General features: G+C 72.8%; 43 protein-coding genes. 12 read left to right on the top strand and 31 right to left on the bottom strand.

Translation table 11 applies throughout. The features are described from left to right. On the top strand, positions 1-836 hold an 836-nt coding region (dapA, locus tag DP939_RS42220), incomplete at its 5' end, for a 4-hydroxy-tetrahydrodipicolinate synthase (RefSeq protein WP_113986473.1). After that, positions 833-2302 carry a 5-carboxymethyl-2-hydroxymuconate semialdehyde dehydrogenase gene (gene hpaE / locus DP939_RS42225; protein WP_113986474.1) on the top strand — a complete coding sequence of 490 codons (1470 nt, stop codon included), beginning with the start codon at positions 833-835 and terminating at the stop codon, positions 2300-2302. The genes dapA and hpaE, both read left to right, overlap by 4 nt. An 83-nt stretch (positions 2303-2385) precedes the next feature. Here the strand turns inward: hpaE and DP939_RS42230 are convergent, their stop codons facing one another. From DP939_RS42230 to DP939_RS42245, 4 genes are all read right to left on the bottom strand, one after another. Next, complete coding sequence (locus DP939_RS42230) at positions 2386-3132, bottom strand: lytic polysaccharide monooxygenase (protein WP_113986511.1); 747 nt, start codon at positions 3130-3132, stop codon at positions 2386-2388. 240 nt (positions 3133-3372) lie between these two features. Next, on the bottom strand, positions 3373-4161 hold the full coding sequence (modA, locus tag DP939_RS42235) for a molybdate ABC transporter substrate-binding protein (protein WP_113986475.1): 789 nt from the start codon (positions 4159-4161) through the stop codon (positions 3373-3375). Between the two features lie 10 nt (positions 4162-4171). Then, complete coding sequence (locus tag DP939_RS42240; RefSeq protein WP_113986512.1) at positions 4172-4582, bottom strand: TOBE domain-containing protein; 411 nt, start codon at positions 4580-4582, stop codon at positions 4172-4174. 180 nt (positions 4583-4762) lie between these two features. Next, positions 4763-5113 (bottom strand): hypothetical protein, encoded by a 351-nt coding sequence (locus DP939_RS42245; protein WP_113986476.1) that lies wholly within the window; start codon positions 5111-5113, stop codon positions 4763-4765. A gap of 774 nt (positions 5114-5887) precedes the next feature. Here DP939_RS42245 and DP939_RS42250 point away from each other — a divergent pair. Together DP939_RS42250 and DP939_RS42255 are read left to right on the top strand one after the other, a co-directional pair. Next, positions 5888-6808, top strand: coding sequence for a LysR family transcriptional regulator (locus DP939_RS42250; protein WP_113986477.1), 921 nt, complete (start codon positions 5888-5890; stop codon positions 6806-6808). Positions 6809-7672: 864 nt separating this feature from the next. Continuing rightward, positions 7673-9340 carry a serine/threonine-protein kinase gene (locus DP939_RS42255; protein WP_147268358.1) on the top strand — a complete coding sequence of 556 codons (1668 nt, stop codon included), beginning with the start codon at positions 7673-7675 and terminating at the stop codon, positions 9338-9340. Positions 9341-9344: 4 nt separating this feature from the next. Here the strand turns inward: DP939_RS42255 and DP939_RS42260 are convergent, their stop codons facing one another. From DP939_RS42260 to DP939_RS42295, 8 genes are all read right to left on the bottom strand, one after another. After that, positions 9345-12119: a DUF5682 family protein gene (locus tag DP939_RS42260; protein WP_113986479.1), complete on the bottom strand. Its 2775-nt coding sequence runs from the start codon at positions 12117-12119 to the stop codon at positions 9345-9347. A gap of 13 nt (positions 12120-12132) precedes the next feature. After that, a complete protein-coding gene (locus DP939_RS42265; RefSeq protein WP_113986480.1) occupies positions 12133-13248 on the bottom strand; it encodes an ATP-binding protein in 1116 nt (371 codons plus the stop codon). A 13-nt stretch (positions 13249-13261) separates the two neighbouring features. After that, positions 13262-14614, bottom strand: coding sequence for a VWA domain-containing protein (locus DP939_RS42270; RefSeq protein ID WP_113986481.1), 1353 nt, complete (start codon positions 14612-14614; stop codon positions 13262-13264). Next, positions 14611-16011 carry a hypothetical protein gene (locus DP939_RS42275; protein ID WP_113986482.1) on the bottom strand — a complete coding sequence of 467 codons (1401 nt, stop codon included), beginning with the start codon at positions 16009-16011 and terminating at the stop codon, positions 14611-14613. The genes DP939_RS42270 and DP939_RS42275 overlap by 4 nt, the downstream gene beginning before the upstream one ends. After that, the gene (locus DP939_RS42280) at positions 16011-16514 is read right to left on the bottom strand and encodes a hypothetical protein (protein ID WP_199565778.1); all 504 of its coding nucleotides are present in this window, start codon (positions 16512-16514) and stop codon (positions 16011-16013) included. Before DP939_RS42280 ends, DP939_RS42275 begins: the two co-directional genes overlap by 1 nt. A gap of 203 nt (positions 16515-16717) precedes the next feature. Further along, positions 16718-17842: a S1 family peptidase gene (locus tag DP939_RS42285; RefSeq protein WP_113986483.1), complete on the bottom strand. Its 1125-nt coding sequence runs from the start codon at positions 17840-17842 to the stop codon at positions 16718-16720. A 109-nt stretch (positions 17843-17951) separates the two neighbouring features. Continuing rightward, entirely contained in the window at positions 17952-19985 is a 2034-nt protein-coding gene (locus DP939_RS42290) for an FtsX-like permease family protein (RefSeq protein WP_113986484.1), read from the bottom strand. Beyond that, positions 19982-20677 (bottom strand): ABC transporter ATP-binding protein, encoded by a 696-nt coding sequence (locus DP939_RS42295; protein WP_113986485.1) that lies wholly within the window; start codon positions 20675-20677, stop codon positions 19982-19984. Before DP939_RS42295 ends, DP939_RS42290 begins: the two co-directional genes overlap by 4 nt. 217 nt (positions 20678-20894) lie before the next feature. On the opposite strand from DP939_RS42295, the gene DP939_RS42300 reads away from it, so the two are divergent. After that, complete coding sequence (locus DP939_RS42300) at positions 20895-21590, top strand: SDR family oxidoreductase (RefSeq protein WP_199565779.1); 696 nt, start codon at positions 20895-20897, stop codon at positions 21588-21590. A 7-nt stretch (positions 21591-21597) separates the two neighbouring features. Here DP939_RS42300 and DP939_RS42305 read toward each other — a convergent pair whose 3' ends face one another. Continuing rightward, entirely contained in the window at positions 21598-22374 is a 777-nt protein-coding gene (locus tag DP939_RS42305) for a L,D-transpeptidase family protein (protein ID WP_113986486.1), read from the bottom strand. Positions 22375-22733: 359 nt separating this feature from the next. Between DP939_RS42305 and DP939_RS46570 the strand changes: the two genes are divergently transcribed. Further along, complete coding sequence (locus DP939_RS46570) at positions 22734-23507, top strand: hypothetical protein (RefSeq protein ID WP_158578974.1); 774 nt, start codon at positions 22734-22736, stop codon at positions 23505-23507. A 72-nt stretch (positions 23508-23579) separates the two neighbouring features. Here DP939_RS46570 and DP939_RS42315 read toward each other — a convergent pair whose 3' ends face one another. From DP939_RS42315 to DP939_RS42325, 3 genes are read right to left on the bottom strand one after another with little or no spacing between them, the layout of a single operon-like run. Continuing rightward, positions 23580-25157 carry an N-acyl-D-amino-acid deacylase family protein gene (locus DP939_RS42315; RefSeq protein ID WP_113986488.1) on the bottom strand — a complete coding sequence of 526 codons (1578 nt, stop codon included), beginning with the start codon at positions 25155-25157 and terminating at the stop codon, positions 23580-23582. Positions 25158-25161: 4 nt separating this feature from the next. Beyond that, a complete protein-coding gene (locus DP939_RS42320; RefSeq protein WP_113986489.1) occupies positions 25162-25983 on the bottom strand; it encodes a hypothetical protein in 822 nt (273 codons plus the stop codon). A gap of 7 nt (positions 25984-25990) precedes the next feature. Further along, positions 25991-27337: a Na+/H+ antiporter NhaC family protein gene (locus DP939_RS42325; protein WP_158578975.1), complete on the bottom strand. Its 1347-nt coding sequence runs from the start codon at positions 27335-27337 to the stop codon at positions 25991-25993. A 280-nt stretch (positions 27338-27617) separates the two neighbouring features. On the opposite strand from DP939_RS42325, the gene DP939_RS42330 reads away from it, so the two are divergent. Then, positions 27618-28337, top strand: a complete 720-nt coding sequence (locus DP939_RS42330; RefSeq protein WP_113986491.1) for a B3/B4 domain-containing protein — start codon at positions 27618-27620, stop codon at positions 28335-28337. On the opposite strand, the gene DP939_RS42335 is transcribed toward DP939_RS42330, so the two are convergent. Beyond that, complete coding sequence (locus DP939_RS42335) at positions 28327-28704, bottom strand: hypothetical protein (protein WP_113986492.1); 378 nt, start codon at positions 28702-28704, stop codon at positions 28327-28329. The genes DP939_RS42330 and DP939_RS42335 overlap by 11 nt on opposite strands. Before the next feature lie 180 nt (positions 28705-28884). On the opposite strand from DP939_RS42335, the gene manA reads away from it, so the two are divergent. Together manA and DP939_RS42345 are read left to right on the top strand one after the other, a co-directional pair. Next, positions 28885-30105, top strand: a complete 1221-nt coding sequence (manA, locus tag DP939_RS42340) for a mannose-6-phosphate isomerase, class I (RefSeq protein ID WP_113986493.1) — start codon at positions 28885-28887, stop codon at positions 30103-30105. An 84-nt stretch (positions 30106-30189) separates the two neighbouring features. Continuing rightward, positions 30190-31011: a sirohydrochlorin chelatase gene (locus DP939_RS42345; RefSeq protein WP_225878880.1), complete on the top strand. Its 822-nt coding sequence runs from the start codon at positions 30190-30192 to the stop codon at positions 31009-31011. A 24-nt stretch (positions 31012-31035) separates the two neighbouring features. Here the strand turns inward: DP939_RS42345 and DP939_RS42350 are convergent, their stop codons facing one another. The 3 genes from DP939_RS42350 to DP939_RS42360 all read right to left on the bottom strand — a co-directional run bounded on the left by DP939_RS42350 (position 31036) and on the right by DP939_RS42360 (position 34782). Next, entirely contained in the window at positions 31036-32091 is a 1056-nt protein-coding gene (locus DP939_RS42350) for a hypothetical protein (RefSeq protein WP_113986495.1), read from the bottom strand. Between the two features lie 68 nt (positions 32092-32159). After that, positions 32160-33626, bottom strand: a complete 1467-nt coding sequence (locus tag DP939_RS42355) for a glutamate--cysteine ligase family protein (RefSeq protein ID WP_113986496.1) — start codon at positions 33624-33626, stop codon at positions 32160-32162. Positions 33627-33693: 67 nt separating this feature from the next. Beyond that, positions 33694-34782: a class I SAM-dependent methyltransferase gene (locus tag DP939_RS42360; RefSeq protein WP_158578976.1), complete on the bottom strand. Its 1089-nt coding sequence runs from the start codon at positions 34780-34782 to the stop codon at positions 33694-33696. A gap of 201 nt (positions 34783-34983) precedes the next feature. Here DP939_RS42360 and DP939_RS42365 point away from each other — a divergent pair, with 201 nt between their 5' ends. Together DP939_RS42365 and DP939_RS42370 are read left to right on the top strand one after the other, a co-directional pair. After that, on the top strand, positions 34984-36537 hold the full coding sequence (locus DP939_RS42365) for an alpha/beta hydrolase (protein WP_113986498.1): 1554 nt from the start codon (positions 34984-34986) through the stop codon (positions 36535-36537). A gap of 138 nt (positions 36538-36675) precedes the next feature. Further along, positions 36676-37281: a response regulator transcription factor gene (locus DP939_RS42370; RefSeq protein WP_113986499.1), complete on the top strand. Its 606-nt coding sequence runs from the start codon at positions 36676-36678 to the stop codon at positions 37279-37281. Here the strand turns inward: DP939_RS42370 and DP939_RS42375 are convergent. The 6 genes from DP939_RS42375 to DP939_RS42400 form a co-directional block, all read right to left on the bottom strand. Beyond that, the gene (locus tag DP939_RS42375; RefSeq protein WP_113986500.1) at positions 37204-39279 is read right to left on the bottom strand and encodes a prolyl oligopeptidase family serine peptidase; all 2076 of its coding nucleotides are present in this window, start codon (positions 39277-39279) and stop codon (positions 37204-37206) included. The two genes, DP939_RS42370 and DP939_RS42375, sit on opposite strands and share 78 nt — an antisense overlap. Beyond that, a complete protein-coding gene (locus tag DP939_RS42380; RefSeq protein WP_113986501.1) occupies positions 39279-40967 on the bottom strand; it encodes an ATP-binding cassette domain-containing protein in 1689 nt (562 codons plus the stop codon). Before DP939_RS42380 ends, DP939_RS42375 begins: the two co-directional genes overlap by 1 nt. Next, entirely contained in the window at positions 40964-42721 is a 1758-nt protein-coding gene (locus tag DP939_RS42385; protein ID WP_225878882.1) for an ABC transporter ATP-binding protein, read from the bottom strand. The genes DP939_RS42380 and DP939_RS42385 overlap by 4 nt, the downstream gene beginning before the upstream one ends. Before the next feature lie 81 nt (positions 42722-42802). Continuing rightward, a complete protein-coding gene (locus DP939_RS42390; RefSeq protein ID WP_113986502.1) occupies positions 42803-42934 on the bottom strand; it encodes a SapB/AmfS family lanthipeptide in 132 nt (43 codons plus the stop codon). A gap of 5 nt (positions 42935-42939) precedes the next feature. After that, positions 42940-45633, bottom strand: a complete 2694-nt coding sequence (lanKC, locus tag DP939_RS42395; protein ID WP_113986503.1) for a class III lanthionine synthetase LanKC — start codon at positions 45631-45633, stop codon at positions 42940-42942. Between the two features lie 174 nt (positions 45634-45807). Continuing rightward, complete coding sequence (locus tag DP939_RS42400) at positions 45808-46890, bottom strand: sensor histidine kinase (protein ID WP_158578977.1); 1083 nt, start codon at positions 46888-46890, stop codon at positions 45808-45810. Between the two features lie 452 nt (positions 46891-47342). Between DP939_RS42400 and DP939_RS42405 the strand changes: the two genes are divergently transcribed. Then, positions 47343-48311 carry an aldo/keto reductase gene (locus DP939_RS42405; RefSeq protein ID WP_113986505.1) on the top strand — a complete coding sequence of 323 codons (969 nt, stop codon included), beginning with the start codon at positions 47343-47345 and terminating at the stop codon, positions 48309-48311. 23 nt (positions 48312-48334) lie between these two features. Here the strand turns inward: DP939_RS42405 and DP939_RS42410 are convergent, their stop codons facing one another. The 5 genes from DP939_RS42410 to DP939_RS42430 form a co-directional block, all read right to left on the bottom strand. Next, positions 48335-49399, bottom strand: a complete 1065-nt coding sequence (locus DP939_RS42410) for a cobalamin-independent methionine synthase II family protein (protein ID WP_113986506.1) — start codon at positions 49397-49399, stop codon at positions 48335-48337. Between the two features lie 57 nt (positions 49400-49456). Further along, positions 49457-52561, bottom strand: coding sequence for a BTAD domain-containing putative transcriptional regulator (locus DP939_RS42415; RefSeq protein ID WP_113986507.1), 3105 nt, complete (start codon positions 52559-52561; stop codon positions 49457-49459). 53 nt (positions 52562-52614) lie between these two features. Continuing rightward, the gene (locus DP939_RS42420; protein WP_113986508.1) at positions 52615-53754 is read right to left on the bottom strand and encodes a serine hydrolase domain-containing protein; all 1140 of its coding nucleotides are present in this window, start codon (positions 53752-53754) and stop codon (positions 52615-52617) included. A gap of 138 nt (positions 53755-53892) precedes the next feature. Next, entirely contained in the window at positions 53893-54126 is a 234-nt protein-coding gene (locus DP939_RS42425) for a hypothetical protein (protein WP_147268359.1), read from the bottom strand. Further along, entirely contained in the window at positions 54119-54610 is a 492-nt protein-coding gene (locus DP939_RS42430; RefSeq protein WP_158578978.1) for an ATP-binding protein, read from the bottom strand. Before DP939_RS42430 ends, DP939_RS42425 begins: the two co-directional genes overlap by 8 nt. Positions 54611-55014 lie beyond the last annotated feature (404 nt).

Genomic DNA, 55014 nt, shown 5'->3' on the forward strand with positions numbered 1-55014 from the left:
CCCTCGACCACGACTCACTACGCGAACTGGTCCGCTGGCAACTCCGCCAAGGCTCCCACGGCATCTCCACCGGCGGCTCCACCGGCGAACCCTCCGCCCAGACCACCGACGAACGCCTCACCGCCATCACCACCGTCGCCCAAGAGACCAACGACACCGTCCCCTTCCTCCCCGCCACCGGCGCCGCCCACCTCCAAGACACCCTCCACCTCACCGACCACGCCGACCGCCACGGCGCCGACGCCGCCCTCATCATCACCCCCTACTACGCCCGCCCCACCCAAGAAGCCCTCTACCGCTGGTACGCCACCATCGCCGGCGAATTCCCCCACCTGCCCATCGTCATCTACAACGTCCCCTCCCGCACCGCCGTCGACATCCACCCCCAAACCGTCGCCCGCCTGCGCCACGCCCACGACAACATCATCGGCATCAAAGAGACCACCAAGGACTTCGAACACTTCTCCCGCGTCCTGCACCTATGCGGCCGCGACTTCCTCATGTGGTCCGGCATCGAACTCCTGTGCCTGCCCCTGCTGGCCATCGGCGGCGCCGGCTTCGTCTCCGCCGCCGCCAACCTCGCCCCCGCCACCGTGGCCCGCATGTACACCGCCCACACCACCGGCGACCACACCACCGCCCTGGACCTGCACTACGCCCTGCACCCCCTGGTCGACCTGCTCTTCGTCGAGACCAACCCCGCACCCGCCAAATGGGTCCTGCACCAGCGCGGCCTGATCGCCTCCGCACACGTACGGCCGCCACTGATCACACCGACCGAGCCGGGCATCGCCCGGATCAACGAACTGCTGCAGCTAAGTGAGGGACTCCAGTGAAGAGGCTGGAACACTACATCGGCGGCCGGCACACGCCGAGCCACTCGGGCGAGACGTTCACCGCGCTCGACCCCACGACGAACGAGCCGCACCTGGAGGTGGCCGCGGGCGGCGCGGCCGACATCGACGCCGCCGTGAGCGCCGCGCACAAGGCGTTCACCGACGGGCCGTGGCCGCGGATGACCGGCGACCAGCGGGCCGCGGTGCTGCGCAGGATCGCCGCCGCGATCGAGATCAGGGACGATGAGATCGCCGCCCTGGAGTGCCGGGACACCGGCCTGCCGATCACCCAGGCCAAGGGCCAGGCCAAGCGGGCGGCGCACAACTTCCGTTTCTTCGCCGATGTGATCACCACGATGGGCGAGGACGTCTACCGGGTGGGCGACGCCCAGCTCAACTACGTCGTGCGCAAGCCGGTGGGCGTGGCCGGGCTGATCACCCCCTGGAACACCCCGTTCATGCTGGAGACCTGGAAACTCGCCCCCGCGCTGGCGGCCGGTTGCCCAGTGGTGCTCAAGCCCGCCGAATGGTCGCCGCTGTCGGCGAGCCTGCTCCCGCAGATCATGGAGGAGGCCGGGCTGCCGGAGGGCGTCTTCAACCTGGTGCACGGCATCGGCGAGGACGCGGGCGCGGCGCTGGTCGCGCATCCGGACGTTCCGGTCATCTCCTTCACCGGGGAGAGCGGCACCGGCCAGACCATCATGCGCAACGCCTCGGCGCACCTGAAGACCCTGTCCATGGAGCTGGGCGGCAAGTCGCCGCTGGTGGTGTTCGAGGACGCCGACCTGGAGCGGGCGCTGGACGCGGCGGTCTTCGGGGTCTTCTCACTGAACGGCGAGCGCTGCACGGCCAGCTCCCGGGTGCTGGTGCAGGACACGGTGTACGAGGAGTTCGTGAACCGGCTGGCCGAGCGTGCCGCCCGGGTGCGGGTGGGCAGCCCGGACGACCCGGCGACCGAGCTCGGCGCGCTGATCCACCCCGAGCACTACGAGCGGGTGATGGAGTACGTGCGGATCGGGTCAGCTGAGGGGGCGCGACTGGTGGCGGGCGGCTCCCGGCCCGAGCACCTGCCGTCCGGGAACTTCCTGTCGGCGACGGTGTTCGCCGACGTCACGCCGGGGATGCGGATCTTCCAGGAGGAGATCTTCGGCCCGGTCGTCAGTGTCACGCCGTTCAGCTCGGAGACCGAGGCGATCGAACTGGCCAACGCCACCCGCTACGGCCTGGCCGCGTACCTGTGGACCAACGACCTGCGCAGGGCGCACCGGCTGGCCCGGTCGATCGAGGCGGGCATGCTGTGGGTCAACTCCCAGAACGTGCGCGACCTGCGCACGCCGTTCGGCGGGGTGAAGGCCAGCGGCGTGGGCCGGGAGGGCGGCCGGCACAGCATCGACGTCTACACCGAGTCGCACATCGTGCACGTGGCCACCGAGGACCTGCCGGTGCCCCGGTTCGGCGCGGCCTGATCGGCACGCCGGCTCTTCCGCTCGCGGCCGGAAACGCCGCTCCCCCTCCCCGGCGGTCGCCGGAGAGGGGGAGGGAGGGTGGATCAGACGCGCTGCCAAAGCGACGGCACGTTCGGGGGCTCCCAGCCGCTCAGGGCGGTGTGGGCCTGCAGGCACCGGTAGGTGGCGCCGTTGTAGATCGCCTGGTCACCGGCGTTGTAGGAGGTGCCGCTCACCCAGTTGGTCGCGGGACCCTGGGTCGGCGTCACGGTGGGGGTGGGGGTCGGCGTCGGCTCCGACGTGGGGGTCACGGTCGGCGTCGGAGTCGGCTCCGGACCGCCGGGGCCCACCTGGAGGTCGACACAGCTGTAGAACGCCATGCCGGTGTCGGCGACGTTCCAGATGGCCAGCAGCTTGATCCGGCCGGAGTGGTTGCCGAGGTTCACCGTGTGGTTCACGGTCCTGGCGGGCAGCCTGCCCCGGTCGTTGAACACCGCGACCCGGTCACTACCGATGAAGTACTCCCAGGTGCTGGTGGAGTGCGGCACGGGGACGCTCCACCGGAAGTTGACCGTGCTGCCGACGTTCGCAGCCGGCCACGCCCTGGAGTCGTCGCTGAGCGGAGCCCAGCGGGCGTCACCGGCGTGGCAGTTACGCTGGCCCTGACGGCCTTCGACGCTCTGCGGCTCCCAAATGATCTGGCCGCAGTTCCGGACCTTGCCGGAGGCGCAGTTCGCCTGGCGGCTCGGCGGGTCGGAAATGTAGCCGTGCGCCGACGCGGGCGGGGCCACGACCACCACCGTCGCGATGGTGGCTACCGCCGTGGCGAGGACTGTGAGCAATCTTCGCATCTCATACATCCTTCTTGCTGAGGGGTACATCAAATATAAAGTAAAGTTTCCTAACAGTAAACCGCTTTGCCAGGATCCGTCCCCTCGGCCGTCGCAGGCCCGCCAGGGCGGTGTGCCGACGTCCGCTCTCACCGCCCCCTGCGAACCAGAGACACCGTGTCGATTCGCCCATCTCGCTGATTGATCCACGCCCGAGACCGTCCGGCCGACGCTCGACCTGTGGCGGGCGCAGCCCTGGGGTCAGGGTTTCTGGAAGCCCGCCTTGGTAAGAACGTCACCGCCCTGGCCGGACAGCACCAGATCGACGAAGCGCCCGGCCAGATCGGGGGCGGGCGACCCGGCCAGGACGGTGATCGGGTAGTCGTTGGCCGCCTCGGCCGCCTCGGGGAAGGGGATGCCCCGTACCTTGCCGGAGGCGATCACGTCGGTGCGGTAGACCAGGGCGGCGTCCACCTCGCCCAGTTCGACCTTGGTCAGGGTGGCCTTGACGTCCTGCTCCAGAGTGACCGGGGTGACCTTGAGCCCGGCCGCGGACAGCGCCTTGGCCGCCGCCGCGCCGCACGGGACCTGCTCCGCGCACAGCGCGACCTTCACCCCGGACCGGGCCAGGTCCGCCAGGGCGGCGATGCCCGCCGGGTTGTCCGCGGGCACCGCGATCTCCAGGGTGTTGCGCGCGAACACGGCGGGCGACCCGGCCAGCGAGGCGTCCTGCACGGTCTTCATGGTCGCGGGACTTGCGGCGGCGAACACGTCGGCGGGCGCGCCCGCGGCGATCTGCTGCGCGAGTGTCGCGCTGGAGCCGAAGTTGAACCGCACCTGCGTGCCGGGGTGCCCGGCCTCGAAGCGTCTGCCCAGCTCGGTGAAGGTGCCCGTGAGCGAGGCGGCGGCGAACACGGTGAGCGACGCCGCACGCGGCGCGGAACCGGCCCCGGCCGCCGGAGCCCGTCCCCCGGTGCCGCAGGCCGCCAGCGCGAGCACCGCGATGAGCAGTACGGCCGGCAAGGACCGCCGGGGAGGACGCCTGAGCATCTGGAACTCCTTAGTGGCCCGCCGGGCGGGCGTTGTCGGGGATCTCCACGACGACGTTGGTGGACTTGATCACGGCGACCGCCATCATCCCCACCTCCAGCTTCAGCTCGTCCACCGCCTGGCGGCTCATCAGCGACACCACCCGGAACGGCCCGGCGGCGATCTCCACCTGGGCCATCACCGCGTCCTTGAGCACCTCGGTCACGATCCCGCGGAACCGGTTGCGCGCCGAGGAGAACCCGGAACCGCCCTCGGTGGCGACCTGGGCGCGCGCGAAGGCGGCGAGATCGGCGCCCGCCACGATGCGGTGCCCCAGCTCGTCCCGCCGCGCGGGCAGCCGCCCGGCGTCGATCCAGCGCCGGACCGTGTCCGCGCTGACTCCGAGCAGCGCAGCCGCCTCACTGATCCGGAACGTCGTCACGAAGCTCACCCTACCTTCGTATGTGCGGGCCGCAAGGCCACCTTTACCTTGCACCCTCCAATCGATCAGCGCAATCTCCGCCGCACCTGAGAGTCTGGGCCGAACATCGGCCTCCGGGGACGCGCTGATCGCCCGCTCAGGGTAGGGCACCCGGCGGGCGGATCTCGGCACGGAACGGTGTCAGAAGACCTGGATGAACGCCGAGACGACGGCCTCCCGGGCGGAGCTCTCGCCGTCGTCACAGAAGCCGTTGACCTGATGCTCGGCCCGGTCCGCGTCCTGCGGAATGCGAGCCGTGACAGTGCCCTTGCCATCGGCGAACTCGGCCCGCCGTGACCCGAACGTGGTGGGCCCGTCCACCGTCCCGCCCTTCGCCCCGGCCGGGCAGTAGAGCGTCACCGTGATGGACTGCCCGGCGGCGACACGGGCGGGGACGACATGAATGCCGACGGCATTCGCGGGCTCCGGCGCGACCAGCAGCGCACACGCGAGGGACAAAGCCGCGAGCGGGGCACCGAGACCACCGTCCATCGCACGCCCCTTCCAACGACCGCACTCCATTTCTGCTCCGACAAAATACGCAGAACACCCCAAACCTGCATTTATTTCGGCAATACCGGTCCCCCTCCGCCCCCGATCCGCGGCACCTGCCAGAGCACCCTGATCACGTCGCACACGCCCAGCGCCACCCCACGGACGCCCCACCGAGGCCGCCACCATGCGGAGGCATCGCCCCGGAGGGGCGGTGGGGGTGGCAGGGAAGTGGCCAATGGGTGGGCGGGGGGCCGGTTCAGCCGGCGCTCGGTACGGCGAAGGGGCATAGAACACGCGAAACGCCGAGCACAGGCAGGCAGTGAGCACGGTGACGCGGCGAGAGACGGCTTGCCGTACGTCGGGCGAAGCCCGACAAGAGAAACACGGCTGAGCGAAGCGAAGACCATTGGAACCGTAACCCCGCCGCAGGCGGGGGTGGCGCCCCGGAGGGGCGGTGGGGGTGGCGGGGAAGCGGCCAATGGGTGGGCGGGGGCCGGTTGAGGCGGTGCTCGGTAGGGCGAGTGGGCGACACATGCGAAAGGCCGGGGACAGGGCCGTCGCTGACCATCGTCGACGCCGGGCGGTACATCTCGGTGGGCGCAGGTCTGCGGTGATGCTTGGCGTCGGCGGTGGCGCGCCCGCCTGAGTGTCCACTGGGCCATGGCCAGGATGAAACGTCGAACCCCTACGTGGCACCCCCACCCAGGTTGAATGGCCCAGAAACGGCACAAGAGCGGAAATATCACCCGGTATAGGAATTATATTTGTCTGATGAACAATGTGGAGATCCGGGAGCTCCGCTACTTCGTCACCGTCGCCGAGGAGCTGAGCTTCAGCCGTGCCGCTCAACGACTCGGGATCGCCCAGCCGCCGCTTTCCCGGAGTATCCGGCGGTTAGAGGCCAAGCTCGGTACGCCGCTCTTCGAGCGCACCACCCGGCTGGTGACCCTTACCGCCGCCGCCGAAGAGCTGCTGGACTCCTCGCGTTCGGTGATCACGGCTTTCGACGCCGCGCTGCGACGGGCGCGGCGGACCGGGGGTGCGCGGCAGCCGTTGCTGGTGGCCGCTCGGTCCCGTGACGCCGGGCTGCTGGCCAAGATCCGGGCGCGGTACGAGTCGATGCCCGGCCGCCGGCCGCTCAGTGCGATGGTCACCGGCTGGCAGGACCCCGCCGTACTGGTACGGCGCGGCGAGGCCGACGCGGCCCTGCTGAGCAGCCCCTTCGACACCGCCGGTCTGGACGCCGAGCCGCTGCTCACCGAGCCGCGGGTGGCCGTGCTGCCCGCCGGGCACCGGCTCGCCGGACGCCGCAGACTGCGCAGGGCCGACCTGGCGGGCGAGCCCTTCCCGTACCGGCCGGGTGCGGAACCGGCGATGACCGCCTACTGGAGCGGCCGGGACCAGAACCCCCTCCCCCGCCGCCCGCTCCGGCACGGCCCCGCCGTCTGCGGCCTCGCCCAGATCCTGGAGGTGGTGGCGCTCGGCCGGGCCGTCGCCTTCGTGCCCGCCTCGGCAGCGGGCAGCCATCCCCGCGCCGACCTCGTCTATCTGCCGGTCTCCGACCTCAGTCCACGCGTGGTCGCGGTCGCCTGGCCACGGGCGGCGACCGCCCCCTACATCGCCGACTTCGTCAGAGCCGCCGAAGACCTCGCCGAAGAGGGCGGCTTCACCGCCTCACCCGGTACCCCCTGACGCTAGAAGCAGCCGGTCAGCCACTCCGCGGGACGCGATCCGCGAAGCACACCCAGCGTCCCATCGAGTGGTGTGAACAGGAACGTTCACAACGGACATCACGTAGGTCAGCCCCCTGGTCCAGCGGAAGGCCCACCACTTCCCGGGAGTTACGTCCCGCCGAGGGAGATAAAGAGGGAACCTTCAAAACCGGACATCGTCCAGGTCAGCCGCTCCGGCCGCAGGACAGCTCCGCCTTACGGGGACGATCCTCCGCAGCACACCCGGGATCCCCCATCGAGTGGCGTGAACAGGAGTGCCCAAACGGGGACATCACGCAGGTCAGCCGCTCCGGCCGCAGGACGGCTCCACCACTCCACGGAAGGATGATCCTCCGAAGCACCCGGCACCCCCCCGGGCGGCGTGAACAAGAACGTTCAGAACAGGCATCACGCAGGTTGACCAGCCATGGCTGTGGGGGCGGTGGGTCGCCGAGAGGCGTAAATGGGAACGTCCGAATCGGACACCGCGCAGGTCAGCAACTCCGGCTGCGGGAAGGTTCGATCACTCCGTAGGGGATGATCGTCCCTGGGATTCTCCGGGGAACACCGCGCGTTCCCCATCGCGCATCCGCGTATTTCCGCTGATTTCATGCCGGGCCAACCCGGGCGGCCATCCAGCTGAGGTTCGCCGCGAAACCGCACCCCGTGAGCCTCTGGCGGGCTTCCCGACGCCGGCAGTCATCCAGGGACGGCAGGAAAAGCGGCGAACATCCCACGCTATTGCCATCACAATGCGACGATTTATCTCGACATAAGCTCATCGAGCGATTAACTTCCCAACGTAACCAGATCTTTCGCGCCGAGTCGTGCGTAGGAGTCCCCTGTGGCAAACCTCCCTGGACCTTGGCAGGTGCCCGGTCACACCCATCTGCGGGAGCTGGGCTCTGGCGGCTCCGGGCGGGTGATGCTGGCGCGGCGGGATGCGGATGGCGTTGAGGTGGCGATCAAGTACCTGTCACCGCAGTTGCTCGCCGACGCCGACTTCGCCGCCCGGTTCCGGGAGGAGGCCCGGCTGATCTCCATGCTCGGTGGCCCGCACATCGCGCGGCTGCTCGACTATGTGGAGGGCGACGGCGGCGCGGCCATCGTGATGGAGCCGGTGGACGGGGTGACGCTGCGCCGCATGATCAGGGAGCGTGGGGCGACCGGGCCGCAGGCGGCGTTGGTGGTGCTCAAGGGCGCGCTGCTCGGGCTGGCCGCCGCGCATGAGGCGGGGGTCGTCCATCGCGACTTCAAGCCGGAGAACGTGCTCGTCACGGTCGCGGGCGACAGCAAGCTGGTCGACTTCGGCATCGCCGTACCGGCCGGGGCGCCGGAGGCGGTGGCGGGCTCGCCGCCGTACATGGCGCCGGAGCTGTGGGAGCAGGCGCCCGCGAGTGCGGCGACCGACGTGTACGCGGCGACCATCGTGTTCTTCGAGTGTCTGACCGGGCGGCGGCCGTTCGACGCGAGTGACACCGCCGTCCTCGCGCACCTGCACCAGAGCGAACCGCCGCCCGTGGACGAGGCGGCCGAGGCGGTGCGCGGGCTGCTGCGGCACGGACTGGCCAAGGACCCCGCCGACCGGCCGCCGTCGGCGGCGGCGTTCCTGGTCGAGCTGGAGGAGACGGCCCGCGACGCCTACGGCCCGGAGTGGGAACGCGAGGGCCGCTTCGGGCTGGGCGGCCTGGCCGCGCTGCTGATCGGGTTCGGCGTGCACGCGCCGCCGCAGCTCGCCGCGGGTTCCTCGCTGGCCCGTACGCTGCTCGGCACCACCGGCAAGGCGGTCATCGCGGGAACGCTGGCCACGGTCACCGTGACCGGGATCATCGCCGGAATGGCCGTGCTGAACGGCGCGCAGCGCGAGGCGACGCCGCCGCTCGCCGCGCCGCGCACACCCGCCGCCACCTCGGTCGCGTCGCCGCCGTCCGCTCTTCCCGAGCCGTCCGCGCGCGAGTCGTCGCCCGCCGAGCCGCCGCCTCTGGAGCGGTGGCCCTCGGCCGAGGCGTCGCTCCCGATCGCGGTGCTGCCCCCGCCCGCCCGGCCGACCGCCGCGGAACCGAGCCGTCCAGAACCCACCCGTCCGGAACCGAGCCGTCCGGAACCGTCCGCACCGGAGACGCGAAAGCCGCGCGAGCCGCAGGAGCCCACGCCCCCGCCGCAACAGCCGGAGCCGCAAGAGCCGCCACAACCGCAGGAGCCGCAGCCCGAGGAGCCCCGCCCGACGGTGACCCGGCCGCCCGCCGAGCCGGAGCGGCCCCCGGAGCGCCCGCCGGCCGAGGAGCGGGAGCCGCGCAGGCACCCGAACCTGCGGATCGAGATCTCCGCCTCGATCCGCCTGCCGCTGCTCAACGGCAAGAAGAGCCCGCTGCTCGACTCCGACCTGTTCCTCGACCTCACCACCAACCTGCTGGGGGCGTGCGTGATCCCCGGCTCGGTGCTGCTGGGCCGCGGGTGGGCCCGGCGCCGGGCCAGGAACGTGCGCCGCACCGGCCGTACCGGCACGGACTGACCCGCTACCCGGCGAGCAGCGCGGCGACGGCCTCCGCGGTCTCCGGATGGCGGGCCACCAACCCCTGCTCCGGCCCCGGCCCGTCGCCGCTCGCCCAGCCGCCCTCGCAGCCGAGCAGCGCGGCCACCGCGTCGCACGCCGCCGGGTGCCGGGCCAGCAGCCCGCCGACCGGCCCGGACGCCGCCACCGGAGGGGCGGCCGGGGCCGTGCGCGACCAGGGCGGGGTCCAGGTGTCCAGCGCGGCGACGTTCCCGGGGAAGGTCCGGCCCGCCTCGCGTACCAGCACGGGGACCATCTCCGGCGCCTCCCGTCGCAGTGTCGCGATGAGCATCGGCAGCCACGGCAGCAGCACCCGGTCGGGCAGTTTGGCGAACGCGTCGGACAGCAGCTCCACCACGTACGGCGTCAGGCCGGGAGCCGGGTCCAGCGCCTGCACGAAGCCGCTCATGTAGAGCGGGAAAGCGGGCACGACCAGCGGGTTGTCCAGCAGCTCCGCGCACCGGGCGCGCAGCTCGGCGCGGGGCAGCAGGCCGAGCTGCGCCTGGGCGGCCCAGGCCAGCGCCACCTTGGCCGGGGCCTCGGGGTGGGACTGGCGCACCGCCAGTTCGAGCTGGTTGCGGTCACAGCCGAGGGCCAGCGCCAGGCTCTCCATGCTGAACAGGAAGCCGAGCATCGCGGCCACCTGCCGGACGCCGGTCTCCTCGTCCACGAACGCGGTGGGCAGCAGCGTGCAGTAGTGCGCGTACCCGGCGGTGACGAACGCCTCGCACCAGGCGGGCAGGTCGGCCCCGGTGGCCCGGTAGTGCGCGAGCAGCCTGCGGATGCGGCGCAGCACCTCCGGCGCGTCGTCCACCGTGCGCTCGGCGGCCAGCAGGTGCACGGCCCGCTCGCCCAGCTCGTCGGTGAACCGCCGTGCGCCCAGGTAGAGGATCGAGTCCTCGACGGCCGCGAGCGCGACCGCCGCCGTGGCCGAGGGGTCGTGCACGCTACGGCGGAGCCGCTGTTCGACCACCTGCTCGACGGTGACGCCCTCGTAGCCGAGTTCGATGATCGACCGCTGCTGCCGGACGAGCGCGAGGTCCCAGCTCTCCTGGATGGGCCGCTCCCCCAGCCGCCGTTCGCCCATGATGGGCCGCACGGTGTCGTCCTTGAGCAGGTAGCGCAGCATCCACAGCAGGTGGGAGCACGGCAGCAGGTGCGGGTCGGCGGTGAAGTCGAGCAGCGCCCGCTGGATGGTCCGCTTGCTCAGGTCCAGGCCGAGCGGTTCCAGCCGGTCGAACACGTCGCGGGCCAGCGGGGGCATGGCGGCGTAGCCGACCTGGCCGATCCGGTCCCCGCCGAGCAGGATCTCGCACAGCCGCCGCACGTCCCTGCGGCCGGGGACGACGTCCTTCTCGATGCAGGTGATCGCGGCGTCCTGGAAGTCGTACGGCGTGGGCCTGGCCCGGCCGCGCAGCCCGGCGAGCAGGACGGACGTCTCGAACACGGCGATGGCGTCGGCGGTGCTGGACTGGTAGCCGTTGCGGCGGGCCAGCCGGACGATGTCCACGCACCAGCCGAGGAGTTCGCTTTCATCCAGCGCGTCGAGCGCGGGGGCGCTGGACAGGAAGCCGGACAGCCGGTCGGTGACCGGGCTGGGGGCGGCGGCCACGGGCAGCGGGCGGGCGGCCCGGCTCGGGTCCGCCGCCTTGCCGGCCAGTTTGTACGGCTTGACGCCGCCGCGCCGCAGCGCCTTCTCCCAGGTGGCCGCGGCTATCGACACCGAGCCGCCGGCCAGCCCGAACTGCGCCTCGATGGCCGAGTGGCTGGAGGGGATCAGGCCGTAGAGCCAGCGGGTGGCGGTGCGCGGGGTGATGTCGAAGCCGGGGCCTGTGGCTTCGAGCCCGAACTGCTCGACGTGGCTCGCGGCGTGGAAGGCGCCGCAGACGTAGAGGCAGTCGCCGGGGTCGGCGCCGGTGGCGGCCAGGTGCTCGCGCATCCTGGTCCACATGTGGCGCTCGCGGTCCTCGTCCACGGCCCGCCGTTCGCCGTCGGCGGGGGTCAGCCGCCGGAACAGGCTGCCGATCAGCACCATGACCTGGCGGTAGGTGTCGTAGTCCGCGCCCGAGAGGGGCTGCTCGACGTACTGGTCCCACCACTCCGACCAGTGCCGCACCTTGCCGTGGCGCAGCAGGTGCTCCTCCAGCTCGGCGAACCGGGGCCGCAGGTCGCCGATCTCGACGCCCACCGCGTCGCCGTGCAGCTCGGCCTCCTCGGGGGGCGTCTCCCGCTGCTCCGGGCCGGAGTCCTCTTCCGGGCGGGGCAGCCACTGGAAGACATGGTCGGCCGAGCGGTCCACGGCGACCAGTTCCACGCCGGGGGTGTCCAGGGCGTAGGCGATGGCCTGGTACTCCGCCGAGGACTCGGTGATCGGCGCGATGACGCTCAGCGGCCCCCAGCCGGACGGGAAGCCGTCGAGGTCGGTGGCGAACGCCTGGAGCGCGACCGGCAGCCGGCAGTTGCGCAGCTCGCCGAGCAGCGGGGTCAGGTCCTCGCACATCTCCAGGTAGATGACCTTGGGCTGCTTCTCGCGCAGCCGCCGGGCCATGGCCAGGGCCGAGGCGGGCGAGTGGTGGCAGACCGGGAAGATCTCCAGCTTCTCCCGCAGCGCGCGGTCCACGTCGTCCACCATCCCGGCGAGGATGCCGGAAAGGCCGCCGGGGGCGTCGGCGAAGGCGCCGGCCGCGCCGGCCAGTTGCTCGCGAAGCGGCGCGAACGGGCCGCCCGCCGTGGCTTTCATCACGGTGCGGCCCTCACGACAGGGTGGTGATGGCCTGGCGGCCGCCTTCGAGGAAGCCCGGCCAGTCGCCGCCGTCCTGCTTGCTGCGCGGTTCGACGACGCCGTGCCAGTACTTGTTCAGGATGGCCAGGTCCTCCGGGCTGCGCCGGGCCAGCGAGCCCACCAGGGAACCGCCCAGGGTCTCCGCGCGCAGCGTGCGGTCGCCGAAGAAGTGGCTGTGCAGGATGGCGTCCTCAAGGACGCCGATCTGCTCGGCCGTGGACAGCGCGGACTCCAGCCGCTCGTCGTCGCTGCTCGCCGCGGCCGCCGCGGCGCGCAGGTCGGCGAAGCTCTGCAGCAGGATGTCCAGCAGCGTGGGCGGCAGCTCCAGGTCGATCCGGTGCCTGCGCAGCAGTTCGGTGGTGCGGAAGCGGACGATCTCCGCCTCGCTCTTCTTGCTGGTGACGACCGGGACGCGGACGAAGTTGAAGCGCCGCTTCAACGCCGAGGACAGGTCGTTGACGCCGCGGTCCCTGCTGTTGGCGGTGGCGATGATGGAGAAGCCGGGCTGGGCGAACACGATGTTGTCGTCGTCGAGTTCGGGGATCGAGACGTACTTCTCGGACAGGATCGAGATCAGCGCGTCCTGGACGTCGCTGGTGGAGCGGGTCAGCTCCTCGAAGCGGCCGATGACGCCGCGCTCCATGGCGGTCATGATCGGCGAGGGGATCATCGACTGCCGGGACTGCCCCTTGGCGATCACCATCGAGACGTTCCAGCTGTATTTGATGTGGTCCTCGGTGGTCCCGGCCGTGCCCTGGACGACCAGGGTGGAGTTGCGGCAGATGGCCGCGGCGAGCAGTTCGGCCAGCCAGCTCTTGCCGGTGCCGGGGTCGCCGATGAGCAGCAGGCCGCGGTCGGAGGCCAGGGTGACGATGCTGCGCTCGACGAAGGAGCGGTCGCCGAACCACTTCTGCGGGATCTCCCGGTCCAGGCCGTCGGCGCGCTCGGACCCCAGGATGAACAGCCGGACCATCCGCGGGCTGAGCCGCCAGGAGAACGGCTTGGGGCCGTCGTCCACGGATTCCAGCCAGTCGAGTTCGTCGGCGTACTTGACCTCTGCGGGGGCGCGCAGCATGTCGTCGGTCATTTGGCGGGGTCTCCTAGGTGATGAAGCTCTTCAGCTCGGAAACGAGTTTGGTGATGTGGCCGGAGATGACCGGCGTGCCCATGTCCTTGAACCGCTGGCGGAACCACGGGTTGACGCTCTGCTGCCCGGAGCTGTTCACCGAGCCCACGGGGATGAACCGCACCCCGGACCGGTGGACCGCCGAGATGCCCTCGAACAGCGGCGCGGAACGGTCGAACTCATAGAAGTCGGAGATCCACACCATCACGGTGTTGCGCGGGTCGGCGATCTTCGGGCGGGCCATGGCCATCGCCACGGGCCCGTCGTTGCCGCCGCCGAGCTTGGTGCGCAGCAGTACCTCGAACGGGTCGTGGACCCACGGGGTCAGGTCGATCGCGCGGGTGTCGAACGCGATCAGGTGGACGTCCACCTTGGGCAGCCCGGCGAAGATGGAGGCCAGGATGGTGCAGTTGACCATGGAGTCGACCATGGAGCCGGACTGGTCCACGACGACGATCATGCGGGCGGGCGTGGTCCGCCGGGCGGTGTGCCGGTAGAACAGGCGGTCCACGTAGAGCCGCTGGTCCTCGGGGTTCCAGTTGGGGAGGTTCTTCCAGATCGTCCGGTCGATGTCCAGGTTGCGGAACACCCGCTTGGGCGGCACCGAGCGGTCGATGACGCCCGCGCTGGTCTTCTCCACCTGAGTGCGCAGCACCGCGGCGACCTCGTCCACGAACCTGCGGATCAGCGCCTTGGCGTTGGCCAGCGCGACGCCCGACAGGTTGTGCTTGTCGCGCAGCAACTGCTCGATGAGCGACATGCTGGGGGTGAGCCGCCTGGCCAGCGCCGGGTCGGCGAGCACCTCCCGCAGGTGCATCCGCTTGACCAGGTCGGCCTCCAGTCCGGCGAGCACGCCGCCGACCTCGTTGCCGCCCGGCCGCGCGCGTAGTTCGCCCGGTTCGTGGCCGAGTGCCCGTTCCAGCCATCCGGCGTCGTGCTGCCAGGCGGCGAGCTGGGTGGCGGTGGTGGCCCCCGCACCGGTGGAGAACACGTTGAGCAGCAGCTTGGACACCAGCGCGGCGCGGCGTACTTCGGCCTCGCCGGGGGCGTCCGAGCCGCCGGCGGCCTCGCCGCTCTCGCCCGTCTCGCCGGTCAGCAGGCCGTCGAACTCCGCGGCCAGCTCGGGGAAACGCTGCACCAGGGTGTCCACGGACTCGCCGGGGTCGAGCAGACCCGGGGGCAGGCCCAGGTCGTCCACGACACCCATGCTCGCGGTCTCCAGCGCGGGCTGCTCCTCGCCGTCGAACAGCCGGGCGAGCAGCCGCCAGTAGAGGACCTGCCGCCGGTTGGCATGGGCGGGCGCCGGTTCGTATCTGGGCTCGCTCATCGCCGCAGCAGCCGTCCGGCCCGCTCGCGCAGCACGGCCACCGCGTCGCCGGACCTGGCCTCGGCCTTGACGACCTTGGGGTCGGTGGGGCCGGTCGCCCACTCGCCGCCGTGCGCCACGACCGGCTTGCGCTTGACCGTGGCCTGTACGGCGAGCGGCTGGAGCAGCCAGCGCCCGGCGTCCCAGCGGACCAGCCCGACGCAGGCGGTGGAGGCCGCCACCAGTTCGGGGGTGAGCGGCCCGCAGGAGGGCAGCCGGTCCAGGTCGAACTCCAGGCGGGCGTCACCGAGCCGCAGCGCGGGCCGCTCGCCGCGCTCGACCGTGTAGTCCTCGGCGAGCACCGGTTCGGCGATGCGCACCGGGTGCCGGTCGAGGGCCGGTACGGCGGGCGCGAGCGCCCCGGCCAGCCGTACCCGGGCCACCGCGAACGGGTCGAACGGCTCGCCCGCCACGGCCCGGTCGTCGTGCCAGATCAGGTCGCCGGAGGCGAGCAGCGGCAGGTCGGTGACCTCCAGGACGTGCCGCCCGGCCAGCGCGCCGAGCAGCACCGGGTGCCCGTCGAACAGCCGCCACAGCGCCGGGCCGACGATCGTGTCCACCTTGGCCGCGGCGACGCTCGTGCGGACCAGGCGAGGCGGCTCGCCGCCCGCGGGCTCCAGCACGCCGTGGGCCTGGACCTGCACGGCGGTGGCGTGCTCGTGGACGTCCACTCCGAGGACGAACAGCCGTCCCGACACGACCTGGGCGTCCTCTCCGATGCCGGGCGCGGCCCCGGGCCGGGCCAGCAGCAGGGCGCGGGTCCAAAGGTCGGCCCATCGCCTGGCGGGCAGCCGGGGCATCGCCGCGACCGGGCAGCAGGCCCGCAGTTCGGCGGCCAGGCCGTCCAGCAGCACCGCCTGCCTGCGCAGCCGCGGCTCGTCCAGCAGGGCCTCGATGGCCTGGCCGCCGGAGGCGACGAGGTCATGGTCGACGCCGCGCCAGCCGGCGATGGCCAGTTCGCGCAGCCAGGACCGGGCTCCGGCGAACGGGTCGGCGGCGGGCACAGCGGGGGCGGCCGGTTCGAGGGGCGCGCGGGTACGGCCGAGCGCGGTGTCCAGGGAGCCGAGGAGCGCGTCGTGCGCCGCGCCGAGCAGCGCGGCGCGGGCCCCGGCCAGTACGGCGAGGTCGTCGTCGGTGACCGAGCCCGCGGCGGCCTTGGCGGCGGCGTCGGCCGCGCGGTCGCCGAGCGGCGTGGCCGCGACCGCGGCCGCCAGCGTGGACAGCGCCGCCGCCCGCTCCTCGCCGAGCCGGGCCAGGCCGTGGGCCAGCGCGTCGTCGAAGCCGTCCACCACGGCGAACGCCTCGGGCAGGCCGCCCGGCGCCTGGTCCAGCAGTTCCGAAAGGGGGGTGGCGAGCATCAGCGGGCCGCCCCGGTGGCCGGGAACCAGTGGAGTTCGGGGATCGGTTCGGTGGTGACCGGCAGTTCCAGGTAGGTGAGGTGGCGCAGGAACCGGCTGAACACCAGCGCCGCCGGGGCGGGCTCGCGCCCTCCCGTCAGCGCGCGGATCAGCTCGGCTCCGGTGTTCGCCGCGGGATCGACGTCGGCGCGCAGGTAGCGGGCGACGCGTTCGATGCCGTACTGCAGCACGGCCTCATCGGCCAGGGCGCGCAGGTGCTTGCAGGGCGAACCGCCCAGGCCGCCGCACGGGCGGTTGTTGTTGGTGCTGCAGTTGAAGCCGTGGCCGACGGCGGCGATCGAGGAGACGTACACCCGCTCGATGTCCGATCCGCTGGACACGACGCCCGAAAGGCGTCCCTCCGCCAGTTCGACGAAGGGGACCTTCGCCAGCTTGCGCGGCCGGGCGGGCGGCACCACCCGCGCCACGCTGCTCGTCTCCCACGCGGTGGTGTCCGCGTCCACTGTGCCCGACCTCCAGCCCCGAACGGCCCGCGGACGCCCACCGGGCGCCGGCAACGCGTTTCGGCCGTTCCGCGAACCGGTAACTTACCCCATCGCCCGTTTCGCGGCGGACGCGTCGGCGAAGTCGGCGGATCTTGGTCCGGCACGGGACGTGCCCGGCGCTTTCGCGCCGGGCACGCCGGGAAGGTGACGGACGAACGGGATCAGCCGGTCGTCAGGGTCAGCCCATACGCGCTGAGGATGGGGTTGACCGGCTGGTGGAAGGTCGTGCCGCCGCTGCTGCAGTTGCCCGAGCCGCCGGAGGTGACGCCCTGGGCCTGGTTGCCGGAGATGAACGAGCCGCCGGAGTCACCGGGCTGGGCGCACGCGGAGGTGCGGGTGACGCCGCGGACCGTGCCCTGCGAGTAGGTCACGCTGGTGTTGTGCTGCTGGATGGTGCCGCAGCGCCATCCGGTGGTGGAGCCGGAGCGGCAGATCGACGCGCCGACGGACGCCTGCGTGGAGCCGCGGACGGTGACGTTCTGGCCACCGGAGCCGCGCACGTACGGCGTGGAGGTGTTGCCGGGGGCGGAGACGTAGGCGTAGTCGCTGCCCGGGAAGACCGAGCCCACGAAGGTGCCGGTGGGCTGGGTGGTCCGTGCGCCGGTCCGCCCGCAGTGCCCGGCGGTCACGAAGCCGGGGGTACCGCCGCGGGTGGCCGAGAAGCCGATCGAGCAGCGGCTGGAGCCGATGTAGTACGCGGCGCCACCGACGATGTTGATGTAGGTCTGCGGGCGCTCGGCGGACACGACCACGCGGACCTGGCTCTTGTCCACGCCCGCCGCCGAGATGAGGGCCTCGGCGTCGGCCTGCTGCTGGGCGGACACCACGACCGAGTTGGTCGCCACGTCCACGTACCACAGCGAGGCGCGGGCCTGGGCGGGTGCGGGCGCCTGGTCGAGCCGGGCCTTCAGCGCGTCGAGCTGCGCCAGCGAACGGGCCGCGAGCACCGGCTGGGCGCCCTGGGCCTCGATCGCGGGGGCGGCCGCGGCGTCGGTGGTGGCGACCAGGAGCCTGGAGGCGTCGTGGTTCAGCCAGGCTCCGGCGTAGGAGCCGCCGAGGGTGGCGGTGAGCTTGGACTCCACCTTGGCGGCGCGTTCCTCGTTGGCCAGCCGGACCCGGACCTGCTGCTCGGTCAGGCCCAGGTCGCGCTCCAGCGCGTCGATCATCGCGGGCGGCGCGGGGTCGGCCGGGGCCGCGATGACGTCGGCGGCGGCCGGGGCCGCGGTGGCGGCCAGGCACAGGGCGGCGATGGCCGCGCCGATGATTACCGAGCGTTGACTTGACATATGCACTCCTTGCTGGGGGTGCTGTCAAGTTAACGGCGGAAAACGAAAGGGGGATGTACTGAATTACTCCTATCGCGGTGTTATGAGTAGCCCCACCTCCCCCGATGCCTCAATCCGGGCGCGGCGCGGGATTCGCGGTCACGGATCTCAGCAGCGGCCGGGTGAGCGCACCGGCCCCGACGACTCCGGCGAATCCGAGTACCAGGCAGCCCACCAGTACCACCACGCCCGTGACGCTCACCGCACCGGCCATGATCGGCAGCCCGCACACCACTCCGGCCAGCACCGAGCCGCCGCCCATCACGGTGAGTGGGATCAGCGTCTCCGCGCGCCGGGCCCGGTCCAGCACCGAGAGCGGCGTGCCCGCCAGGCGCAGCAGCGCGTAGGTCTGCCTGCGGTCCAGGATCGAGGAGGCGGCGGTGATCCCCGCGCTGGCCACGGCGACCAGGAACGACACGGTCAGCACCACGATGGTGCCGGTGCGGACGTCGTTCAGGAGCATGCCGCCCTCACGCCCGTCGTCGGCGGGCGAGGTGGCCGAGTGGCCGGGCGAGAGGCCCGCGAGCGCGGTGCGGGCCCGGTCCACGGTGGCCGGGTCGTCCCGCTCCAGCTTGGCGGTGAGCAGCCGGGCCGCCGCCTTTTCCGTGTCCTTTTCTGAGCCCTTTTGGGTGCTTTTTCCGCGGCCTTTTTCTGAGCCCCCGGGCGCGCTCTTTCCGGGCTCGTCGACCACCACGGTGGCGCGTACTCCGGCCGCGGTCAGCCGGGCGTCGGCCGCCTTGGCGACCGCCGCGACCTCCCGCGCGGGCACTTCGAGCCGCAGCTCCCCGGCGGGCCGCTCCCCCATCATGCCGCCGGACGGCGACAGCAGGCCCAAAAATCCGGCGACGAACCCGGTGAGCGCGACACCGCTGACCGTCCGCCACGCCGCGCGCGGGTCGTCCACCAGCCGGCGGCCCGCCAGCAGCCGGGCGGGCCCCCTGGCCGTCGCGGTGGTGATCCGGCCGATCAGCCCGACCACCCACGGGCCCGCCAGGTTGATCGACAGGAACCCGAGGCCGAGCATGATGATGAACGCGCCCCAGCCGATGCCGCCGATCATCGGCGCGGCGGCCAGTACCGCGAGCGTCACCACGAGCCTGATCGCCCGCATGCCCGGCGGCGTCTGCCGCCGCGCCACGCCCAGCGGGCTCACCACGACCTGCCGCAGCCCGGCCACCGCGGACAGCCCGACCAGCAGCGGCACGGCCAGCAGCACCCCCGCCACCGGCAGCGCGCCCGGCCACAGGTCGCCCGCGTACCAGCCGCCCCCGCCGATCGGGATGTGCGCGAGCAGCGGCACGGCCAGGGCGTACACGACCAGCCCGGCCAGCGCCCCCGCGCCGGCCACGACCACGGCCTCGGCGACCGTCATCGACACCACCTGGCCCGGCGTCGCGCCGACCAGCCGCAGCGCGGCCAGCCGCTGGTCCCGCCGGGCCACGGTGAGCCGGGCCGCCGCCCCGCCGAACACCAGCAGCGGGACCACCACCAGCACGGTCGCGATCAGCGCGAGGATCCGGTAGCCGGAGGCCATCTCGCCGTGCTCGCCGCCGAACCCGGCGACCCGGGTCGGCGGGATCGCGTTGAGCGGGCGCTCCGAGCCGGGGGCCGGGAGCGCCATCGCCGGGTCGTCGGCCGCGCGGCCCACCACCGCGACCAGTTCGTCCCCGTGCACCAGCCCCGCGTCCCCGATGATCCGCACCGGCCCGGCGGGGAACCGCCCGGCCAGCTCGGCGGGCGGCAGTTCGCGGGCGAGCGCGGCCAGCGCGGGCGACATCCACACCTCTCCGGGCGCGGGGACGTGGGCCAGCCCCGCCGGCGGCGCGATCCCCGGCCGCAGCGCGGCGATCTCCACCAGGGAGATGATCCGCTCCCCTGCGTAATCCGGACGCGCCGACTGGACGGCCACGGCCGCCCCCTGCGCGGCGACCGGATTGCGCCACGCCCCCCGATCGGCACGGGCCTCGAAGGCGATGTTCATGCCCACCGCGAACAGCAGGAGGGCCGTGGACACCGCGACCGCCGCCAGCGTCAGCCCCGCGCCGACGAGCCCCCGCGCTCCGCCGCCGCGTAGCAGCCGCCAGCTCAGCCGAAGGGTGTTCACCTCGGCACCCCCGCCGCGGGCGCGCCGGAGACGATCAGCCCGTCGCGCACCTCGACGACGCCGTCACACCAGCGCGCCACCTCACGGTCGTGCGTCACCAGCACCAGCGAGGCCCCGTTGCCGCGGGTCGCCTCCACCAGCAGGTCCATGGTGGCCTGGCCGGTGGCCTGGTCCAGGGCCCCGGTGGGCTCGTCGGCGAACACCACGGCGGGGCCGGTCACCAGCGCGCGGGCGATGGCCACCCGCTGCGCCTGTCCCCCGGACAGCTCGCCGGGACGGCGCTGCTCCATGCCGGCCAGCCCGAGCGGCCCGAACCAGGCCATCGCCTGGTTCACCGCGACGCCGCGCGGCACGCCGCCCAGCATCAGCGGCAGTGCGACGTTCTCGACCGCGGGCAGTTCGGGCAGCAACTGCCCGAACTGGAAGACGAACCCGAACTTGGTGCGGCGCAGCGCGCTGCGCTCCCGCTCGCGCATGGTGTCCACCCGCTGCCCGAGCAGGATCACCTCTCCCTCGTCCGGCTTCATGATCCCGGCCAGGCAGTGCAACAGGGTGGACTTGCCCGACCCCGACGGGCCCATGATCGCGACCGACTCCCCGCGCTGCACCCGCAGCCCGACCCCGGCCAGGGCGGTGGCCGGCCCGAACCGCTTGACCAGGGCACGGCCTTCGAGAACGACTCCTTCACTCATACGCACGACCTTGCCGGACCGGCGGGCGCGGCCGGATCGGCCATCAGGCCGCCCCGGCGGCCAGGTGATCGGCCGAAAGTCGTACTTTCACCGCGCGGCCTGACATGCGCGGCGGATCGGGGGGAAGGCCATACCGGACGCGCGCCGACCGCGCGGATACCCGGAACAGGCCCCGCCACCAGGCATGATGGTCGCCGGATCGGTCGAAGGGATGATCATGGACGTCGTTTCTCTGGTCACCGGCGCCAACCGGGGGATCGGCCTGGAGGTCTGCCGGCAGCTCGCCGCCGCCGGGCACACGGTCGTGCTCACCGCGCGGTCGGCGGACAAGGCGGAGGCCGCCGCCCGCGACCTCGCGGGCGAGGGGCTGCCGGTCCATCCGATGCGGCTCGACGTGTCCGCCCAGGGCGAGCCGGAGCGGGCGGCCAAGGAGCTGGCCGGCCGGTTCGGACGGCTGGACGTGCTGGTCAACAACGCCGCCATCGCCTACGACACCTCACAGCGGGCGTCGGCGGCCGACCTGGGCGTGGTGCGGACGGCCCTGGAGACCAACCTGTACGGCGCGTGGCGTACCGTGCTCGGCCTGCTGCCCCTGCTGCGGGCGAGCGCCCGCCCGAGGATCGTCAACGTCTCCAGCGGCGCGGGGTCGCTCACCACCATGGGCGGCGGCACCCCCGCCTACCGGGTCTCCAAGGCGGCGCTCAACGCGCTGACCCGGATGCTCGCCGACGAGCTGCGGGTGGAGGGCATCCTGGTCAACGCGGTCTGCCCGGGGTGGGTGGCCACCGACATGGGCGGCCGGGGCGGGCGGCCGGTGGCCGAGGGCGCGGCGGGCATCGTGTGGGCCGCCACGCTGCCCGGCGACGGGCCGACCGGCGGGTTCTTCCGCGACCGCAAACCGGTGCCGTGGTGAGGCAGGGTCAGCGGCCGCGGAACCTTCCGTGCCCGCCGCGTTCCCCGCGCCGGTCGTACCTCTCGTACTCGCGGTTCCACACCTCGCGTCCCTCGCGCACGTACACCGGCTCGCCCACGCCCACCATCCGGTAGAGGCGGTCGGCCACGTGCATGGGCAGCCGCACGCAGCCGTGCGAGGCGGGCCGCGGCGGGACCTTGGTGGAGCCGTGCATGGCGATGCCGCCGTTGAAGTACAGGGAGTTGTACATCGAGCCCAGCGGGCCGGTGGTCCAGCCCGGTGACCTGCTGGTGACCCGGTAGTCGCCGACGGGGGTGATCGCGTCGCCGCACCTGCCGTTGTGGCAGTAGTGGACCTCCGCGCCGGTGGAGACGTGCGAGACGAGCACCGGGCGGTGCGCGCGGTAGACCGTGAGGAGCTGGCGGCCGAGGTTGATCTCGACCCGGTCGGCCGCGCCGGACGGGACCATGGCCTGCGGCGCCCGCCTGCGGTCGATGGCCCGCAGGACGTACTCGTCGGCGACCCCGCGCGTGGGCAGCCCCCTGGACTTCTGGAAGGCCCACAGGGCGGTCGTCGTCTCCCCCCCGAACCGCCCGTTGACCGGGCCCGGGTCGAAGCCGAGCCGGTCCAGCGCGCGTTGCAGGCGTTTCACCTCCATCCCCCGGTCACCGGGGCGCAGGACCTCGGGAGAGGCGGCGGCGGCCGGTGCCGCCACGGCGATCCCGGCCGCGCCCGCGGTCCCGGCGAGGGCGAGGACGGCGGCGAAAGGCGCTACATATTTCATCACAATCCATTGATTACCCGGAATGCACGAGAAAGCAGCCTAGATCCATCTAGATAGGTCGCAAAGTTTCCCTCATTCCCCCCAACATATCCGGATAAAACGGATATCGCGTACTACTCCTTGCTATTCTCAATTAACGCCTCACAAGTGGGCTAGAATCGCGATGCCGTAGGGCACGTAGGGATTTCCGTTTACTGTGACATCCATTGCCGTAGGCTAGGAGATATTCGCGCGTGGCCATCTCTACCTGGGGGTATCCCTGGACTGCCCCGCTATCGCGAGGTAACGGTAGATCGGTCCTATGGGATCGTGATTGACACGGGAATCACATGACTTCTCAGACTAAGAGATGGGCTCCGGTGCTTCGCTCCGGTTCGCGCGCCCTCGCCACGGCGGCCGCCCTGACGCTGGCGGGCGCCGCGCTTGTCGCGGCGTCCCAGACGCCCGCCACGGCCGGCACCGAGGCCATCAGCACGCAGATCAGCATCACCGGCGAGAAGCCGCTGCTCGGCTGCCGGGGCCGCTGGTGCGGCCGCCGCTGCTGGCACCGTCCCTGCTGGCGTCACCGTCACCACCGTCACCACCACCACGGGCACCACAAGGGCCAGCGCGGCGAGCGCGGTCCGGCCGGTCCCACGGGCCCGGCGGGTCCCGCCGGTCCTGCCGGGCCGCCTGGACCTCCCGGGCCGCCTGGAAAGAAGCACGATGACAAGTGGTCGGACGACAAGTGGTCCGACGACAAGTGGTCGGACGACAAGAACGACGACAAGTGGAACGACGACAAGTGGTACGACGAGGACGAGACGTCCACGCCGACCATCGGTGAGGACAAGAAGTCCAAGAAGCCGAAGTCGAAGCCGAAGAAGGACACCTGGGAAGACAAGAAGAAGGAGTGGGAGGACTCCGAGGACTCCAGCGGAGACTCGGACGACGACTCCGACGACACCACGAGCGGCAACTCCGACGCCGCCGAGTTCTTCCGGTGGGTGCTGGAGAGCGAGCGGGCCAGCGGCTCCCAGGGGAGCAGCCGGACCAGCGGCAAGGCGCCTTCGAGCGCGCCCGCACAGGCGAGTTCGCCGCAGGCGAGCTCCCAGCCGGTGTCGGCTCAGTTCCCGGTTCGCCCGGCGATGTGAGTCCGGCCGACGGATTCAGGTGCCGCGCCCGGGCCTGCCCAGGCGCGGCACCCGCGTTGCGGGCGCGATCCTTCAGGACCGCGCCGGCAGCAGGCGGCGGCCGGCCCGCACACCGAGGTGCCGGCCGTCCGTCACGGTGAGCCGCCCGGCCTGCGCCACCCAGGCGATGCCTTCGGGCGCGCCGGCCGGATCGTGGTAGTCGCCCGTGTCCCGTACCGTGACCGGGTCGAAGGCGACCAGGTCGGCGATCAGGCCCGGGGCGATCCTGCCCCGGTCCGGGACGCCGAACCACGCGGCGGGCAGCGCGGTCATCCGCCGGACGGCCTCGCCCAGCGTCAGCACTCCGGCCTCGCGCACGTAGCGGCCGAGGATCCGGGGGAAGGTGCCGTAGAGGCGCGGATGGGGGCGACCGGCGGTGCCCGGCGGGAGGCCGTCGCTGCCGATCATCGTGTGCGGGTGGGCGAGGGCGGCGCGTACGTCGTCCTCGTCCATCCAGAAGGTCACCGCCGACACCCGCAGCCTCTCTGAGACCAGCACGTGGATCAGCGCCTCGACGGGGTCGGCGCGAAGGTCCGCGGCGACCTCGGCGAGCGTGCGCCCGACGTGCGCGCCGCTCGCCGTGTCGGTGATCAGCATGGCGTCCCAGCCCGCCAGGGCCACGCGGTTCTCCCATCCGGGCGGGCCGTCGGCGAGGTCGCGGGCCAGCCGCCGGGCCGCGTCCGGCGCGCACAGCCGGGCGAGCACCGCGGGCGCGTCGCCCGCCAGGTAGGACGGCGGCAGCGCGGCGGTCAGCGACGTGGAGGAGGCCGCGTAGGGGTAGGCGTCCTGGCGTACCGGCAGGCCGCTCTCGCGGGCGCGGTCCAGCAGCGCGAGCGCGCGGCCGACGCCGCCGCGGTTGGACCGTCCGACCGACTTCAGGTGGGAGATCTGGGCGCGGCAGCCGGTGTCCGCGGCGACGCGCAGCGCCTCCTCGATGGCGGGGATCAGGTGCGCGCCCTCGGCGCGCAGGTGGGTGGCGTACACGCGGCCCGGGCCGAGCGCGGCGGCCAGCGCGATCAGCTCCTCGGTGCCCGCGTACGCGCCCGGCGGGTAGATCAGCCCGCTGGACAGGCCGAACGCGCCCGCCTCCAGCGCCTCCTCCAAGCATCGCCGCATCTCGGCCAGCTCGGCGGGCGCGGGCGGCCGGTCGGCGATGCCGAAGGCGGCCACGCGCAGCGTGCCGTGGCCGACCAGGGGGCAGTGGTTGGTGACGTAGCCCCCGGCGTCGGCGGCGGCGAGGAAGCCGGGGAACCCCGTCCAGGTGGGCTCCACCTGGGGGAACAGGCGTGAGACGTACTCGGTGTAGGTGGCGGCGTCGCCGCGCGGCGCGAGGCTGAAGCCGCAGTTGCCGACGATCTCGGTGGTGACGCCCTGGAGGATCTTCGTGGTGTCGTCGGCGGCCAGGAAGGGGGCGTTGTCGGCGTGCGAGTGCGCGTCGATGAAGCCGGGCGCGACGACCAGCCCGCTCGCGTCGATCTCCGGCACGCCCGAGAACGCCCCCGGCGGTCCCACCACGGCGATCCGCTCCCCGTCCACCAGGACGTCACCGGGCTCGGGCTCGCCGCCCCCGCCGTCGGCCACCAGGCCGCCGGTCACCGCGTATCGGCTCATCCGCTCATCCGGAGGCGGGCGGGAAGCCCAGTTCGGCGAGGGAGGTGGTGATGAGGGCGCGCAGCAGCGGGCCCGCCTCGGTTTCGTGTTCGCCGAGGACGGGGGTGCCCTCGGCGACGTGCCGGAGGTAGGCGTCGCGCCCGTGCGCGTACGGCAGGGCGGTGAGCGCCGCCGCCAGCACCGCTCTCGGGCCGGACCGCGCGACCGCCACCGCGTGGGTGCGCAGCACCAGTTCGTCGGGGAAGATGGCCCAGCCGCACTTGACCGCGACCTCATCGGGGGCGCAGCCGATCGCCGCCGCCACCGGGGCGGGCAGGCCGAAGTTCTGTTCGGTCTCCCGCATCCAGGTGAGCAGGGTCCCGGCGACCGGGTCGCCGCCGATCTCGGCCAGGGCGAGCGCGCCGTAGGCGGCGGCGACCTCTTCCGCGGTCACCTCCACGCCGCCGAACCAGTAGGGGTCGGCGGGCGAGGGCACCCAGGTCACGCCGGTACGCCGGGCCAGCAGATCGAGCACGGCGCGCGGCCCCGCCGAGAACCAGAGGTCCAGGGTGGTGGCGTTGTCCGAGACGCGCACGGCGGGCTCGGCGGCCGACCGCCAGCGGTCCGGGCCGATGCCGCCGGTGTCGCCGGAGAAGGACCCGGCGGTGAAGGAGGGGTGGGCGGCCCAGGCGTACAGCGGCTTGAGCAGGGAGGCGCAGCGCAGCCGGGCGGCGCCGTGGCGGGCGAAGACGGCGCGGGCGGGCGCGCCGCCGTACCCGAGGGTCAGCCCGGCGGCCTGCGCGCCCGCGCCGGGCGGCAGGTCACGGAACATCTCATGGAAGCTCATCGGCGGCTCACGTGTAGACGGCCAGCAGGAGCAGGTAAAGGCCGACGACCGGGATCATAACCAGCCAGCATGACAGCAGTTGCCACTTCAGCGAGTTGGATTCCGCCAATCCCATCTGACCGATCATGTCCGGGTTGGGGAACGGGCCGAGGCCGTCGGTCTGCGCGCTGGCCAGCAGCACGGTGGTCCAGGCGGCGGGGCTGATCCCGAGGGCGGCGGCGACCGGCCCGAAGACCTTGGCCAGCAGGACGGCCTGCGCCGCCGCCGCGCCCGCCACGCCGACCCAGCCGACCAGGGCGACCGCGACGGCGAACAGGTAGGGTCCGAGGGCCGACAGCCCGGGGCCGAACTGCGCCACGATGGCGTCGTAGGGCTTCATCGAGTCGATCAGCTTGAACAGGATGGCCAGCAGCCAGAACAGGAAGAAGATGCCGAGCAGCCGGGAGGCCCCGGTGTAGAGCGCGTCCATGATCTTGCTCGGCGCCGTCCAGGAGGCCAGGCCCACCACGGCCATCAGCAACACCATGGCGATCGGCACGAACGTCGCGCCCGCCTTGGTCCAGGCGGCGAAGACGACCAGCACGAGGAAGGTCGCGAGGAACGCGGCGGTGGCCCGCTTGACCGCGGGGGTGGGGGTGGCCCGCTCGGGGTGCGCGGCGCGTTCGGGCGGGTAGGCGAACCGGCCCTCGGTGCGGCGCTGGTTCCACGACACAACGAGGAAGCCGGCCAGCCAGATCATCAGCGCGACCGGGCCGCCCGCCGTCAGGACGTACTGTCCCCAGCTCACCCCCGCGGACTGGAAGACCGCGATGGTGGCGGGCGCGAACGGGCTGAGGATCAGCCCGGCCAGGCCGCTGAAGAAGAACATGGCCGCGGTGGCGGGCGGGGTGTAGCCGACCACCGCCGCGATCGGGATGATGATGGGCGCGACGATCGCCACCGAGCCCGCCAGCGTGCCGAGCGAGAAGGCCAGTACCGTGCAGGCCAGCATCACGCCGACGCGGACGCGTACGCGGGTGTCCACGCCGATCTTGTCGACGATGCCCATCACCATGTAGTCGGCGACGCCCGCGCGGCGGATGACCTCGCCGAGGCCCGCGCCGAGCATGATGATGACGCCGAGCAGCGTGACGAAGTCGCCCAGCGATTCGAGCAGCAGGGCGCCGAGCTCCAGCGGCGGGACGCGGGCCAGGATGATGCCGCAGATGATCGCGGCCAGCGTGGCGAGCACCATGTCGACGCCGAACAGCGCCAGGAACGCGTAGACCACGACGGGGACGAGGCCCCACAGGCCGGGCTCGGGCGCCCAGACCGTGACCGAAATGCTGACCAGGAGCGCAACCACGAGGAGCACCGAAGCGGCGGCACGCTGCCGCCCCGACATCTCGATCCGATATATGTTCGCAGGTGACGAGGGTTCCGCCGACATGCCTGGTCCCTTCACAGATTCGTGCACAGCGTAACCAGCCGGTACCGGTCTGCCAATATCGGGCGACCGAATTTACCTATGCGGCCGAATCGGACTCTGCCCGATGGACCACTGGGTGTGGCCCTGATTGGACCTGTTCGGCGGCACGCCCGCTCGGCATGGTGTATCCATTGCCCGACTCCCATCCGAATACGGCAAGGAATCCATGTACATCCAGCACAGCCCGGCCCTCTGGGCGGACCACCCCGAACTCGTCGCCGGCGTGGTGCACGCCGCGGGCATCGAGCCCGGCGTGTCCGTCGCCGCGCGGGCCGAGCCCTTCTACGCCACCGCGCGCGGGCGGCTGTCGGCCGGACCGGAGAGCGAGTTCCCGGAGATCCAGGCGTGGCGGCGCACGTTCGCGCGGATGGGGCTCAAGCCCACGCAGTACCGGTGCGCCTCGGAGTCGCTGCTGCGCCGCTTCCGCAAGGAGGGGGCGCTGCCGCGGATCCACCCGCTGATCGACCTGTGCAACGCGGTGTCGCTGGCCTTCGCGATCCCGGTGGCGGCGCTGGACCTGACGCGGGTGGCGGGCGGGCTCGAAGTGCGCCCGGCGACGGGCGAGGAGGAGTACGAGACCTTCGGCGGCGACACCGAACACCCCGCACCGGGCGAGGTGACCTTCGTGGACGAGGCGGGGCGGGCCCACGCCAGGCGCTGGACCAACCGGCAGAGCGGCCTTTCGGCGGTGCGCGACGCGACGACCTCGGTACTGATCATCGCCGAGGCCACGCACGAGACCGCGTCCGCCGACGTGCCGCGGCTGATCGACGCCCTGGCCGCCGAACTTCGCGCGCTGTGGCCGGTCAGCCCCGCCACGGCCGTGCTCTCCCGGCACTCGCCGCGCTTCACGATGCCCGCGCCGGAGCAGGCGCTCAGGCGCTGATCTCCTCGATCAGCTCCTCAAGGAACAGGGGGGCGCGGGACAGCACCTCCGCGGTGTAATCGTCGAACACGGCCAGCGCCTCGCGCACGGCGGCGGTGGAGTGGGCGGGCAGGTCGAGCAGCACCCGCTCCTCGACCGACACCTCACCGCCCACCCGGAAGCCGTCGTCACCGGCGGCCAGGGTGACGGCGAAGCGGACCATCCGCCCGTCGGGCAGCACGAAGTCGGTGCCGACGACCGCGCGGGCGGGATCGAGCCGGGAGAGCGGCTCACGCCGGATGAAGGGGTGCCGCAACTTCGCGAACCCCTCCGCCGCGCGGCACAACGCGGCGAGCAGATCGGCCGCCGCCCGGCTCTCGCTGTCCACCAATAGAGGGTAGATCACTTTCCCCCCGCCCGTCAGCCCCGCAAGCAGCACCAGCGGGTGTGGTGGGGTGAGGGCCGGTAGGGTGGCGGGGGCCGCCGTCCGCGCGGCGGGAGGCGGCGGGCCCGGGAGCGGTGGCGTTCGTCCGGGCGTGGCCACGACGACCCCTGATCCGGAGCATCCATGACGCACCCGCAGCCAGACGTCCTGCCCATGGCCAACCCGATCCGCCCCTACGCGTGGGGATCGCGGGTCGCGCTCGCCGCGTTGCAGGGCCGTGCGCCCGCCGCCGGGCCGGAGGCGGAGCTGTGGATGGGGGCCCACCCCGGCGCGCCCTCGGTGCTGGAGACGCCGGGCGGGCGGGTGCCGCTCGGGGAGTTCATCGCGGCCGACCCGAGCCGGGCGCTCGGCGAGCCGGCGCTGGCGGCGTTCGGGCCGCGGCTGCCGTACCTGCTGAAGGTCCTCGCCGCCGAGGAGCCGCTGTCGCTTCAGGTCCACCCCACGCCTGAGCAGGCGGCCGAGGGTCACGCGGCCGAGGAGCGGGCCGGGACACCGGCCGACGCGCCGGACCGCAACTACCGCGACCCCTACGCCAAGCCCGAGCTGCTGTGCGCGCTGGAGCCGTTCGAGGCGCTGTGCGGGTTCCGCGACCCGGCCGATTCGGCCGCGCTGCTCGACGGGCTCGGCGTGCCCGCGCTCGCGCCCTACGCTGCGGCGCTGCGCCGCGGTGAGATCCACGAGGTGGTCTCCGGCCTGCTCACGCTGCCCGCCGAGGGCAGGGCGGAGCTGGTCGGCGCGGTGGCGGCGGCCTGCGCCGCCGATCCCGGCCTGGCCTGGGCCGCCGATCTCGCCGGTCACTATCCGGGCGACCCGGGCGTGGTGATCGCGCTGCTCATGCACCGGCTGACGCTGGCCCCGGGCGAGGCGCTGTACGTGCCCGCCGGGCAGCCGCACAGCTATCTGCGCGGGGTGGGCGTGGAGGTGATGAGCGCGTCGGACAACGTGCTGCGCGGTGGCCTGACCGGCAAGCACATCGACATCCCCGAGCTGCTGCGCATCCTGTCCCCGGTGGCGGGCGACCCGGTCGTGGTGCGGCCGGTGCGGCAGGGCGCCGAGCAGGTCTACGTGACCCCGGCACGGGAGTTCCGGCTGTCCAGGATCGATGTGGAAGGCGAGGTGGAACTGCCCGCGGCGGGCCCGTCGATTCTGCTCACAGTAAGTGGAGATGTCACGGTTTATGACAATGAGGTACCGGAAGGCGGCGAATCGCGGCAGAATGGGCCACGGCCCGGCCCGCCCGGGCTCGGCCTCGCGCCGGGCGCTTCGGTGTTCGTCACCGCGGCCTCCGGGCCGATCCGCCTTTCGGGTAGCGGCTCGGCGTTCCGTGCCTCCGTCCCCGCCTGAAAGAGGTACGCATTTGCGCAGGTCGCAGAGATCCGGCAGTTTTCTGTACACCAGGGACCGCAAATCCACCTAAAATCCGCCGATGTGAACCAATCTCCCGAGAGGTTGCCGACGCGCGAGCGGACGCCGCGGCCGGTGACGGGTCGGCACCGCCGCCCTGTGCCCGCCCAGCTTCCGTCGCACGCCCCCGCGCTGGTCCTCGCCGTGCCAGGTTCGGGCGACGAGGTGTCCGCCGAGGTGGCCGGGGCCCTCTCCGTGGAGAATCCGCATGTCGACGTCCGGCTGGCGCATCTGGACGACGGCGCCGAATGCGTGGCCAAGCAGCTCGCCGAGCTGGCCACCGGACGGCCCGCGGATGCGACGGCGGCCGTGGTGGTCCCGCTGGTGACCGGCCCCTATCCGCGCGTGTTCCACATCATCCGCGAGGCCGTCGCGCAGAGCGGCGTCAACGTGATCGTCACCGACCCGCTGGGCCCGCATCCCATGCTCGCCGAGGCCCTGCACGTACGGCTGGCCGACAAGGGCCTGGCCAGGGCCGACCGGATGCGCCTGTTCAACATCGGGGCCCCGGTCGACGGGGTGATCGTGGCCACGGCGGGCGGCGGGGAGGCCGCGCGGGCCGCCGAGACGACCGCCGTGCTGCTGGCCGCGCGCCTCGCCGTCCCGGTGGTGGCGGCCTCCAGCGACGCCGCGCCGAGCATCGGCGACGCCAGCGAGCGGCTGCACCGGATCGGCGCCTCCAAGCTGGCCGTCGCGCCGTACGTGATCGGCCCGGAGGGCGACCTGGGCAAGGTCGCCGCGGCGGCCGAGGCGATCGGCGCCGGGTACAGCGACGCCATCGGGGCGCACACCGCCGTGGTCCAGCTCGTGGCGGGCCTGTACGGCGGCTGCCTGGACGAAATCTGAGCGACCGCGTACGGCACCCGGCCCCTACAGCCGCACCGCGAACACGCTGCGCCTGCCGCGGAACTCCGTCACGCTCCACAGCGTGCCCTGCTCCCGCCAGCAGGTGAGGTCCTCCGGGCCGACCGGGTAGGAGCGGGCCGCGGGCTTCTCGCCCTCCGGGACCACGATCAGCGAGCCGTTGCCCGAGCCGCCGCGTCCCCGGCTGAAGTACCAGGTGCCCTCGTGCGACACCGCGCCCTGGATCTCGCCGTCCGGCGCGGTGTAGGCGTCGATCGGCACGGCCGCGCCGTCGGTTTCGGTGAGCGCCGCCCCGTCGAGCGCCCACCGCGCCACCCGCCCGGTGCGGCCCTTCTCCTTGACGTACTCCCCGGACAGCAGCAGGTCGCGCTCGCCGCCACGATCGACGGCCAGGTAGGAGAACCGGGCCGCGCCCTCGTCGACCGCCCACGCGTCCACCTGCGGCAGGATGTAGCGGTAGCCGAAGGCGTGCGGCTCGCCGCCGTGCCTGCCGATCTTCTCCGGGTCGCCGGTGTCGTCGCGGCCGGTCTTCATGTCCAGGAACCGCGCCAGGTCGAAGACCCGCAGGCCGTGCGCGGTGTCGGCGACGAACAGGTGCCCGGCGTACCACGCGATGCCGCCCGCGTGGACGGGCACCGGCCCGAAGGAGCCGTCGGGCTCGGCCGTCACCAGCAGGACGTGCCGGTAGCGCAGCGAGCCCGGGTCCAGGAAGCTCACCCGCGCGCCGCGCTCACCCGAGGCGGGCCGCCAGTACCAGCTCACCGCGAACGCCGGGCTGTCGTATCCGCCGTCGGAGGCGCAGGTCACCCCCTGCGGATACCAGTCGTCGGTGTCGTCGTCGGCGGCGTCGAAGGTGTACCAGTCGGCCGGTCCGGGTTTCATCCCGGCGAACGCCCCGGTGCGCGCCTTCCTGGCGGCCTTGCGGTTCGCGCCGCCGAGGACCGCCGCCAGTTCGGCGCGGTCCAGGTCGCGTTCGAGCGCGGCGGCCCCCTCGGCGAGCCCGCCCGTGGCACGCCGCAGCGTGAACGGCGCGGGATCGACCGATCTCATCCCCGTGGTCATGTGATGCCCTTCCGTTACCAACGGCTTTACCCCGATGGCGGGCATGATTCCATGGGATGAGAAACTCCTCATCTTGACATGTCAGGCCATGTGTGGACCGGGGCGTCCGTGAAGGCCAAATCACGATAACGGGCGATCATCCGCTCCCACGCGTCCGGCCGGTCCCGCAGCGCGGCCATGGCCCGCCGCTGCCACGCGGCCCCGGTGCGGCGCAGCCGGATCCGCTCGCGGACGATCCCGAGCGCCGTCTCCGCCTCCGCCGCGTCCACGCCCGCCTTCTCCAGCCCTTCCTGCGCCGGCGGCAGCAGCCCCAGAGCGAGATCGGCGGCGCGCGTCTCGCCGTCCCTGCCCGGCCAGGCCATGGGGGCGTCCAGGCCGAGCGTGGCGGCGCGGTAGAAGTTGCGGTAGGCGTCGCCGAACGGCATCGTGCCGGTCCAACCGGGCCGCTCGGCCATCGCCAGCACCAGCCCCACCAGGAAGGCCGCGTTGGCGGCCATGTCGGCGGCGGTGGGCCCGGCGGGCAGCGCCCGCATCTCCACCCGCAGGTGCCCGCCGTCGGCCGGGTCGTACACCGGCCGGTTCCACTGCCACACCGTGCCCTGGTGCATGCGCAGTTCGCTGAGCTGGGGCAGGCCGCCGTCGCGGACCACGGCCAAGGGGTCCGCCTCCTCGCCGAGCGCGGGCACCAGCGGCTCATAGTCACGGACATAGCGGGCGAACAGCTCCTCCGCGCCGCCCTTCAGCCATTCCGAGCCGAACGCCACCCGGCCGTCCCTGCGCCAGCGCCGCTCGATGTCGCGGTCGTCGGCCGACTCCTCGAACAGCGCGATCCTGGTCTCCTCCCACAGCTCCCTGCCCAGGAAGAACGGCGAGTTGCCGGAGACGGCGAGCACCGGGGCCACGGCGAGCTGCGCGGCGTTGTAGACCTGGTCGAACTCGGCCGGTTCCGTGCGCACGTGGACCTGCCAGGAGGTGTTGGCGCTCTCCAGGATCACGTCCTCCACTTCGAGCTCCAGCCGCTGCGCGCCGTGGATGCGCACCCGGAAGGGCTCCAGGCGCAGCCGCCTGATGCCCCGGCTCAGCGCCCGGTAGCGGCGTTCGTCGCTCATCGACTCCCGGGTGAAGTCGGCCTCCGACAGCGTGGGCAGGATGCCGATGGCCACCACTCCCCCGCCCTGCCCGGCGGCGGCCCGGTCCACGGCGGCGACGGTCTGGCGGATCTCGGCGTCCAGTGCGGCGAACGGGCGGCCCGCCAGTGGCACCGGGGTCAGGTTCACCTCCAGGTTGAACCGGCCCAGCTCCAGCACGACGCGCTCATCGCCGAGCGCCGTGCGCACCTCCTCGTTGCGTGGCAGGGCCCGGCCGTCCGGCCCCACCAGGAACAGCTCCAGCTCCGCGCCGACGCTGCGCGGCCCCCGGCCGAAGCCCGGCCTGGCCAGCAGTTCGCGCAACGCGGTCAGTGATGACGAGAGCCGTTCGCCGAACTCGGCGAACTCCCGCTCGGCGAAGCGCTCCCTGTCGACGTCCTTCCCCATCCACCCGGCTCCTCAAGGTCGGCGTTGCGGCACCTCCCCTTCTGTCCATACCGGGCGATTCCACACATCAGGTCAGGGCGCGTACCGCCAGGCCGGTGCCCCAGCGGGCGATCGCCTCGTCGTCGGCGAAGGCCAGGGCGCGCAGCATGTTCCCGCCGTCGCTGGCGGCCACGGCGCGGCGCAGCCGGTGCCGCATCCGCTCGGGCAGCTCGGCCGTACCGGCCTCCACGGTGTCGCCGTAGAAGGGCGCGAAGGCCACGCCGGCGAACCCGGTACGGCGCAGCAGCGTCGGCATGGTGAGCGAGGAGTAGAACATCAGGTGGTTCCTGGTGAACCCGCTCCAGGCCGGGCCGTGCGCCTTGAGCAGCAGCGAGCGGGCGTTCACGGTGAGGACGAGCAGCACGCCGCCGGGGGCGAGCAGCCGGCGCAGCCGGGCGAAGTCGTCCAGCGGGCGCGGCAGGTGCGCGAGCACCGACCACAGGGTGATCACGTCGAAGCCGCCCGCGGCGATCTCCGGAACGTCCTCGGGGGCCCCGTGGTAGGCGGTGGCGGCGGACAGCCGCGCGTTGGCCTGCTCGACCGAGTCGGGCGACAGGTCCACGCCGTAGGCGTCGAAGCCCAGTTCCTCGGCGAGTTCCAGGAACAGCCCGGCGCCGCAGCCGAAGTCCAGCAGCCGGCGTTTGGCTCCGTCGGCGAGGATGTCGCCGAAGGCGTCCATGGTCAGGCGGTACCGAAGCCGCCGCCCGGCCGCGTAGTCGCCGGTCAGGAAGCCGCTGTAGCCGCTGGCGTACAGGTCGCCGAGGCGTTCGGGGCGCACGTTGGGGTTGCGGTAGAGGAAGCCGCACGAGGGGCAGCGCACGACGCGGTACGTCCACGACTCCTGGCCGTCCTGCCGGGGCCCGACGGGCGTGAACAGCGGCTGCTGGCGGGACTCGCCGCACATGTGGCAGGTGATGAACTCCTCGATCTCGCCGAGCGGCACCCGCGAGCGGTACGCGTCCAGGGAGATGATCGGGGACCTGCGCAGCAGCAGGCTCCACTGGATCTCTCTGGCATATCTCTCGCCCGGCCGGACATAGACCCGCTGACCCCAGGGAACACTGTCGAAACGGGAACCATAGGCGATCCGGGCGATCGTTCGTTTTGCTGACGCCATCGCGGCACCTCGTGCTATTGCTGTGCGCTCACTGATACATGGCATCACTACCGCCACTAGCCTGCCACGACTCCCAAAAAGTATTTTGCGGCTTCATACCGTAAACCAGCCCCTGCTGTTTTCGGCGCGTCACCATGTGTCCGCTGTACGGACCGTTAGGGTGGTGATGTCCCCCGAAGTCAGCGTGTGTTGGGGGGCGCCATGAAGTGGGCAGGTCCGATCGTCGCCGTAGGCGTCCTGGCGGCCGCCACCGGATGCGCCGGGCAGCGCGGGGACGTCGCGCTCGGGTCCGACGGACCGGTCTCCGGGCTGGAATGGACGGCCTGCGCCATCGGCCCCACCACGAGCGGCGACGAGACCGCCGCCCCCGCGCCGACGTCGGGCGCCAAGGCCGAATGCGCCCGCCTGAAGGTCCCGCTCGACTACGCCAAGCCGGGCGGCGACACGATCGAGCTGGCCCTGATCAAGATCCCCGCGACCGGCCCCGGCGACCGGCTGGGCTCCCTGGTGTTCAACTTCGGCGGTCCCGGCGGCTCGGGCGTGGAGACGCTGGCCCAGGCCGCGCCCCGGTTCAAGAACCTGAACACCCGCTATGACCTGATCGGCTTCGACCCCCGGGGGGTCGGGCTGAGCGCCCCGGTCAAGTGCCTGGAGGACGCGCGGATCGACGCGGTGCAGCAGACGGAGTCCACCCCGGACACCCCCACCGAGGTCGCCGCCTTCGAGCGCGAGCAGAGCGCCCTGGTGGCGGCCTGCCAGCGGCGCTCGGGCAGGCTGCTGCCGCATGTGGGCACCGTGAACGCCGCCCGCGACATGGACCGCCTGCGGATCGCGCTGGGCAGCCGCAAGCTCGACTACTTCGGCATCTCCTACGGCACCGAGCTGGGTGCCGTCTACGCGCACAACTTCCCGCGCAACGTCGGCCGGATGGTGCTGGACGGCGCGGTGGACACCAAGATCGACAAGACGTCGCTCGGCCTCCAGCAGGCCGCCGCCTTCCAGCGCGCCCTCACCAGCTACGCGACCGACTGCGCCAAGGACGGCCCGCAGCTCTGCCCGCCGAGCCGGGCGGCCGGCTCCCAGGGCGCGAAGTCCGCCGACCAGATCGTCGCCGACGTAGGCGCCCTGCTGGACCGCCTGGACGAGCACCCGATGCGCACCGGCCTCGGCCGCGAACTCAGCCAGTCGCTCGGCATGACCGGCGTCGCCACCGCCCTGTACTCACGGCAGTTGTGGCCCGCGCTCACCCAGGGCCTGGCCATGGCCGAACAGGGCGACGGCACGATCCTGCTCACCCTGGCCGACGCGCAGAACGGCCGTGACGACCAGGGCCACTTCTCCAATCTGATGGCCGCCAATACCGCCATCACCTGCGTCGACTCCGCCGAACGGCACACCGCGGCCGATGTGGAGAAGGCGATGCCGAAATTCCGCAACGCCTCATCCGTTTTCGGTGAGTCGATGGCGTGGGGAATCATGCAGTGCACCGGATGGCCGGTGCCGGGCGGTGAGTCGCCCGCGGAGGTCGCGGCCCCCGGCGCGCCGCCGATCCTGGTGCTCGGCAACACCGGCGACCCGGCCACTCCGTACGCCTGGGCGCCCGCCCTGGCCAGGGAACTCGGCACCGGCGTACTGGTCACCCTGCAAGGCGAGGGCCACGGCTCCTACGACTCCGGCGACACCTGCCTGCGCGGCGCCGTGGACGGCTTCCTGCTGGCCGGTGAGGTGCCCAAGGACGGCACCCGGTGCGGCTGAAACGGCATTCGGCGCGCTCCCCGATCCGCCGCGAATCCTGAAAGAGAAAGGCGGGCGCGCATGGCCGCTTTTCTTGGGGTGCCGGATCAGCCAGTATTAAAAGCCGGAAAGTAACCCCTCCGGAGCGCAAGGAACCCAGTGATCCGAACTTTGCTCGCCGAGGACATGGATCTGGTGCGCGGGGCGATCGTCGCCCTGCTCGCCTACGAGGACGACATCGAGGTCGTCGCCGAGGTGGACAGAGGCGATCAGGTGGTGGCGGCGGCGACGGCCGCCAAGCCGGACGTGGCGGTGCTCGACATCGCGATGCCGGGCATGGACGGCCTGGCCGCCGCCCAGGCGCTGCACGAGCGCTTACCCGAGTGCGGCGTGCTGATCCTCACCGGCGTGGGCACCCCGGGCACGCTGCGCCGTGCGCTGGACGCCCACGTACGCGGATTCCTGGCCAAGGACGCGCCGCCGCACCGGCTCGCCGACGCCATCCGCAGGGTGGCCAACGGCGAGCGGGTGATCGACTCCGAGATCGCCATCGCCGCGATGGCCACTCCCGACTCCCCGCTCACCCCGCGCGAACTCGACGTGATCGGCGCGGCCGCCGACGGCGCGTCGATCTCCGAGATCGCCGCCACGCTCTTCCTGTCCGAGGGGACCGTACGCAACTACCTGTCAAAGACCAGGGCGAAGCTCGGCGCGCGCAGCAGCATCGACGCCATCCGCATCGCCCGCGAGTCCGGGTGGATCTGAGTCCAGCCCGGTGTGGGCGGAGAGGAAGGCCAGCGCGTCGGCGGCCAGCGCCACCGAACGGCTGACCGCCCGCGCGCCGTGGCCGACGTCCGGCTCGTGGCGCAGCACCACCGGCCCGTCGCCCGCCGTCGCCCACTGCACGGCCGCGCAGGTCTTGCGGGCGTGCATCGGATCGACGCGGGTGTCGGCGGCCGAGACGGTGAACAGCGTGGCCGGGTAGCGGGTCCCGAACCGCACCCGGTGGTAGGGCGAGTAGGCCAGCAGCCAGGCCAGCTCCTCCGGGTCGTCGGCGGTGCCGTACTCCGCGCGCCAGGCCGGGCCGAGGCCGCCGCGCTCGTAGCGGGCCATGTCCAGGATGGGGGCCGCGCAGACGGCCGCGCCGAACAGGTCGGGCCGCTGGGTCAGCGTCGCGCCGACCAGCAGCCCGCCGTTGGACTCCCCCCAGATGCCGAGCCGGTCGGGCGTGGTCCAGCCGTCGGCGACCAGCTTCTCGGCGGCGGCGGCGAAGTCGTCGAAGCAGTTCTGCTTGCGTTCGCGCATGCCGTCGCGGTGCCAGACCTCGCCCTCCTCACCGCCGCCGCGTACGTGCGCCACGGCCAGGACTCCCCCGGCCTCGACCCACGCCAGCGAGTCGGCGGCGTACCCGGGGGTGAGCGGCACGCCGAAGCCGCCGTAGCCGGTGAGGATCGCCGGGCGGGGCCGCCCGTCCGGTGACGGCCGGGCGACCACGATCATGCGGACCTGTGTGCCGTCCGCGGAGGCGAAGGAGACCTGGCGGCGTTCGACCGGGGGTATCGGCACCCCGCCCGGAGGGCTTTCCCACAGCGTGGCGGCGCGCTCGCGGGCGTCGTAGCGCCACACGGTGGCGGGGGTGACCGCGTCGGTGTAGGTGAACCACGCCTCGTGCCCGCCTTCCGGTCGGGCGGTGAGCGAGCCGATGGTCCCGCCGCCGGGGATCTCCACCAGGCGCAGCCGCTCGCCGGTGGCGAGGTCGTGCACGCCGATCTCGCCGACCGCGTGCCTGATCCGCACGGCGAGGAGTTCCGGCGCGGCCAGTTCCGGCCCGTCCAGGATGGTGAACGCGCCGAGCACCGCCTCCTCGTCCTGCGGGATCAGCACCGACAGCTCCGCCGGGCGGCCCGGGTCGGCCACGCAGAGCATGCCGCGCGGCGCGTCCCGGTCGGTGAGCACGTACAGGCGGCCGTCGCGGCCGACCGCCGCCACAGCCCGCGCGCCCGAGGCGCGGGTCTGCACCGCCCGGAACTCCGGCTCGCCGCCCGCCGACAGGTCGGCCAGCCACAGGTCGTTCGGCGTCCCGGGGCCGGGGGCCGCCGACACGATCAGCCAGCGCCCGTCCGCGCTGATGCCCAGGCCGTAGGAGAAGCCGTCGCCCGCGGTCAGCACGAGCTCGTCCTTCTCCGCGGGCGTGCCCAGGGTGTGCAGGTAGACGCCCTGCCGGAAGCGGACGTAGTAGAACCCGGAGCCGCCGGGCAGCCAGCCCACCGGGGAGTACCGGCAGCCGCCGATCGGGCCGTCCACCGGGTCTCCGGTATCGGCGTCCATGATGTGCATGGTCGCCCGCTCGTCGCCGCGCCGGGAGAGCTGGTAGGCCACCAGCCTGCCCGTGGGGTCAGGCTGCCAGGCGTCCAGGGTGGTCAGGCCGGTCGGGTCGAGCCGCATCGGGTCCAGCAGCGCCGCGCCGTCCCGGCACAGCACCGGATGCTCCTGGCCGGGCGACCTGCGCAGCGTGAAGGCGTGCGGGCCGCGCCACTCCGGCGCGGTGACCGATCCGACCGCGCCGAGTTCGGCCAGCCGGGCGCGGAACCGCTCGCGGGAGGGCAGCGCGCCGATCACCTCGCGGCACAGGCCGTCCTGCTCGGCCAGCCACCTGACGGTGGCCGGGTCGCCGGGATCCTCCAGCCAGCGGTAGGGGTCGGGGATGCGCTGCCCGTGCAGGTGGTCGATGATCGGCAGGCGTTCGGCGGGGGGATATCGCATCAGGCATACTCCGGTTCCCAGTGGCCGACCAGATCGGCGTACGGCGGGGCGGCGCGGACGAGTTCGGCGTGCGTGCCGAGCCAGGTCCGCCCGCCGTCCATGAGCAGCACGCGCCGGGCGCGCAGCGCCGAGGAGAGCCGGTGGGCGACGACGACCAGAGTGCCGCCGCGCGCGGCGAACGCGAGTTCGGCCCGTTCCTCGGCGGCGGGGTCCAGGTGGCAGGTGGCCTCGTCCAGGATCACCAGCCGCGCGGGGCTCAGGTAGGCGCGGACCAGGGCGATGAGCTGGCGCTGCCCAGCGGGCAGCGCCCCGGGATCGACCTCGGCGTCATAGCCGCCGACGCGGGTCACCAGCGCCTCGGCCCCGAGTTCGGCCACCGCCCGCTCGACCTGCGCCCGATCGGCGTCGGCGAGGTAGGTGAGGTTCTCCAGCAGCGGGCCGCGGAAGACGTACGCCTCCTGCGGGATCAGCACCCGGGCGGGGCGGGCCGCCAGGTGCGCGCGGACGCCGCCGACCAGCACCGCGCCCGCGTCCGGGCGGAGCATCCCGGCGATCAGCGCGGTGAGGGTGGACTTGCCCGCGCCGCTCGGCCCCACCACGGCGAGGTGGTCGCCCTCGGGGATCAGCAGGTCCAGGCGGTCCACGACCGGTTCGGCGTGCGGGCCGTAGGCGAAGGTCGCCGCGCGCAGTTCCACGGCGTGGCCGTCCGGCTCATCGGCGGCCACCGGTACGGCGGGCGGCGCCGACCGCAGGATCCGGTCCAGGGAGACCGCCAGCCGTACGCCGCTCACCGCCACACCCTCCACCAGCCCGTTCAGCGCGGGCGCGAGCGACTGGGTGACGTAGGCGAGCGCGCCGACGATGACCCCGGCCGCGGCCCCGTTGGCGAGCAGCCACGGCGTACCGGCGAGGACCAGTACGACCGGCAGCCAGCCGCCCACCGCGAGCGCCGCCGTACGGGCCGAGGTGACCCTGGCCAGCGCGCGGGCGGCGGCGGACTGCTCCTCCACCCGGCCCTCGGCCCGGGCGGCGACCAGGTCCTGCGCGCCTCCGGCGGCGATGTCGCGCAGCCCCCCGGCCAGGCCCGCCAGTTCCTCGGCGGTCCGCTCGTCGGCCAGCAGGAACGCGCGCTGCCGCCGGGCCAGGGCGGGCAGCGAGATCAGGAACAGCGTGAGGCCCGCGACGAAGGGCGGCAGCACCAGCAGGGCCACCTGCGGAAGCAGGGTGAGCATCCCGAGGGTGACGCTGAGCAGGGTGAACGCGAAGCCGCGCACGATGGTGACGACGGCGGCGAAGGCGTCCCTGGCGAGTTCGACCTGGAGGTTGGCCCGCGCCACGGCGGCGCTGCCGGCCTCCGTCGGGGCCTGGAAGGCGCCCGAGGCGCGGCGCAGCGCGCCGGTGACGACGTGGGCGAGCAGTTCGTCGCGCAGCGGTTCGGCGATCCCGGCGACGGCGAGGACCACCTGGCGGGCGCCTACGGCCGCCGCCGCCCAGGCCACGCCGAGCAGCGCGAGCCAGGCCAGGCCGGTCGCCGGGCGGCCCGCCGCGAACCCGTCGTCGATGGCGCGGGCCACCGCGAAGCCCACCAGGAACGCGGGCGCGGTCTCCAGCACCGACCAGCCCGCGATCTCGGCGAGCCGCCGGGGGTGGCGCCGCAGGACGTCGCGCAGCAGCCGCGCCGGGGTCACGTGACCGCCTCCTCCGGCACGGCCGTCCGCGGGGTCTCGGCGGGCGGCGAATGCCGCTGGAAGACGGCCCGGTACGCGGGGTCCGCCCACAGCTCGCGGTGCGTGCCGCGGGCGCGTACGCGGCCGTCCTCCAGCCAGATCACGTCGTCGGCGCGGGCGGCGGTGCCGGGCCGGTGCGCGACGATGAGGCGGGTGCGCGCCGCCGTGCCGGTGGCCAGGGCCTCGCTCACCCGCCTTTCCGTCACGGTGTCCAGGCTGGATGTGGCGTCGTCGAGCACGAGCAGGCGATGTGCCTGGGCGAAGGCGCGGGCCAGGCCGACCCGCTGGCGTTCGCCGCCGGACAGCGGGGCCTCGGCCACGGGCGTGGCGTAGCCCCGGGGCAGGCGGCGGATGAACTCGTCGGCGCAGGCGGCGCGGGCCGCCGCCCGCGTGGTGGAGTCGTCCGCGCCCAGGCCGATCGCCTCGGACACCGTGCCGCCCATCAGGACGGGGCGGGCGAAGGCGAACCCGACCGCGTGCCGCAGTTCGGCCCGCGAGAGGTCGGTGAGCGGGACGCCGTCCAGGGTCACCGTGCCGCGCTCGGGGTCGGTCAGCCGCCCGGCGAGGGCGGCCAGCAGCGACTTGCCCGCCCCGGAGCGGCCGACCACGGCGGTGGTGGACCCGCCGTCGATCACCAGGTCGCCGACGTCCAGGCCGGGGGCGGCCACGCCGTGGAACTCCACCGTGCCGGGCCCCGGCGGGAGCGTGCGATCCCCGTGACGGACGGGTGGCACGGCGAGCACGCTGGCCACCCGCCCGGCCGCCGAACGGGCCCGGGCCAGGCCGCCCGCGTAACCGAGCACCGTGCTGAGCGCGAGGCCGAGCACGGCGTACCTCGCGGCGGCGTACAGTTCGCCGACGGTCAGTTCACCGGCGGCCATCCGCAGGCCACCGGCGGCGAGCACGGCGACCTCCACGACCGGTACCAGCACACCCGCCTTGGCCCCGGCGCCCGCGGTGACCCGCCACAGGTCCATGCCGCAGGCGCGCAGAGCGGGCAGCGGGGCCAGGACGCGGGCGGTCTCGCGCTGCTCGGTACCGGCGGCGGCGATGGTCCGCACGCCGTTCAGCGCGTCGATCAGGGCGGTCGCGATGCGGCCCTGGGCGTCCTGGTAGCCGGCGGCGATGGCGGTGCCGGCGCGCATGAAGGCGCGCAGCACGAGCAGCACCAGGGCGATGCCCGCGACGAGCGCGATGGTCAGCAGGGGGTCGATGAGGGTGAGCGCGACCAGGCCGCCCACCGTCGGCACGGTCAGCGCGAGGCCGCCGACCAGCGATTCGGGGGCGCGTCCGGCCTCTTCGGCGTTCAGGCCCGCGCGGGTGACCAGGTCGCCCTCGGCGAACCGGGACCGCATGGCGTCGCCCGCGCCGAGGATGCTCCGCACCAGCGTGCGGCGCAGCCAGGCCGAGGCGTGCGCGCCGGTCGCGCCCCTGGCCCATACGGCGGCGGCCTCGCAGACCACGATGCCGGTCACCAGGGCGGCGCAGACGGCCAGCCAGGTCGTGCGGCCGGGGGCGGCGGTGACGAAGCCGTCGATCGTCAGGCCCGTGGCGAAAGGAAGCACCAGTTCACAGACGGCGCCCGTGACGGCCGCCACGGCGAGCACGGCGGGCCAGGGCCCGCCCCGCCGTACGGTGGCCGCCACCAGGCGATCACCGGCGCGCGAATCCGGCGTCTCCAAGGCGTTCGAGGTGTTCACCTCTTCGGCCTCCACAAACGCCTCCTGACGCGCGTAGAATCATGGGAAAGGACCGGGCGGCCCGTTAACGGGCCGCCCGGGGGCTTGAGCAGCCGATCAGTGGCAGAGGGCGACACTGAGGTGGCTCGGGCGGCCGGAGTGGCAGCTCAGGACCGTGAGCGTGCTGCCGCCGCTGGCGACGTCGCTGCTCGACGGGGTCTCCATGCCCTGCAGGTCGAGAAGAACCATGTGCTTTACACCTCCTTCCCATACTCGTGTCCGACCGGCCGCGGGGATGCGGCCGAAAGCAACGGCAGGCGCACCGGGCGCCCGGACATCACGGTGGCCAGGGCGAACAGCACGCCCGCCGTACCCGTCGCGAAGTCCATGGACAGCCGCAGCAACTGGTCGCCGGGGAAGGCGAGGCCGCCGCGGTAGGGCAGCGCGTGCCAGGCGAGCCCGCGCACCTGCCGGTCGATGAGGGGGTCGGGGCCCTCGCCGGCGTCCGGGCCGCGCAGGCCCGCGCCGAGCGCGGCGATGATCCCGGCCCTGCCGGTGAAGAGCCCCGGCTGGACGAAGTAGCCCGAGCGCGCCACCGTGCGCAGCGCGGCGAGTTCGGTGGCGAGGTCGGGGTCCTCGCGCAGGGCGAGGTACTCGGCGAGCACCACGCCGATGCCCACGGAGCCCTCGTCCAGGTAGGGCAGCAGCCGCCAGCCCTGGTTCACCTGGAGTGATCCGTCGGCGGCGCGGCGGCAGCGGCGCAGGTCCTGGCGGAGGGCCGTGCCCGCGAGGTCGAGCAGCGCGGGGTCGCCGGTGCGCCGGTGGGCGGCGAGGAAGAGCAGCGCGGGGCCGCTCGCGCCGTGCATGAGCCCGGCCCTTGGGTTGGTCCCGCCGCTGATCTCCGGTACGTCCTCGGGTCCGCCCAGCCGTTCGGCGCAGATGTCCACGGCCCGGTGGGCGGCGCGGGTCAGCTCGCTCTCGCCGGTGGCCTCGCCGAGCAGCATCAGGCTGAGGCCGATGCCGGAAAGGCCGGTGGACAGGGCGGGCTCCAGGTCCTCCCACTTCTCGCGGAGGCAGACGTCCAGCAGGTCCAGGGCGTCGGATCGGTGCCCGAGGCGGTGCAGTACGTGGGCGACGCCGTGCAGGCCGTCGTAGAAGCCGAGGCCGGAGCCCGGTTCGGGGTCCTTGGCGCGGGCGCGCAGCCAGTCGTGGTGCGCGGGGTCGGTCGGCAGGCCGGCCTCGGTGAGCGCGTACAGGACGCCGGCCGCGCCGTGCGCGACGCTCAGCCCGCGGCCCGGCCGGAACTGCGCGATGTCACCGGGGAACAGGCGGTCCTGCCGCTCCGGCGTCGCGGCGGCGACGATCGCGCGGCCCATCGCCTCGCGTAACTCGTCCCAGGACGCGGCCCCGGGCATCGGCAGCCCGTCCATGGAGTCCTCGCCGCCCGGCACTTTGGATAGTGGGGAGGCCGTGACGGGGTCACCGCCGGCCGTACCGCCCTCTGCCCCGGTACGGTCGCCGGCGCGGCCCTCGATGACGCTGATCGCCGTGTCGATCATGGCGGGCGGCACCGGGAACGTCTCGGTCACCAGCGCGCCCAGGTGGCGGGCCTTCGCGCGGTGCAGCGGCAGCATGATCGTGCACTGCGGGGCGAACATCCCCAGCCGCAGGCAGGCCATCGCGTAGTCGTCCACCTCGACGCCCTGCCGGTCGGGCGGCGCGCTGAAGGCGGGGTGGGCGAGCGCGGCGCGGGCGCCCTCCCCGGCCAGCGTGGCCACCTCGTAGTCGATGAGCACGACCCGCTCTTCGCCGGTCTCCGCGTCGGTGGTGATCAGGATGTTGTCGGGGTGCAGGTCGCCGAAGACGACGCCGCGCTCGTGCAGCGAGTCCACCGCGTCCTGCACGCGCTCCAGCGTGGCGAGGGCCCAGCCGGTGTACTCGGCCACGTCCTCGGGCTCGCAGTCGGCGCGGGTGAACGGGTAGCGCTGGACGAGCTTGCGTTGCAGCGGGTTGCCGTCGATGAACTCCATGACCAGGAACCAGTGCTCGCCGAGCGCGAAGTGGTCGATCAGCGCGGGTGCGGCGGGCAGCCCGGCCAAGCGGGCGAGGATGTCGCGTTCGTGGGCGAGGCGGGCGACCGCGTCCCGGCCGGCCGCGTCGAGCCCCGCGTGCGGCCTGGCCTCCTTGAGCACCACCCGCTCGCCGGTGCGGGTGTCCTTGGCCAGGTAGACGCCGCCGCCGTTGGAGAAGTGCAGCACGTTCTCGACCTGGTAGGGCAGGTCGGTGGTGGTCACGGCGTTGCGGGCGGCGAGGTGCGGTTCCAGGAACGCGGGCAGCGTGGTCCAGGGCGGGACGCCGAAGACGGCGTTGCGCACGTCGGGCACCAGGCGGCCGTCGCCGTCCTCGATGGCGAGGACGCGCTCGCCCGCGCCGGACAGGGTGTGCCGCTCGGCGAAGCCGCCGTACCGGACGAACAGCGGGCCCTCCCCGTAGCGCAGGTCGCTCAGGATGTAGGGGCCGGTCACGCCGTGCAGCAGCTCGTTCAGCTCTTTGAGGATGAGTTCGAGGCGGGCTTCGTCCCGGGGATAGATGGTGACCAGCTTTCCGCTGGAGGCCCGGGAGGCGGCCTTGGAGTTGAGCATGATGACGACGGGCGCGCCGCGCAGGAATTTGAACGCGATGCCGCGCGGGACGCAGTAGTCCCAGACGGCGGCGAGGGCGCGTTCGGCGTCGTCCACCCGGGCCGAGACGTGGATCTTCCAGCCCTGGGCGGGCAGCGGCGGCTCTCCGGTGGGGGCGTAGTACATCCAGGTGTCGGTCGCCTGGTGGGCCCAGCCTTCGGGGACCGGCCGGCCGCTGGCGGTGAAGTCGGCGCCCTGGGCGCCGGACTGCGGCAGCGTGTCGTAGAAATGGGGGTCCGCGAGGCAGTAGAGCTCGTACTGGTCCATCGCCCCTGGCCTCCCGTTCCGATCGCTTCGTTTACATAAGAAACAATGGCGAACGATGGCTAGTTTCGTCTAGTTACAGGTCACATTACTAGGATAGATTTCCTTCACGGGTCTATGTGAGATTCACACAAATGGCCAATGCATTTCACGATAAATGGCGATGCAGAGGGAGTGCTAGAGGTTTCTCGGGAAATATACGGCAAGCCGGAAAAGTCCCCTTTGACCAGTGGTGGCGTCCAGCCATCCCCCCAGCTCCGACACCCGCTCACTCAGATTAGGCAGGCCGTTGCCGCCGGATCTGGTCTCCCCCCTGTTGCGGCGATACGGGGGCAGCACTCCGTCGTTCGTCATGGACAGCCGGACCAGCCCGTCCCGCTCGACGAGCTGGATCGCGCACTCCCTGGCCCGGGTGTGCCGCAGGATGTTCGTCACGCCCTCGCGCAGCACGTACGCCAGCACCTCGGTGGCCTCGGCCGGCAGCCTGCGGCACGTCACCTTGATCTGGCAGCGCACGCCGGTCGACTCCAGCACCGCGCGGGCCGAGCTCAGTTCGGTCTCCAGGGAGGAGGCGCGCAGCCCGTGCGCCACCGAGCGCACGTCGCCCGTGAGGTTCCTGGCCAGGTCCAGCAGTTCTTTGATCTCGTCGCGCACCCGCTGGTCGCCGTCGTCGTACAGCCGCTGGGTCAGCTCGATCTTGAGCACCAGCACGGCCAGCCGGTGGCCCACCAGGTCGTGCAGGTCGCGGGTGAAGCGGCGGCGCTCCAGGCCGACCGCCCGCTGTACGGTCTCGCTCTGCTCGGCGGCCAGCCGGCGCGCCCGCACCGCCAGCGACACCAGGGCGTACTCCGCCACGCCGACCATCGGCACCGCCGCCGCCCAGACCCCGCTCCCATGGCCGGGCACGACCAGCAGCGCCGGACCGCAGGCGCACGCCGCCGCCAGTAGCAGCGGTGAGCGCCGCAGTCCCGCCGCCATGAACACCGCCCCGGCCAGCAGCCCGCACATCGGGGCCCAGGCCGGGCCGGCGAGGGGCATCGGCAGATAGGTGAGCGCCACCTGCCCCCCGAGCACCCACCATGGCACGCCTCGTCCGGAGAATGCTCGATGGAGCGCTCCCACATGCAGCAACAGAAAGGCCGGCAGTGCCATCGCGACCACCGGCCACACCATCGGATCCTGCCCCGCCGCCGTCGCCGCACCCGCCAGGACCCGTCCGATCAGGCCCGATATCCCGGCGGCGAGCGCCAGCCCGCTCAACCGGGCGGGTGACGGCTCGGGTAACCGCGGCAGGACCGGCAGCCGGCGCCGGAGGAAGGTCCCCAGCCGCCGAAGTGGCGCCGGGCGCGGCGCGCGACTCCCACGCATTCGTTCCATCGCATCCCAACAAGGCTCGTGCAGCCGTATCCGCCGGACGCACATTCTGGCAAGATCACCGCTACGCGACCCGCCGCCGGGGGTCATGGGAGTCGGCGGGCTGCGCGAACGGGGACATCCTTCCTCCAATCCTGCGGATCTAACAGATTCTGTAAAGCCAATCCCGCCTGCGGCTTCGCCGTCCGGACCGGAACGGGAAGCCGCAGGTAGAGCCGTCGGCATCGCTCCCTAAAGGGACCGAAATAGGGAAACTCAGCTTGTGTCTTGCGATATCGCATACCGCGCCGCCGACCAGACGTAGATCATCATCGTGGCCGCCGATAGGATCGGGGAGCATGGAACACCCTCGGCTCGGCAGCACCGGTACCCGCGTCTCCCGCCTCTGCCTGGGCATGATGAGCTACGGCGACGCGAGCCGTGACTGGGTGCTCGACGAGGAGCGCAGCGAGCCCATCGTGCGCCACGCCGCCGAGGCCGGGATCACCTTCTTCGACACCGCCGACAGCTATGGCCGCGGCGCGAGCGAACGCGTCACCGGCAGGCTGCTCCGCAAGATCTTCCCGTCCCGGGACGACTACGTGCTCGCCACCAAGGTCTACTACCCCATGGGCGAGGGCCCCAACGACCGCGGCCTGTCCCGCAAGCACATCCTCGCCTCGATCGACGCCTCCCTGACCCGCCTGGGCACCGACTACGTGGACCTGTACCAGATCCACCGCTGGGACCGCCACACGCCCATCGAGGAGACCATGGAGGCACTGCACGACGTGGTCAAGGCGGGCAAGGCCCGCCACATCGGGGCCTCCTCGATGTACGCCTGGCAGTTCGCCAAGGCCCAGCACACCGCCGAGAGCAACGGCTGGACCAGGTTCGTCACCATGCAGGGCCACTACAACCTGCTCTACCGGGAGGAGGAGCGGGAGATGAACCCGCTCTGCCTGGACCAGGGCGTCGGCCTGCTGCCCTGGAGCCCGCTGGCCAGGGGCCTGCTGGCCCGCGCGGGCAGCCCGGAGGCGACCACCGCGCGCGCTGACAGCGACGCCCGGATCGACGCCCTCTACGACCCCGAGGGCGACCGCCCGATCCTGGACCGGGTGGCCGAGGTCGCCCGCGAGCACGAGGTGCCGCCCGCCCAGGTGGCGCTGGCCTGGCTGCTCGCCCAGCCGGGCGTGACAGCCCCGATCATCGGCGCGACCAAGCTCCGGCACGTGGACGACGCCGTGGCCGCCGCCGACCTCACCCTCACGGCCGAGGAGCTCGCCCACCTCGCCGAGCCGTACCGCCCGCGCCCCTTCCGCATCTGAGGACATACGGGGTGCGGTCGTCGTCAGACGCCGAGGACCTGCGCGGCCAGGGCGGTGCCCCGGACCCGGGCCTCGATCTTGGCGAACGCCGTCTCGCGGGAGGTGGAGACGTCGTCGGCGAACGGTGAGAACCCGCAGTCGTCGCAGGTGCCGAGCTGATCGACGGGGATGTGCCGGGCCGCCGCGAGCACCCGGTCGCGTACCTGCTCGGCGGTCTCCACCACGGGGTCGATCGGGTCGGTCACCCCGACGAAGACCCGCACGCCGGGCCGCAGATGCTCGGCGATGATGCCCAGCACCCGCCCTGGGTCGGGCTCGCTCGCGAGCTGGACGTAGAAGTTGCCGACCGGCAGCGCCAGCAGCTTGGGCAGCAGCCCGGCGTAGTCGACGTCGGCGCTGTGGGTGGAGTCGTGGTCGCCGCCCGGGCAGGTGTGCACGCCGATCCTGGCCCGGTCGTCCGCGTCGAACCGCTCCAGCACCTGGGTGTTGAGCGCGAGGAAGTCGTCCAGCACGCCGCCGCTCGGGTCGAGCTTGAGCGCCAGGCGTCCTTCGGTGAAATCGACCTGCACCGCGTGGGCGCCGGCCGCGAGGCAGTCCCGGATGTCGGCCTCGGCCTCCGCGGTCAGGTCGTCCAGGAACGCCTTGCGCGGGTATCCGTCCAGCGGCTCGGCCGGATACAGCAGGCTCAGCGCCGAGGGGGCGATGACGGCCTGCTTGACCGGCAGCCGGGTGTGCCGCCTGGCCGCGTTCAGGTAGGTCACGGCGTGCACGGCGTAGCGGAACGGGCCCGCGGTCAGCCTCGGCAGCCGGCGGGTGTGCCCGTCCGCGAACGGGATGACCACGCCGTCGGGGGCCAGGCCCGCGAGCCCGCTGAGCGGATAGGTGGCGAAGCTCGGTTTGGCCTGCTCGCCATCGACGACGACGGGGCTGCCGAGCGCTTCCAGCCGGGCGATCGTGTCGGCCACCGCCTCCGCCTGCCACGCGGCCAGTTCGTCGTCGGCGATCCGCCCGGCGGCGTGATCGGCCATCGCGGCCAGGAGGGCGGTGGGGCGGGGGATGCTACCGATTGGTTCGGTGGGTATGCCCATGGCGCGAGCGTAGATCACTATATGTGGCGAGGCAATTACCGACTATTTCGCTCGCGCTCAGGGCCGGGCGAGCCGTTCGGCGGCCTCGTCGCGGGGCGTCCCGGCACCCTCCCGGTACGCCTGCTCGTAGCCCGCCTGGCCGAGTTCGTCCGTGAGCCGGGCGGCGAGGGATCGCAGCAGGGCGTCGCCCTGATCGAAGGCGCCCCGGATGGCCTGGCTCATGCCCAGCATGACGGCGGCCTGCCGCGGGTCGCCCTCCAGCAGCGCCAGCCCGGCCCCGAGCTGGGCGGCCAGCGCCGGGTCCAGATGGGCGTACGCCGCCTCCAGCGACCGGGGGCGCAGTTCGCGGGCACCCGCGGCGTCGCCACGGGCCAGCAGGTTGGCCATTCTGGCCAGGACCAGCCGGGAGTCGATCGCCTGCTCCGGCAGCGGGATCTCCCGGGCCGACCGCTCCACCTGGTCGAGCACCCGGTCGGATCGCTCGATCTCGCCCTGGCGGTGATGCAGGTCGGCGAACGCGAACAGCACCTCCACCTCCAGCTCCGGGCGGCCGGACTCCCAGGCCGCCCGTTCGGCGGTCTCGATGTCGCGCAGGGCCGCGGCGGTGTCGCCCGCGCGCATGCGTTCGGTGGCCAGGCCGAGCCGGTGGGCGATCGTCTCGTGCGGGCTGAGCGCTGCGACCAGGGCGATGCTGCGCCCGTACGCGGCGATCGCGCGGTCCGTGTCGCCCGCGACGCTGTGCGGGCGGGCCGTACCGGCCAGCAAGGTGGCGGTCCACCACTGGTCGCCGGTCTCCTCGTAGATGTGCAGGGCCTCTTGGAGCAGGGCCGCGCTGCCGTGCCAGTCGCCGCGTTCGCGGCGCCGTACGGCCTGGACGACCAGGGTGCCCGCGATGGCCCAGCGGTCCGCGCCGGCGCGGGTGCGGGCCAGCTCCTGGTCGACGAGTTCGTCCATGCCGAGGAGGTGGGCCGTCATCAGCGTCAGCGTCGGCAGCATCGGGTACCGCTCCAGCGCGCCGGTGCGCCGGCAGTCGTCGATGACCGCGCGGACCCGCTCGGGGTCGGTGACGGGCCCGCCCTCCCCCGCCATCAGGTGGATTGCGGTGCAGGCGGCCCGCGCGTCGGCGGGCAGGGCGTCACCGAACTCCAGCACCCTGCGCACGTACGCCTTGGCCCGCCCGTCGTACCGGAGGGTGTCCCAGTACCAGAACAGCGAGCCGAGCATCCGCGCCGCCGTGGTCGCGTCGCGGACGTCGATGGCGATGCGCAGCGCCCCGATGAGGTTGTCGTACTCCGACGCGAACCGTCGCAGCAGCTCCGCCTGGCGGTCCGAGCGCAACAGCGGCTCCAGTTCCTCGGCCAGCGCGGCGAAGTGGCGGGTGAACCGATCCCGGGTGCGTTCCCGCTCACCGGCCTGGTCGAGCCGTTCGGCCGCGTAGGCGCGGATGGTCTCCAGCATCCGGTAGGAGTCGGCCGTCCGCTCGACGATGGACTTGCCGACCAGGGAGTCGAGCACGTAGGGGACGTCCGCTTCGGGCAGGTCGTGGCCGGCGCACACGGCCTCGATGGCGGCGGCGCCCGTCATGGCGGGAAAGAACGAGATCCGCCGGGCCAGGGCCCGCTCCTGATCGGTGAGCAGGTTCCAGCTCCAGTCGATGACGGCGTGCAGGGTCTGCTGGCGCGGCTGGGCCGTGCGGTTGCCGGAGGCCAGCAGCCGGAACCGGTCGTCGAGCCGCCGGGCGATCTGACCGGGGCTCATCGTACGCAGCCGCGCGGCGGCCAGCTCCAGCGCCAGGGGCAGGCCGTCCAGCCGCCGCACGATGTCCACGACGTCCCGCACGTTGCCCTCGTCGAGCGCGAAGCCGGGCCGTACCGCCGCCGCGCGGTCCAGGAACAGCCGCACGGCGGGCGAGTCGGCGGCCCGTACGTGGCCGGCGTGTGCCAGGGGCAGCGGCAGCGGGCCGAGGCGGCAGACCGCCTCGCCCATGACCTCAAGGGACTCCCGGCTGGTGGCGAGGATCGTGAGGTGCGGCAGCCGCTCCAGCAACCGCCCCGCGAACCGGGCGACCGCCGCCGCGGCCTGCTCGCAGTTGTCCAGGACGAGCAGCGCCTCGCCGCCGCCGAGCAGGTCGGCGATCGGGCCGATGGGCCGGGCGGCGGCTCCTGTCGGGCCGAGCGCGCCGAGCACGGCGTCGGCGACCTCCTCCGGCGTGGTCGCGGCGGCCAGCGGGACGAGCCAGGCACGGCCGCGGCGGTGCGTGCGGTGCCGACCGGCCGCCTCGACGGCCAGCCGGGTCTTTCCGGCCCCGCCCGGCCCGGCGATGGTGATCAGCCGGGCCGATTCCATCAGTTCGGCGAGCAGCCTCAGTTCGTCGTCGCGGCCGACGAAGCCGGTGAGCCGGGCGGGCAGCCGGCCGGGGGACGCGGCCGGGGTCCCTCGGAGCACGGCGAGATGTGCCTCTTGTACCTCCCGCCCGGGATCGACGCCGAGCTGGTCCGCGAGAGTACGGCGGACCTGCTCGAACACGTCGAGCGCGGCGGCCTGGCGCCCGGCGGCGTGCAGGGCGCGCATCCGCAGCGCGGCGAGCCGTTCCCGAAGCGGGTGGCGGGCGGCCTCGGTCTCCAGGTCGGCCAGGATCTCGGCGTGGCGGCCGAGTTCGAGTTCGGCCTGGAACCGGTCCTCGGCGGCCGCCAGCCGCAACTCCGCCAGGCGGGCCGCCGCCGTACCGGCGAACGGCGCGTCGGCGACATCGGCCAGGGCGGTCCCCCGCCACAACGCCAGCGCCTCCCGGAGCGATGCGGCCGCCTGCCGCGCGGACCCCGCGGCCAGCTCCCGGCGGCCACGGGCGGCCAGTTCCTCGAACCGGTCGCCGTCCACGTCCGTCCGGTCGATCTTCAGCCGGTAGCCGGTCGCCGCCGATTCCAGGAGCGCGGGCTCGCCGAGGGCCTTGCGCAGCCGGTAGACGAGCGCGTGCATGGCCTTGCCCGCGTCCGCGGGCGGGTGCTCGCCCCACAGGGCGTCGATCAGCGAACCGGCCGCCACCACCTGCCCGGCGGACAGCGCCAGCCGGGCGAGGAGGGCGCGTTGCATGGGGCCGCCGACGTCGATCGGGGCCCCATCGTCGGCGTACGCCCGTACCGGTCCAAGCAGTGCCACTCGCATGACGTCATTATGACGTCAGAATGCGGTCGCTGTGGCAGCGGGGCGCTCGCCGGCTAGGGCTGCGCGAAGAACGGCGAGCCGAACGCCGCCTCGATGACGAGATCGAGGGCCGGGGCCCAGTTCCAGTCGCAGTTGAGGTTCACCGAGACCAGACGCGTGCCGCCGGGCGCGCCCAGGGTGAAACTGGCGGAGCCGGTCTGCATTCCGACAACGGCGTGCAGCGTCCCGCCGTCGGCCAGGGTCCACTCCGACACGCCGGTGCCGTAGCGCGTGTTGGGAATCCAGTCCCTGGTCGGGACCGTGGTCCACATCTCGCGATGCTGGGCGGGCGGGAGCAGCGTGCCGGAGATCATCGCGCTGGTGAACCGGAGCATGTCGCCGGTGGTCGAGACGACGTTGCCCGCGGCCCATCCGAAGGACGTCGCATCGGTGACATCGACGGGGTCGGTCTCGGGCCCTTGGAGGTAGGACTCGTAGTTGGCGGTGTTCAGGATCGACGGATCGACATCATCCCTGATGAACATCCTGGAGTACGCCCTGGCGTGCGGACCTCGGATGCCCGGCTCGGCCAGGGGGCGCGCATAGGTGCCGGTGAGCCCGAGCGGCCGGATGACCGTACGCTCGACCTCCTCCTCGTAGGCGTTCCCGGTCGCCTTCTCGATGATCGCCCCGGCGAGGTGGTAGCCGCCGTTGGTGTAGGCGAAGCTCTCGCCCGGCGCGAAGATGGGCGGCTGGGACATCTGGAGTTCCAGCAGCTTCTCAACGGTCCAGACGTAGTGACGGTGCTCGGCGAACCCGGCCCTGGTGTGCAGGGCCCGTACCATGTCCGCGTCGAAGCCCGTCACCCACAGGCCGCTGGTGTGGCCGATCAGGTGCCTGACGGTGATCTTGCTTCCGTCGTTGCCGTTGCCGCTGACCACGCCGGGCAGCCACTTCTCCACCGTGTCGTCCAGGCTCAGCCTGCCCTCGGCGGCCAGTTGCAGCACGGCGGCGGAGGTGTACGCCTTGCCGCCACTGCCGATCAGGAACCGGTCCACCGGCTCACGCCGCCGGCCCGTCTCCCGATCTGCCACCCCGGCCGCGCCGAACCAGGTGCCGCTCTCGTCTTGAACATGGGCGACGATGCCGACGACACCGAGCTCGGCCACCGAACGGTCGAGCGCGTCCTGGACTCTGTCCCTGGAGCCGGTCATGTTGCGATCCCTTCCTGCGATTTCGTGAATGCCGGCAACGATGGCCCGCTCCGGTGACGCGCGTCTGACGCGGCACTGACGCGCGGTGGGGAAACCCCGGCCGCTGGTCTGTGGGGAAGAACCAGCGGCCGGGTGCTCTCAGGCCGCTCCCATGCGGGCGAGGATCGCGATCTGCTGCCCCAGTGCGGCGCACAACTCCACCGGCCCAGGGCGCGCGAACCGATCCACCACCCCGGCGGCCCGCTGCTCCAGGGTCGGGACGGTACGTTTGGCCGCCCACCAGGTGCCGTTCCGCACGTCGATCAACCAGCCCGGGAAGGTGACATCGAGGGCGTGGAGGTGTGCCCGCTCGGTCGGCGTCAGCTCATCCATGCACGCCGCGCTCAACGGGGTACCAGGGGATGCGGGCGGGCACGAGGTGGTCACCGGCAGGTGGCCGCACCGGCTCGGAACGCTCTCCGCCGGGGGCATCGTCGTTCACCTGCACCCACACGGTCCGGCAACGGCTCATCCGGCGGTGCCCCCAGGTGTCGGCCAGCGCCGCGACCAGCGTCAGCCCGCGCCCGGACTCGGCGTCCTCGGCCGCTTCCCGGACACGCGGTCCCCCCTCCCCCGCCGTCCCCTCATCGACGACCGCGATCCGGACGTACGAGGCCGCGCGGGCGACGATGACCGTGAGCCCGCCCTCCGGGGGAAGCCCGGAACGCGAGTGCAGCACGGAGTTCGTCACCAGCTCGCAGACGAGAAGCCGCAGGTCATCGAGGCGCGGATGATCGGGCAGCACCTTGGCCACGAACTCCCTGGCCAGGCCGGGGGCCTGCATCACCCCTTCCAGCTCACAGGAGCGGATGTCCACGATGTCACCTCCGTCGCGCTTTTCTGAATTTTTCGGAATATCCGGTTAATTGCTGTAAATCGAATGATCGTCGGCCGACCATGACGGCAGGCCCGGCCCGCCAATTCCCGCCAACCGGGGAATATCGGTCGCGGCGTTGGTCTATGCTCTTTCATTGACGTTTTCTCAGCCTAAATAGATCGGACAGTGGGTGTTTTTGGGACACATGCAAGGACGCACAGGCAGACACGCGGACAAAACACCGCAGCCCAAATAAGACGTGGAGCTTCCGGTAGAAGAGGTCTCACCACAAGATCCACTACCAAGAAAGCCCCACGTGATCCCCTATCCTGCCATGCTCGACGTCCCCCACGCACTCGTCCGCCACGTCGCCCGCCTGCTCCACGCCGAGCGCCGCCGCCGCG

It is taken from the genome of Spongiactinospora rosea (genome assembly GCF_003315795.1).
In the GTDB taxonomy this organism is placed as follows: Bacteria; Actinomycetota; Actinomycetes; order Streptosporangiales; family Streptosporangiaceae; genus Spongiactinospora; species Spongiactinospora rosea.

Bases quoted from the DNA above. Each gene is read 5' to 3' on its own strand.
- DP939_RS42230 (WP_113986511.1), bottom strand. From the start codon at position 3,132: ATGCGAAGATTGCTCACAGTCCTCGCCACGGCGGTAGCCACCATCGCG.
- modA (WP_113986475.1), bottom strand. From the start codon at position 4,161: ATGCTCAGGCGTCCTCCCCGGCGGTCCTTGCCGGCCGTACTGCTCATC.
- DP939_RS42245 (WP_113986476.1), bottom strand. From the start codon at position 5,113: ATGGACGGTGGTCTCGGTGCCCCGCTCGCGGCTTTGTCCCTCGCGTGT.
- DP939_RS42250 (WP_113986477.1), top strand. From the start codon at position 5,888: ATGAACAATGTGGAGATCCGGGAGCTCCGCTACTTCGTCACCGTCGCC.
- DP939_RS42260 (WP_113986479.1), bottom strand. From the start codon at position 12,119: ATGAAAGCCACGGCGGGCGGCCCGTTCGCGCCGCTTCGCGAGCAACTG.
- DP939_RS42265 (WP_113986480.1), bottom strand. From the start codon at position 13,248: ATGACCGACGACATGCTGCGCGCCCCCGCAGAGGTCAAGTACGCCGAC.
- DP939_RS42270 (WP_113986481.1), bottom strand. From the start codon at position 14,614: ATGAGCGAGCCCAGATACGAACCGGCGCCCGCCCATGCCAACCGGCGG.
- DP939_RS42275 (WP_113986482.1), bottom strand. From the start codon at position 16,011: ATGCTCGCCACCCCCCTTTCGGAACTGCTGGACCAGGCGCCGGGCGGC.
- DP939_RS42285 (WP_113986483.1), bottom strand. From the start codon at position 17,842: ATGTCAAGTCAACGCTCGGTAATCATCGGCGCGGCCATCGCCGCCCTG.
- DP939_RS42295 (WP_113986485.1), bottom strand. From the start codon at position 20,677: ATGAGTGAAGGAGTCGTTCTCGAAGGCCGTGCCCTGGTCAAGCGGTTC.
- DP939_RS42300 (WP_199565779.1), top strand. From the start codon at position 20,895: ATGGACGTCGTTTCTCTGGTCACCGGCGCCAACCGGGGGATCGGCCTG.
- DP939_RS42305 (WP_113986486.1), bottom strand. From the start codon at position 22,374: ATGAAATATGTAGCGCCTTTCGCCGCCGTCCTCGCCCTCGCCGGGACC.
- DP939_RS42315 (WP_113986488.1), bottom strand. From the start codon at position 25,157: ATGAGCCGATACGCGGTGACCGGCGGCCTGGTGGCCGACGGCGGGGGC.
- DP939_RS42320 (WP_113986489.1), bottom strand. From the start codon at position 25,983: ATGAGCTTCCATGAGATGTTCCGTGACCTGCCGCCCGGCGCGGGCGCG.
- DP939_RS42330 (WP_113986491.1), top strand. From the start codon at position 27,618: ATGTACATCCAGCACAGCCCGGCCCTCTGGGCGGACCACCCCGAACTC.
- manA (WP_113986493.1), top strand. From the start codon at position 28,885: ATGACGCACCCGCAGCCAGACGTCCTGCCCATGGCCAACCCGATCCGC.
- DP939_RS42350 (WP_113986495.1), bottom strand. From the start codon at position 32,091: ATGACCACGGGGATGAGATCGGTCGATCCCGCGCCGTTCACGCTGCGG.
- DP939_RS42355 (WP_113986496.1), bottom strand. From the start codon at position 33,626: ATGGGGAAGGACGTCGACAGGGAGCGCTTCGCCGAGCGGGAGTTCGCC.
- DP939_RS42360 (WP_158578976.1), bottom strand. From the start codon at position 34,782: ATGGCGTCAGCAAAACGAACGATCGCCCGGATCGCCTATGGTTCCCGT.
- DP939_RS42365 (WP_113986498.1), top strand. From the start codon at position 34,984: ATGAAGTGGGCAGGTCCGATCGTCGCCGTAGGCGTCCTGGCGGCCGCC.
- DP939_RS42375 (WP_113986500.1), bottom strand. From the start codon at position 39,279: ATGCGATATCCCCCCGCCGAACGCCTGCCGATCATCGACCACCTGCAC.
- DP939_RS42390 (WP_113986502.1), bottom strand. From the start codon at position 42,934: ATGGTTCTTCTCGACCTGCAGGGCATGGAGACCCCGTCGAGCAGCGAC.
- lanKC (WP_113986503.1), bottom strand. From the start codon at position 45,633: ATGGACCAGTACGAGCTCTACTGCCTCGCGGACCCCCATTTCTACGAC.
- DP939_RS42405 (WP_113986505.1), top strand. From the start codon at position 47,343: ATGGAACACCCTCGGCTCGGCAGCACCGGTACCCGCGTCTCCCGCCTC.
- DP939_RS42410 (WP_113986506.1), bottom strand. From the start codon at position 49,399: ATGGGCATACCCACCGAACCAATCGGTAGCATCCCCCGCCCCACCGCC.
- DP939_RS42415 (WP_113986507.1), bottom strand. From the start codon at position 52,561: ATGCGAGTGGCACTGCTTGGACCGGTACGGGCGTACGCCGACGATGGG.
- DP939_RS42420 (WP_113986508.1), bottom strand. From the start codon at position 53,754: ATGACCGGCTCCAGGGACAGAGTCCAGGACGCGCTCGACCGTTCGGTG.
- DP939_RS42425 (WP_147268359.1), bottom strand. From the start codon at position 54,126: ATGGATGAGCTGACGCCGACCGAGCGGGCACACCTCCACGCCCTCGAT.